This is a genomic window from Plantactinospora sp. KLBMP9567, assembly GCF_033446045.1.
In the GTDB taxonomy this organism is placed as follows: Bacteria; Actinomycetota; Actinomycetes; order Mycobacteriales; family Micromonosporaceae; genus Plantactinospora.
In genome coordinates, this window is sequence record NZ_JAWQRR010000027.1 from 229,032 (window position 1) to 285,426 (window position 56,395).

At 71.2% G+C, this 56,395-nt stretch carries 43 protein-coding genes; 26 read left to right on the plus strand and 17 right to left on the minus strand.

The genetic code is table 11. From position 1 onward, the window contains the following. The first annotated feature begins 135 nt into the window (after positions 1 to 135). Genes R6Y94_RS22895 through R6Y94_RS22905 form a run of 3 tightly spaced genes read left to right on the plus strand, consistent with a single transcriptional unit; the run spans position 136 to position 976 of the window. Positions 136 to 330 carry a hypothetical protein gene (locus R6Y94_RS22895; protein WP_318397946.1) on the plus strand — a complete coding sequence of 65 codons (195 nt, stop codon included), beginning with the start codon at positions 136 to 138 and terminating at the stop codon, positions 328 to 330. Continuing rightward, on the plus strand, positions 324 to 578 hold the full coding sequence (locus R6Y94_RS22900) for a hypothetical protein (RefSeq protein WP_318397947.1): 255 nt from the start codon (positions 324 to 326) through the stop codon (positions 576 to 578). Before R6Y94_RS22895 ends, R6Y94_RS22900 begins: the two co-directional genes overlap by 7 nt. Further along, positions 575 to 976, plus strand: coding sequence for a hypothetical protein (locus R6Y94_RS22905; protein ID WP_318397948.1), 402 nt, complete (start codon positions 575 to 577; stop codon positions 974 to 976). The genes R6Y94_RS22900 and R6Y94_RS22905 overlap by 4 nt, the downstream gene beginning before the upstream one ends. Before the next feature lie 124 nt (positions 977 to 1,100). Here the strand turns inward: R6Y94_RS22905 and prfH are convergent, their stop codons facing one another. Together prfH and R6Y94_RS22915 are read right to left on the minus strand one after the other, a co-directional pair. Continuing rightward, the gene (prfH, locus tag R6Y94_RS22910; RefSeq protein ID WP_318397949.1) at positions 1,101 to 1,745 is read right to left on the minus strand and encodes a peptide chain release factor H; all 645 of its coding nucleotides are present in this window, start codon (positions 1,743 to 1,745) and stop codon (positions 1,101 to 1,103) included. Next, complete coding sequence (locus R6Y94_RS22915; protein WP_318397950.1) at positions 1,742 to 2,941, minus strand: RNA ligase RtcB family protein; 1,200 nt, start codon at positions 2,939 to 2,941, stop codon at positions 1,742 to 1,744. The genes prfH and R6Y94_RS22915 overlap by 4 nt, the downstream gene beginning before the upstream one ends. Positions 2,942 to 3,086: 145 nt before the next feature. Here R6Y94_RS22915 and R6Y94_RS22920 point away from each other — a divergent pair, with 145 nt between their 5' ends. Together R6Y94_RS22920 and R6Y94_RS22925 are read left to right on the plus strand one after the other, a co-directional pair. Beyond that, positions 3,087 to 3,248 (plus strand): hypothetical protein, encoded by a 162-nt coding sequence (locus R6Y94_RS22920; protein WP_318397951.1) that lies wholly within the window; start codon positions 3,087 to 3,089, stop codon positions 3,246 to 3,248. A gap of 175 nt (positions 3,249 to 3,423) precedes the next feature. Continuing rightward, on the plus strand, positions 3,424 to 3,984 hold the full coding sequence (locus tag R6Y94_RS22925) for a hypothetical protein (RefSeq protein WP_318397952.1): 561 nt from the start codon (positions 3,424 to 3,426) through the stop codon (positions 3,982 to 3,984). Positions 3,985 to 4,061: 77 nt separating this feature from the next. On the opposite strand, the gene R6Y94_RS22930 is transcribed toward R6Y94_RS22925, so the two are convergent. Together R6Y94_RS22930 and R6Y94_RS22935 are read right to left on the minus strand one after the other, a co-directional pair. Then, positions 4,062 to 5,180, minus strand: coding sequence for a Gfo/Idh/MocA family oxidoreductase (locus tag R6Y94_RS22930; RefSeq protein WP_318397953.1), 1,119 nt, complete (start codon positions 5,178 to 5,180; stop codon positions 4,062 to 4,064). Continuing rightward, complete coding sequence (locus tag R6Y94_RS22935; protein WP_318397954.1) at positions 5,153 to 5,860, minus strand: ThuA domain-containing protein; 708 nt, start codon at positions 5,858 to 5,860, stop codon at positions 5,153 to 5,155. Before R6Y94_RS22935 ends, R6Y94_RS22930 begins: the two co-directional genes overlap by 28 nt. A gap of 329 nt (positions 5,861 to 6,189) precedes the next feature. Between R6Y94_RS22935 and R6Y94_RS22940 the strand changes: the two genes are divergently transcribed. From R6Y94_RS22940 to R6Y94_RS22965, 6 genes are all read left to right on the plus strand, one after another. Beyond that, a complete protein-coding gene (locus tag R6Y94_RS22940; RefSeq protein ID WP_318397955.1) occupies positions 6,190 to 6,966 on the plus strand; it encodes an ArsR family transcriptional regulator in 777 nt (258 codons plus the stop codon). Then, positions 6,963 to 7,343, plus strand: a complete 381-nt coding sequence (locus tag R6Y94_RS22945; protein ID WP_318397956.1) for a VOC family protein — start codon at positions 6,963 to 6,965, stop codon at positions 7,341 to 7,343. The genes R6Y94_RS22940 and R6Y94_RS22945 overlap by 4 nt, the downstream gene beginning before the upstream one ends. A 320-nt stretch (positions 7,344 to 7,663) precedes the next feature. Then, on the plus strand, positions 7,664 to 9,793 hold the full coding sequence (locus R6Y94_RS22950) for an MMPL family transporter (RefSeq protein ID WP_318397957.1): 2,130 nt from the start codon (positions 7,664 to 7,666) through the stop codon (positions 9,791 to 9,793). After that, complete coding sequence (locus R6Y94_RS22955) at positions 9,793 to 10,998, plus strand: sensor histidine kinase (protein ID WP_318397995.1); 1,206 nt, start codon at positions 9,793 to 9,795, stop codon at positions 10,996 to 10,998. The genes R6Y94_RS22950 and R6Y94_RS22955 overlap by 1 nt, the downstream gene beginning before the upstream one ends. After that, entirely contained in the window at positions 10,986 to 11,627 is a 642-nt protein-coding gene (locus R6Y94_RS22960) for a response regulator transcription factor (RefSeq protein ID WP_318397958.1), read from the plus strand. Before R6Y94_RS22955 ends, R6Y94_RS22960 begins: the two co-directional genes overlap by 13 nt. 93 nt (positions 11,628 to 11,720) lie before the next feature. Next, complete coding sequence (locus R6Y94_RS22965; RefSeq protein WP_412102845.1) at positions 11,721 to 13,916, plus strand: cellulase family glycosylhydrolase; 2,196 nt, start codon at positions 11,721 to 11,723, stop codon at positions 13,914 to 13,916. On the opposite strand, the gene R6Y94_RS22970 is transcribed toward R6Y94_RS22965, so the two are convergent. The 6 genes from R6Y94_RS22970 to R6Y94_RS22995 all read right to left on the minus strand — a co-directional run bounded on the left by R6Y94_RS22970 (position 13,871) and on the right by R6Y94_RS22995 (position 19,937). Then, a complete protein-coding gene (locus R6Y94_RS22970; RefSeq protein WP_318397960.1) occupies positions 13,871 to 14,224 on the minus strand; it encodes a hypothetical protein in 354 nt (117 codons plus the stop codon). The two genes, R6Y94_RS22965 and R6Y94_RS22970, sit on opposite strands and share 46 nt — an antisense overlap. A gap of 94 nt (positions 14,225 to 14,318) precedes the next feature. Then, positions 14,319 to 16,247 carry a glycoside hydrolase family 127 protein gene (locus R6Y94_RS22975; RefSeq protein ID WP_318397961.1) on the minus strand — a complete coding sequence of 643 codons (1,929 nt, stop codon included), beginning with the start codon at positions 16,245 to 16,247 and terminating at the stop codon, positions 14,319 to 14,321. After that, the gene (locus R6Y94_RS22980) at positions 16,244 to 17,158 is read right to left on the minus strand and encodes a carbohydrate ABC transporter permease (protein WP_318397962.1); all 915 of its coding nucleotides are present in this window, start codon (positions 17,156 to 17,158) and stop codon (positions 16,244 to 16,246) included. The genes R6Y94_RS22975 and R6Y94_RS22980 overlap by 4 nt, the downstream gene beginning before the upstream one ends. A 4-nt stretch (positions 17,159 to 17,162) precedes the next feature. Then, positions 17,163 to 18,080 carry a sugar ABC transporter permease gene (locus tag R6Y94_RS22985; protein ID WP_318397963.1) on the minus strand — a complete coding sequence of 306 codons (918 nt, stop codon included), beginning with the start codon at positions 18,078 to 18,080 and terminating at the stop codon, positions 17,163 to 17,165. A gap of 121 nt (positions 18,081 to 18,201) precedes the next feature. Next, positions 18,202 to 19,503, minus strand: a complete 1,302-nt coding sequence (locus tag R6Y94_RS22990) for a sugar ABC transporter substrate-binding protein (protein WP_318397964.1) — start codon at positions 19,501 to 19,503, stop codon at positions 18,202 to 18,204. A gap of 62 nt (positions 19,504 to 19,565) precedes the next feature. After that, on the minus strand, positions 19,566 to 19,937 hold the full coding sequence (locus tag R6Y94_RS22995) for a hypothetical protein (RefSeq protein ID WP_318397965.1): 372 nt from the start codon (positions 19,935 to 19,937) through the stop codon (positions 19,566 to 19,568). A gap of 847 nt (positions 19,938 to 20,784) precedes the next feature. On the opposite strand from R6Y94_RS22995, the gene R6Y94_RS23000 reads away from it, so the two are divergent. Together R6Y94_RS23000 and R6Y94_RS23005 are read left to right on the plus strand one after the other, a co-directional pair. Beyond that, positions 20,785 to 22,089 carry a M20 metallopeptidase family protein gene (locus R6Y94_RS23000; protein ID WP_318397966.1) on the plus strand — a complete coding sequence of 435 codons (1,305 nt, stop codon included), beginning with the start codon at positions 20,785 to 20,787 and terminating at the stop codon, positions 22,087 to 22,089. Positions 22,090 to 22,283: 194 nt separating this feature from the next. Next, positions 22,284 to 23,228 carry an acyltransferase domain-containing protein gene (locus R6Y94_RS23005; protein WP_318397967.1) on the plus strand — a complete coding sequence of 315 codons (945 nt, stop codon included), beginning with the start codon at positions 22,284 to 22,286 and terminating at the stop codon, positions 23,226 to 23,228. Between the two features lie 174 nt (positions 23,229 to 23,402). Here R6Y94_RS23005 and R6Y94_RS23010 read toward each other — a convergent pair whose 3' ends face one another. Both R6Y94_RS23010 and R6Y94_RS23015 read right to left on the minus strand, forming a co-directional pair. After that, the gene (locus R6Y94_RS23010) at positions 23,403 to 24,398 is read right to left on the minus strand and encodes an alpha/beta hydrolase (RefSeq protein WP_318397968.1); all 996 of its coding nucleotides are present in this window, start codon (positions 24,396 to 24,398) and stop codon (positions 23,403 to 23,405) included. 89 nt (positions 24,399 to 24,487) lie between these two features. Beyond that, positions 24,488 to 24,793, minus strand: coding sequence for a putative quinol monooxygenase (locus tag R6Y94_RS23015; RefSeq protein ID WP_318397969.1), 306 nt, complete (start codon positions 24,791 to 24,793; stop codon positions 24,488 to 24,490). Between the two features lie 159 nt (positions 24,794 to 24,952). Here R6Y94_RS23015 and R6Y94_RS23020 point away from each other — a divergent pair, with 159 nt between their 5' ends. The 4 genes from R6Y94_RS23020 (at position 24,953) to R6Y94_RS23035 (ending at position 31,280) form a co-directional block, all read left to right on the plus strand. After that, positions 24,953 to 25,861: an AraC family transcriptional regulator gene (locus R6Y94_RS23020; protein WP_318397970.1), complete on the plus strand. Its 909-nt coding sequence runs from the start codon at positions 24,953 to 24,955 to the stop codon at positions 25,859 to 25,861. A gap of 330 nt (positions 25,862 to 26,191) precedes the next feature. Continuing rightward, positions 26,192 to 26,521 carry a hypothetical protein gene (locus tag R6Y94_RS23025; protein ID WP_318397971.1) on the plus strand — a complete coding sequence of 110 codons (330 nt, stop codon included), beginning with the start codon at positions 26,192 to 26,194 and terminating at the stop codon, positions 26,519 to 26,521. A 331-nt stretch (positions 26,522 to 26,852) separates the two neighbouring features. Then, entirely contained in the window at positions 26,853 to 28,397 is a 1,545-nt protein-coding gene (locus R6Y94_RS23030; RefSeq protein ID WP_318397972.1) for a pectate lyase, read from the plus strand. A 435-nt stretch (positions 28,398 to 28,832) separates the two neighbouring features. Then, positions 28,833 to 31,280, plus strand: a complete 2,448-nt coding sequence (locus tag R6Y94_RS23035; protein WP_318397973.1) for a M14 family metallopeptidase — start codon at positions 28,833 to 28,835, stop codon at positions 31,278 to 31,280. Positions 31,281 to 31,406: 126 nt separating this feature from the next. On the opposite strand, the gene R6Y94_RS23040 is transcribed toward R6Y94_RS23035, so the two are convergent. After that, entirely contained in the window at positions 31,407 to 32,369 is a 963-nt protein-coding gene (locus R6Y94_RS23040) for a helix-turn-helix transcriptional regulator (protein ID WP_318397974.1), read from the minus strand. A gap of 215 nt (positions 32,370 to 32,584) precedes the next feature. Between R6Y94_RS23040 and R6Y94_RS23045 the strand changes: the two genes are divergently transcribed. From R6Y94_RS23045 to R6Y94_RS23080, 8 genes are all read left to right on the plus strand, one after another. After that, positions 32,585 to 33,271: an alpha/beta hydrolase gene (locus R6Y94_RS23045; protein ID WP_318397975.1), complete on the plus strand. Its 687-nt coding sequence runs from the start codon at positions 32,585 to 32,587 to the stop codon at positions 33,269 to 33,271. 931 nt (positions 33,272 to 34,202) lie between these two features. Next, positions 34,203 to 37,055, plus strand: a complete 2,853-nt coding sequence (locus R6Y94_RS23050; RefSeq protein WP_318397976.1) for an OmpL47-type beta-barrel domain-containing protein — start codon at positions 34,203 to 34,205, stop codon at positions 37,053 to 37,055. Positions 37,056 to 37,104: 49 nt separating this feature from the next. Beyond that, the gene (locus R6Y94_RS23055; RefSeq protein WP_318397977.1) at positions 37,105 to 38,334 is read left to right on the plus strand and encodes a multicopper oxidase domain-containing protein; all 1,230 of its coding nucleotides are present in this window, start codon (positions 37,105 to 37,107) and stop codon (positions 38,332 to 38,334) included. Positions 38,335 to 38,551: 217 nt separating this feature from the next. Next, entirely contained in the window at positions 38,552 to 42,487 is a 3,936-nt protein-coding gene (locus R6Y94_RS23060; RefSeq protein WP_318397978.1) for a ThuA domain-containing protein, read from the plus strand. Positions 42,488 to 42,677: 190 nt separating this feature from the next. Further along, positions 42,678 to 44,525, plus strand: a complete 1,848-nt coding sequence (locus R6Y94_RS23065; protein ID WP_318397979.1) for a LamG-like jellyroll fold domain-containing protein — start codon at positions 42,678 to 42,680, stop codon at positions 44,523 to 44,525. A gap of 124 nt (positions 44,526 to 44,649) precedes the next feature. Further along, entirely contained in the window at positions 44,650 to 45,297 is a 648-nt protein-coding gene (locus R6Y94_RS23070; protein ID WP_318397980.1) for a PadR family transcriptional regulator, read from the plus strand. A gap of 157 nt (positions 45,298 to 45,454) precedes the next feature. After that, the gene (locus R6Y94_RS23075; RefSeq protein WP_318397981.1) at positions 45,455 to 46,660 is read left to right on the plus strand and encodes an FAD-dependent oxidoreductase; all 1,206 of its coding nucleotides are present in this window, start codon (positions 45,455 to 45,457) and stop codon (positions 46,658 to 46,660) included. Positions 46,661 to 47,068: 408 nt separating this feature from the next. Next, positions 47,069 to 49,957 carry an AfsR/SARP family transcriptional regulator gene (locus tag R6Y94_RS23080; RefSeq protein ID WP_318397982.1) on the plus strand — a complete coding sequence of 963 codons (2,889 nt, stop codon included), beginning with the start codon at positions 47,069 to 47,071 and terminating at the stop codon, positions 49,955 to 49,957. Here the strand turns inward: R6Y94_RS23080 and R6Y94_RS23085 are convergent. The 3 genes from R6Y94_RS23085 to R6Y94_RS23095 form a co-directional block, all read right to left on the minus strand. Continuing rightward, a complete protein-coding gene (locus tag R6Y94_RS23085) occupies positions 49,890 to 50,789 on the minus strand; it encodes an LLM class flavin-dependent oxidoreductase (RefSeq protein WP_318397983.1) in 900 nt (299 codons plus the stop codon). The genes R6Y94_RS23080 and R6Y94_RS23085 overlap by 68 nt on opposite strands. Then, positions 50,786 to 52,681, minus strand: a complete 1,896-nt coding sequence (locus tag R6Y94_RS23090) for an FAD-binding oxidoreductase (protein WP_318397984.1) — start codon at positions 52,679 to 52,681, stop codon at positions 50,786 to 50,788. The genes R6Y94_RS23085 and R6Y94_RS23090 overlap by 4 nt, the downstream gene beginning before the upstream one ends. A gap of 507 nt (positions 52,682 to 53,188) precedes the next feature. Continuing rightward, positions 53,189 to 54,091: a LysR family transcriptional regulator gene (locus R6Y94_RS23095; protein ID WP_318397985.1), complete on the minus strand. Its 903-nt coding sequence runs from the start codon at positions 54,089 to 54,091 to the stop codon at positions 53,189 to 53,191. Positions 54,092 to 54,220: 129 nt separating this feature from the next. Between R6Y94_RS23095 and R6Y94_RS23100 the strand changes: the two genes are divergently transcribed. Continuing rightward, positions 54,221 to 55,531, plus strand: coding sequence for an aspartate aminotransferase family protein (locus tag R6Y94_RS23100; protein WP_318397986.1), 1,311 nt, complete (start codon positions 54,221 to 54,223; stop codon positions 55,529 to 55,531). 269 nt (positions 55,532 to 55,800) lie between these two features. Here R6Y94_RS23100 and R6Y94_RS23105 read toward each other — a convergent pair whose 3' ends face one another. Further along, positions 55,801 to 56,202 (minus strand): hypothetical protein, encoded by a 402-nt coding sequence (locus R6Y94_RS23105; RefSeq protein WP_318397987.1) that lies wholly within the window; start codon positions 56,200 to 56,202, stop codon positions 55,801 to 55,803. Between the last annotated feature and the right edge of the window lie 193 nt (positions 56,203 to 56,395).

The following is a 56,395-nucleotide window of genomic DNA, read 5'->3' on the forward strand; positions in this document are numbered from 1 at the left end:
CGCAGCCTCTCGGTACCCCGGCCGGTCCGGACACGGTCCCCCTCCATGCCCGGGCCGGCCCTGCCATCCGCCCAATCTGAGCGGCGCTCGGTGATCTGTGATCCGGGGCGCCGTGGCCCGCGTAGGAGGCCCGCCGTGAAACAGCAGACCGAGCAGCAGGCTCAGCAGACCGACGAGCAGATCGTGGCCCAGCACCTCGCCGGGCACCGGTGTGCGGAGTGCGCGCCCAGGGGCGGCTGCATGCGGATGCTTCGGGTCATCCGCCGCCGCCAGGCGCGTGCCGACATCGCCGCCGCGCTCGCCCCCGGACCGGGGGTGACGGGATGGTGATCCGGATGGTGCGGCGCTGGCTGACGGTGGAGTGGCCGGTGCCGGTCGAGTGCGCCTTCGCCCGCCTCGTGCTCGGTACGCACGCGCTGCGGGAGTGTGGCCGGTGCGGGCCGGACGGCTGCCCGCTCTGGTCGTGGGCGACCGAGGTCCACCGCCGGGAACACGCCGTACGGGTGCTGCTCGGCGGCACCCTGCCGGCAGCGGTCACCGCCGGGGACGTCCTCGCGGCACTGGAGCGGGTCCGGTGAGCATGGTGCCGGAGAGCGCGCCGGGCCTGGCGATCACCTGGGCACACCGGATCATCACCGACCACGCCGAGGGTCGCGGCTGCGGCCAGTGCCGGGCCCGCTGGTGCCCGACCGCCGAGTGGGCACTCTGGGTCGTCGTCACCGAACACTCCCCGCCGCCCGGTGAGGGCGGGAAGAAGCTCGTGACCACTGTCGCCCGGCAGGTGCTCACGGCGCACTGGCCGTACGGCGTCGACGGCTGCCGTCCGTGCGGACTGCCGGACTGCACCCGGATGCAGGTCGCGGCGACCTGGCTGGACGTCGTCCGGGACGACTACCTGCCGCCAGCGGTCCAGGCCCTTCGGCCCACGGCGGTCCCGACCGATGACGACCTGCGCCGCATCACCGGCATGGACTGACCAGAGGAAGAGGACGTGGTGGTGCATTGAGTCAGGCCCGGCAACAGGCGAACGATGCGGAAAGACGGCCCCGACCTCTTGGAAGGCCGGGGCCGCTCTGCGTAGCGGTGCGACGAACCCGCAGCTACCGCTGACCGGACGGCAGGTCCGGTCGTTCCACCCGTACCGGGTTGCCGCGGACGAGTTCGTCGTGGATGCGCCAGCGGGCGGCGGTGACGGCCTGGCCCGCCGCCTGGTCGCCGTCCGCGATGCGCTGCCGGATCAGCTCCAGCGCGAGGCGGCGGTTCTGGCTGAACTGCCGTTCGGTGTCGACCACCACCACGATCCCGGAGGGACGGTGGGTGGCCCGCACTGCGGTGCTGGCCTTGTTCCGGTGCTGCCCGCCCGGGCCGCCGGTACGGCAGCCGACGATGTCGACGTCGGACTCCGCGAACGACGTCCGGGGAGCGTCGACCTGGCAGGGGCGGGCGACGACGTACCAGTTCTTCCGGCCGGTGCTCGCCCGGTAGGGGCTCGGGGCCTGCCAGCAGAGGGTGCCGGTCCACGAGCCGGCGAACTCCTCGGCACCGGCTCCGGAGATCTCCACCAGTACCGATCGAAAGGTGCCGGGCCGGTCGCCCGGGACGGTCTCGACCCGCGACGTGCGCAGGCCCCGTCCGAGGGCCTCCGCCTCCAACCGGCGCACGAGCTGGGCGACCGCCCAGGCGCACTCCTGCGGGCCGCGCCCGGCCGAGATCAGCAGGTGGTGCCGGTTCCGCGCGGCGCTCACGACCGCCCCCGGCCGCGGCGGTGGTCGTGGCGGTCCCGTCGGCCGGCCGGGCGGGCGTTGCCGCCCCGGTCGACCGTCTTGTACGTCACCAGCGGAACCGTCGTGGCGGCCGGGGTGGCGAGGCCGTGCTCGGCCAGGTCCGCGATCACCTGCTCGATCCGCTTGTACGCCGTCGGCGCCTCCTCGAACAGCAGTTGCCGGTCGCCGCAGACCACCAGCGACCCCACCGGGGTACGGCGGAGTTCCTCGACGGTGTGCTTGGCCCGGCCCCGGCGCAGCGCGTCGGCGCGGGACATCTTGCGGCCGGCGCCGTGTGCGACGGAGAAGTTGGCCTGCGGCCCGGCGTGGGCGGCCACCAGATAGGAGCAGGTGCCCCGGGTACCGGCGATCAGCACGTCCCGGCCGTCGCCCGGCGCGGCTCCCTTGCGGTGCAGGTACGCCCCGTCCCGGACCTCGACCAGGTTGTGGCACTGGTCGACGATCGGCTCGGTGGGCTTGGCGCCCAGGGCGTGCAGCACCCGGGCGGCGAGAAGTCGACGGTTGACCGATCCCCAGCGTACGGCGGCGTCGTGCAGTTCGAGGTAGCCGGCCGGATCGGCGGCGGGGCCCGCACCGTGCCGCTCGGTGTGTGCCCGCAGGATCCGCTCGCCGAGCCCCCGGGATCCACTGTGCACAATCAGGACGAGGTCGTCGGCGGCGAGCCCGAGCCGGGCCGTGTGACCCGGGTCGAGGACGGTCTGGATCCGCGCCAACTCCACGAAGTGGTTGCCCCGGCCCACCGTTCCCAGGCCGTCGAGGTGGCCGGCCGGGATCTCGCCGTCCACGACGGCCCAGGCCGGGTCGTCGGCGTCCCGGTCCGGGTCCAGGGCGATGTCGAGGTCGGGGAAGCGGCGGGCGACCTGCTCGGGTACGACCCGCTTCAGTCCGACGGGGAAGACCGCGATGCCGCAGCCGATGTCGGAGCCGACCAGGAACGGGTACAGCACGGTCGACGTCATGGCGGCGCCGATCGGGGCACCCTTACCGGGGTGCAGGTCCGGCATGCCGGCGACGGAGCGCATGCCGTCGAGCGCGGCCACCTGGTGGCACTGGTCGACGGCGTCGGACTCGATCCAACTGCGGGCGGAGGCGAAGACGGTGACGGTGGCGGACCCGGCGGTCGGGGTGGACTCCGGCCGGGACTTCTGCTGCGACAAGGACGCTCTCTTCTGCGGACGGTAGGAAGGACGGACGGCGCTACGGCTCAGCCCGGCGCGCGACGGCGCGGCGTTGGGAACCTCGGCTCAACTGGGGTAGTGCCCGTCAGAACGTCATGACCCCACCCTGCTGGAATCCGGCAGGGTGCGGCAACCGGTTTTCGGCGCCCCGTCCCGGGGCCGGGGCCGGCGCTCAGGAGTCCGCGCGGTCCTGCGGATCAGCGGCGGCTACATCGCGCATTCCAAGTACATGATGATCGAGGGTACCTACGCCGGTGTCCGGGACAGCAAGTGGGCGATGAGATGAGTGAACCTTTTCAACCTGAATCGCATGGCGCTCACACAGGAGAGCGCCTCCTCCACTGCGCTCGGCCGCGCATCCGACTTTGCGGTCCATCGGGCCGCAGGGGGAGGTCGAGACAGATTTATTGATTGACGATCGTCATTGTTATGATCGATGAACCGGTTCCGGAGCGGGTCAGGTGGCGGCCGAAGCGGCGCTTACCCGACGACCCGCCGACGACGCTGGCAGGTTAGCCGATCCCGTGGAGGACATCGTGGACCACCCGGAAACGACACAGCTCTCGACGACAGCCGTTCCAGCGGCGCCTCGGGCACGCCGGTGGGCCCGGCAACGCCGATTGGTGGGCTTTCTTCAACTTCCCCTTGCGGTCTGCCGTGACCGCAGGTGGCAGTCGGGGCGCAGGCACGTCGCGGTTCAGATCGAAAAAGGTTCGGTCCGGATAGCCGTCGTCGGTGCGCTGGCCGGCGCGGTCATCGCGCTGACCGGCTCGCCGAGCCTCGCCGCCACCGGAACAGTCACGGTCAGCAGCCCCGACGGCCAGCAAATCATCCTGCGGAACCCGGCCGAGGGCTGCTACAGCGCGTCAAAGCAGCTTCCGGCCGGCACCAGGGTCCAGAACGGGACCAACGTGTATATCGTGCTCTATCCCGGAGTCGGTTGCACCGGTCTCATCTCCATCGCCGTGTCGCCGGGTAGCTCCGCATCGTTCGCGCTCGGGAGCCTCCGGGTGCTGCCGTAGTCGGCGCCGGGTTGCCCCGGCGGGCGGCCCCTGAGCTTTGCGCCAGGGGCCGTCCTTGCCACCCGGCGGGCCCCGGCTCAGCTCGCGACCGCCGGCTGTCCCTTCCAGTCCTCGGCCCGGGTGTGCGGGATCGGTGCCGGCCGCTCCAGCAGCGTCGTCAGCTCGATTCGCCGACCCTCGGCGGCCGACCGGAGCAGCGCGGTCATCGTCTCGAGCACGTGCAGCGCGAAGTCTCCGCCGGCCCGCGGCGGGCGCTGACCGTCGGCCCTGACCAGGTCGATCAGGCCCACCCCCCGGGAGCCGTCGGCATAGCCCGCCCGAGGTTCGAGCGTGCGCCACCCGGTGCCACCGAGCGGGAAGAGCCGGACCTCGCCGTCGAAGCGGTTCGGATCGGGTACCGCGAGGCTGCCCGTCTCACCGTGCACCTCGATCGGTGCGGCCGTCGTCGCCACGCCGTCGAAGCTCGTCGTGATGGTGGAGAGGGCGCCACCGGCGTGTTCGAGTACACCGGTCACATGACTGTCCACCTCGACCGGGATCCGCTGGCCTGCGCGCAGGCCGGAGCCGATGACGCGCTCGGCGCGCAGCCGGCTGGCGGCACCGACCACCGCGCGTACCGGCCCGAGCAGGTGCACCAGGGCCGAGATGTAGTACGGGCCCATGTCGAGCAGTGGGCCGCCACCCGGGGCGTAGTAGAAGTCGGGGTGGGGATGCCAGCGCTCGTGCCCGGGCGTGACCATCACGGCCGACGCGGAGAACGGACGCCCGATCAGGCCGCCTTCGATCGCCGCGCGGGCGGTCTGGGTACCCGTGCCGAGCACGGTGTCCGGGGCGCAGCCCAGCCGGACGCCGGCCGATCCGGCCCGCTCGACGATCGCGCGGCCCTCCGGGAACGTGACGGCGAGCGGCTTCTCGACGTAGACGTTCCTGCCCGCGTCGATCGCGGCGAGCGAAATGTCGGCGTGCGCGGCGGGGATCGTCAGGTTGAGCACCGTCCGCACGTCCGGATGGTCGAGCAGCCGCGCGACGCTCGTCGCCTCGGCACCGGGCAGCGCGGCGGCGACCGCCGCCGACCGGGCGGCGTCGAGGTCGGCCACCGCGACGATGCTCAACTCGGGGTGCTTGGCCAGCGTCCCCAGGTACGCCCCGGAGATGACCCCGAGACCTACTATGCCGATGCCGTGCGAGCCGCCCACAGCATCCCCCTCTCGATGACGGTACGCACGCTCGGGTGCTCCAGCACGTCGAGGCTGTGTCCCGGGGTCGTCACGACGATCCGCCCGGCACCCCAGCGACGGGTCCAGATCGCCGGCGAGATGACCGGCCGGTGCCACGGCTGCCACTGCCGGGTCGGGTGTGTCGTGGTGGCCAGCACGTCGATCAGGTCGTCGTGCAGCACCCAGTACTGTTCGGTGACCAGGTCGAAGTCCTCGATCCCCGCGGTGATCGGATGCTCCCGGCCCAGCTCGGTGATGTTCACCGTGTGCGGCAGGAAGTTGTCCTCCTCCCCTCCGTGCCGCTCGCACGGCTCCTTGCCCGGATGGGTCGCGAACTGGCCACCCACCAGATGCAGGTAGTCGGAGGAGGCCCGGAACGAGTCTGCGATGCCACCGTGCCAGCCGGTGAAGCCCGTGCCGGCGACGACGGCGGCACTGAGCCCACTCAACTGCTCCGGGGTGATCTGCGACATCGTCACGCACTGCACGACGAGGTCGGTGTCGGCCAGTTCGGCGGCGTCGGCGTAGATCTCCGTCGACCCCTCGACCCGTACGGCGTAGCCGTTGCGTTCGAGGAACGGGATGAACAATTCCGTCGCCTTGACCGGCTGGTGGCCATCCCACCCGCCGCGAACCACCAGTGCCCTGCGCTGTGCCACGCTCGCTCCCTCTCCCGCCCGTCGCCCCGGCAGGCTCGCGCCGCACCGAGCCGGCGTGCCGCCGACGTCCGCGCTTGTCGATCACTAGCACCGTAGCCCGCCCGGCTCGCGGGGTCACGGTGATATAAGCCCTTGTCGACGTGCTGCCGACGCTGTCGCGACGCGGCGGCGGTGTGGGCGAGCGACAGCGGCGACAGCCCGGGGCGGGTGCGGTCAGCCGCACCGCTGTCCGGGTGCCAGTCCTGCTGACCGGCCACCGCGACTGGACCATGGTGGATCCGTCACTACTCGGGCTTATCCATCAAATCAGTTTGATGTATCGTGTGCGGATGCTCCTGTCGAGTCGATCCGCTCCGGCGTTCGTCCGGCTGGCCGGCCACCCGCTGCGCTGGCAACTGCTGACCGAGCTGGCCGGCAGCGACCTGCGGGTGCGCGAGTTGGTCGCCCTGGTCGGCCAGCCGCAGAACCTGGTCTCCTACCACCTGCGACTGCTCCGCGAGGGCGGCCTGGTCAGCACCACCCGCAGCACCTTCGACGGCCGCGACAGCTACTACCACCTGGACCTGGACCGCTGTGCCGAAGCGCTGGCGGCGACCGGCACGGCCCTGCATCCGGCGCTGCGCCTGGCACCGGCACCGGCGGCGCCCCCAGCGGTCACGGCGGTCACGGTGCTCTTCGTCTGCACCGGCAACAGCGCCCGCTCACCTCTGGCCGAAGCCCTGCTCCGGCACCGCACCGCCGGCCAGGTCGCCGCGGCCAGCGCAGGCACCCGCCCCGCGCCCCGCATGCATCCACACACCGCGCGGATCCTGCGCCAGGAGCACGGCATCGACCTGTCGCCCCGGCACCCCCGGCATCTGCACACGCTCACCGGCCGGCGCTTCGACTACCTCATCACCCTCTGCGACAAGGCTCGCGAGGTCAGCCCCGAACTCGTCGACCACGATCGCCGGATCCACTGGAGCATTCCCGATCCCGCGCCGTCCGGTGATCCCGACCGACAGCCCTATCCGGCCATCGCGCGTACGGCGGCCGACATCGACACCCGGATCCGACACCTGATACCCGTGCTCTCCACCATCGACCGTACGGAGGTCCAGCCGTGACCCCAGCCGACCGCTACGCCAGCGTCCGCTATCTCGTCGACGACGTCCGGGCGGCGCTCGACTTCTACACCACCCACCTCGGCTTCCAAGTGAACAGCGATGCGGCTCCGGCCTTCGCCGACGCGGTCCGCGGCCCACTGCGACTGCTGCTGTCCGGACCCGCCAGCTCCGGCGCCCGCGCCACCCCCGCCGACGCCACCGACCCGGGCCGCAACCGCATCCACCTCGTCGTCGACGACCTGGCCGCCGAGATCAACCGACTCCGCGACGCCGGAGTCTCCTTCCGCAGCGAGTTGGTCTCCGGGCCTGGCGGACGGCAGATCCTGCTCGCCGATCCCGCCGGCAACCTGGTCGAACTCTTCCAGCCCGCCCGGTAACCAGCTTGCGGAGGTGTGTCAAACCGGACAGTCCCGCATGCGCGGCGGCTCCCCTGGTCGCGGCCGCGCGCCGCCGGTTACGCCCGCACCGACGGGATGGTGGGCCGGGGGGCGGGTCGATGGCGATGTCGATCCGGGTCATCGGCGAGTACCGCCGCATGGTGTCGACCGCCACGAGCCCGGCGCCGGCGCCGCCGCACCGCCCGCCGGGCGACGGACAGTGGTGCTGGCACCACTGTCAAGAGGCCCTCGCACACCATCGATGACGCTCGCCGTGCTCCATAGCGTCGACCCCGAGACCTTGTCGAAGGGAGCGGGACGTGTTCGAGAGGTGGGGGTCGGCTGTGGTCCGGCACCCGGTGCGGGTCATCGCGACCTGGCTGGTGCTGGTGATGGGGCTGGGTGGCCTGGGCTATCTGGTGCTCGGGCCGGAGGGGGTGGCAGCGGTCGCCGGACAGAACGAGGCGGACTTCCTGCCGGAGCGGTACGAGTCGGTCCAGGCGGCCAGGTTCGCCGAGCGGGCGTTCCCGTCCGACGAGCGGGAGGGGGCGAGCGCCGTGCTGGTGCTGTCCCGCGCCGACGGGGCGGCGCTGGGCGCGGACGACCAGTCCAGCGGGCGGGACGTGGTCGCCGGGCTCGGCGGTGCCGGCGTACGCGGGGTCAGCGAGCCCACGCTGTCACCTAACGGCAAGATCATGCTTGCCCAGGTGACGTTCACGGACGACGTGGGGCACCCGGAGGTGTCCAGCGCGGTCAGCCGGCTCCGTGCGGAGACGTCGGAACGGCTCTCCGGTACGCCGCTGCGCTCCGGCTACACCGGCGAGGCGGCCGTGGCCAAGGACAGCGAACTGCTGGACCTGCTGGTCAGCGTCGGCATGATCGTGATGATCCTGGTACTACTGGTGGTGATCTTCCGGAGCCCGTGGGTGGCCCTGCTCAACCTGCTGGTCATCGCGCTGGTCGGCCAGGGTGCGGTGGTGGTGATCGCGATCGCGGCCAAGGCGACCGGGACGACCCTGGACGGCTCGGTGACCGGGCTGCTGCCGGTGGTGCTCTTCGGGGTGGGCACCGACTACGTGGTGTTCCTGCTGTACCGGTACCGCGAGCGGTTGCGCCTCGGCGAGGACCGGCGTACCGCGATGGTGGCCGCGCTCGGCCGGGTCGGTTCGGCGATCGGGGTCTCCGCGCTGGCGGTGGCGGTGTCCTTCGGCGCGCTGCTGCTCTCCGGGTTCGGGTCGTTCCGGATCCTCGGGCCGGCACTGGCGTTCGCCGTACTCGTGATGGTGCTTGCCGGACTGACCCTGATCCCAGCGGTCTTCTCGCTGCTCGGCCACCGGGCGTTCTGGCCGTCGAAGGCGTGGCGGAACGAGCCGAAGGCAGGCCTGGCCGCCCGTACCGGTGACCTCGTGGCCCGGCGCCCGGTGGCGGTGGCGCTGGCCGCGATCGCCATCCTGGCGGCGCTCGGTGCGGCCGCGCTCCCGCACCGACCCAGCTACGACATCGCCACGATGCCGGCCGGCACCGAGTCGGCCCGCACCATGCAGCGGCTGGAGTCCGGCTTCCCGGCCGGCACCCTCAGCCCCACCTCGGTCTACCTCTCCGGTCCCGGCCTGACCGAGCAGGCCGCCGGCGCGTACGCCGAGCGGCTCGCCGCGCTGCCGATCGTCGGTGATGTCGGCGGGGTGCGGACCACCGGCGAGGCGGCCCAGGTCGACCTGCTGCTCGCCGCAGACCCGTTCAGCGAGAAGGCGCTCGACGCGATGGTGCACGAGCTGCGCCCGGCCGCGCACGCCGCCGCGCCGCCCGGCAGCACCGTCCACGTCGGCGGCGAGACCTCGATCTTCGCCGACGTCCGTGCGGTGGTCGAGACGGACCTGCGGGTGATCCTGCCCGCCGCCGGCCTGCTGATCGGCCTGGTGCTGCTGCTCATGCTGCGCGGGGTACTCGCCCCGGTGTACCTGCTCGGCGCGGTGGTCGGTGGCTTCGTCGCCACGCTCGGCGCGGCGGTGCTGGTCTTCCAGGGTGCGGTGGGGCGGCCGGGGCTGAGCTTCACGCTTCCGCTGATCGTGTACATGTTCGTGGCGTCGATCGGCACCGACTACAACATCCTGATAATCGCCCGGATCAGGGAGGAGTTGCGCGACGGCGCCTCCCGGCGCGAGGCGGTACGGGCGGCGCTGCGCCAGGCCGCCCCACCGGTCGCCGCGGCCGGGGTGATCCTGGCGGCCTCGTTCGGCGCGCTGACCGTCTCGGCGACCCTCGCCGAGGTCGGTTTCGCGGTGGCGGTGGGGGTGCTGCTCTCCACGTTCGTGCTCTCCTGGCTGCTGGTGCCGGCGCTGACCGCGCTGCTCGGCCGGGCCGCCTTCTGGCCGGCGCCGGTGGGCAGAACGGCGGAGACCCCGGCGGCGGACCCGACCAGGGCGCCGGTGTCGGCGACAATGGTGCCGTGATGATGTGGTGGCGACGAGCGGTGTGGGACGCGGGCCACCTGCTGGTCAGCACCGTGCTCGGATTGGCGGCGCTGGGGCTGCTGCCGCTCACCGCCGTCGCGTTGGTGCTCTGCCTGCTGCCGCCGGTGGGTGCGCCCGTGCTGCGGTTGGTGACCGGGCTCATCCGCCGGCTGGCGGACCGGCAGCGGCGCCGGGTCGGGGCACCGATCCCGTCGCCGTACCCCGCCGCTCCGGGCGGGATCCGCGACATCGTGACCGATCCGGCCTTCGGGCGCGACCTCGGATGGCTGCTCGGCCACGCGGTGACCGGCACGATGGCGATGTTCGTCGTCGGGCAATGGCTCGCCGGCCTACAGGGCCTCGTCATCCCGGTGCTGTATCAGCTACTGCCCGCCGACGTGGAGCTTCAGTACCAGGGGCTACCGATCACCAGCACCACCCGGTCGTTGCTCACCGTGCCGATGGGCGTACTGATCCTGTTCGGGGCCTACTTCCTGCCCCGGGCGTACCGGGCCGGCGAGGCGGGGCTGGCCCGGTGGCTGCTCTCGCCCACCGCCGCCGCGCGGCTCAGCGCCCGGGTCGAGCGGCTCGTCGAGACGCGTACGGCCGTGGTGGATGCCTCCGCCACCGAGCTGCGCCGGATCGAGCGCGACCTGCACGACGGCGCGCAGGCCCGGCTGGTGGCGCTGACCATGAACCTGGGCATGGCGGAGGACATGTTCGACGCCGACCCGGTGGCGGCCAAGGCGATGCTCGCCGACGCCCGGGCCGGCGCGCAGACCGCGATGAGCGAGCTGCGCGACCTGGTACGCGGCATCCACCCGCCGATGCTCGCCGACCGTGGCCTGGCCGGGGCGGCCGAGTCGCTCGCCGCGGCCAGCCCCGTGCCGGTCGCCCTCGACCTGCGGCTCGGGCAGCGGCTCGGCGCGCCGGTCGAGTCGGCGGCCTATTTCGTGCTCGCCGAGGCGCTCGCCAACGCCATCAGGCACGCCGGCGCCACCCGGATCGAGATGTCCGTCGTGGACGAGGAGGCCCAGCTCCGGCTGCGGGTCCACGACGACGGCCGGGGCGGCGCCGATCCCGCGCTCGGTACCGGGCTGCGCGGCATCGAGCGGCGGCTGGGCGCGTTCGACGGCAGCGTCACTGTCACCAGCCCGCTCGGCGGCCCCACCCTGGTGGAGGCGGTGCTCCCGTGCGGGTCGTGATCGCCGAGGACCTGGTGCTGCTGCGGGACGGCATGGTGCGGATGCTCACCGCGTACGGCTTCGACGTGGTGGCCGCCGTCGCCGACGGTGCCGGGCTCGCGGAGACCCTCGTGTCACTGCGTCCCGACGTGGCGGTGGTGGACGTGCGCCTGCCGCCGACCTTCACCGACGAGGGCCTGCGCGCCGCGATCGCCGCCCGCCGCGAGGTCCCGGGCCTGCCGGTGCTGATCCTCTCCCAGTACGTCGAGCAGGTCTACGCCCGCGAACTGCTCGGTGACCGGGCCGGCGGGGCCGGTTACCTGCTCAAGGACCGGGTCGGCGAGGTGCGGGAGTTCACCGACGCGATCCGCAGGGTGGCGGCCGGCGGGACGGTACTCGACCCGGACGTGGTGTCCCAACTGCTCGGCAGCGGCCGGGCGGCGCAGTTGGCGACGCTGACGCCGCGCGAGCGGGAGGTGCTGGCGGTGATGGCCGAGGGGCGGTCCAACGGCGCGATCGGCGCCCGGCTCGTGATCACCGAGAAGGCGGTCAGCAAGCACATCAACAGCATCCTGACCAAGCTCGACCTGCCGCCGTCCGACGACGACCACCGGCGGGTGCTGGCGGTGCTGGCGTACCTGGGCGCCTGACCGGCCGGATGCGGGTGCGCCGGTCGCCGATGCGCGGTGCGGCGATCCAGATATAGCCGGATGCCGATTGACAAAGTTTGGTCTCCAAACTTAATGTCGGCTCTCCGGGGGCACCGCGGCGCCCTCGCCTGCGGCGCGCCCCCGGCACCGTCCAGCCGCCGAATCCAGGCAAGGAGTCCCATTGTGAGTCTGCAGAGCACGGTGCCAAGAACCCGCTGGCGGGTCGGCCTGGTCGCGGCGAGCGCCGCCGTACTGCTGGTCTCGGGGGTGACGGTGGCGGTCAGCGCCCAGGCGGCCGCCGGCTGCCGGGTGGCGTACTCGACCTCGGCGCAGTGGTCGGGTGGCTTCACCGCCAACGTCGGCATCACCAACCTCGGTGACCCGGTCAACGGCTGGAGCCTGGTCTGGACGTTCCCGTCCGGCCAGCGGGTCACCCAGGCGTGGAACGCGAACGTCGCCTCCTCGGGCAGCCAGGTGACCGCGACCAATGTCAGCCACAACGGCACGATCGCGACCAACGCCACCGTGTCGTTCGGCTTCAACGGTTCCTGGACCGGCACGAACACCGCGCCCACCTCGTTCGCGCTCAACGGCGTCGCCTGCACCGGCGACGTCGGAGGGCCGACGGGCCAGCCGACCACCCGGCCGCCGACCAGCGCGCCACCGACCACCCGGCCGCCGACCACGCCGCCGGCCGGCAACGCGATGGCGGCGGTGGCCGCGATGCAGCCGGGCTGGAACCTCGGCAACTCGTTCGACGCGGTCGGCGCCGACGAGACCGCCTGGGGCAACCCCCGGGTGACCGAGGCGCTGCTGGACAACGTCCGGGCGCAGGGCTTCAACAGCATCCGGATCCCGGTCACCTGGAGCAACCACCATGGCGCGGCGCCGAGCTACACCATCGACGCGGCCTGGCTCAACCGGGTACGCGAGGTGGTCAACTGGGCGCTCGCCGACGGCTTCTACGTGATGATCAACATTCACCACGACTCGTGGCAGTGGATCAACACGATGCCGACCGACCGCACGAACGTGCTGAACCGCTACAACGCGCTCTGGACGCAGATCGCCACCGCCTTCCGGGACGCCTCACCCCGGCTCACCTTCGAGAGCGTCAACGAGCCGCAGTTCACCGGCAGCTCCGGCGACGCCCAGAACGCGACGCTGCTGCACGAGCTCAACACGTCGTTCCACCGGATCGTCCGGCAGTCCGGCGGCGGCAACGCCACCCGGCTGCTGGTGCTGCCGACCCTGCACACCTCGGCCGACCAGCCCCGGGTGGACGAGTTGGTGAGCACCTTCAACACGTTGAACGACCCCAACCTGATCGCGACCGTGCACTTCTACGGGTACTGGCCGTTCAGCGTGAACGTCGCCGGCGGGACCCGCTTCGACGCCACCGCGCAGCAGGACCTGACCGGGGTCTTCGACCGCGTCTACAACGCGTTCGTGTCCCGCAACATCCCGGTGATCATCGGCGAGTACGGGCTGCTCGGCTTCGACCGGCACACCGGCACGGTCGAGCAGGGCGAGAAGCTGAAGTTCTTCGAGTACCTCGGCCACTACGCGCGCAACCGGAGGATCACCACCCAACTCTGGGACAACGGACAGCACTTCGGCCGCACCTCGTTCCAGTGGAGCGACCCGGAGCTGTTCGCGCAGATCAGGTCGAGCTGGACCACCCGCTCCGGCACCGCGTCGAGCGACCAGGTGTACGTGCCGCGCACCGGCTCGGTCACCGCCAAGAGCCTGACGCTCAACCTGAACGGCACCACCTTCGCCGGCCTGCGCCAGGGCAACACCGACCTCGCCAACGGCGCCGACTACACCGTCTCCGGCAACACCCTCACGCTCACCGCCGCCGCCGTGACCCGGCTGGTCGGCAACCGGGCGTACGGCGTCAACGCCAACATCCAGGCGCGGTTCTCCCAGGGTGTGCCGTGGCGGATCAGCATCATCACGTACGACCCGCCGGTGCTCACGAACGCGACCGGACCGGCCAGCTCGTTCGCGGTACCCAGCCAGTTCCGGGGCGACCAACTCGCCACGATGGAGGCGAAGTACGCCGACGGCAGCAACGCCGGCCCGCACAACTGGACGTCGTTCAAGGAGTTCGACGTCGCCTTCGCCCCGAACTACAGCGCCAACTCCATCACGCTCAAGCCCGAGTTCTTCGCCGAGGTCAACGACGGGCAGCGGGTCACCCTCACCTTCCACTTCTGGAGCGGCACCACCGTCACCTACTACGTCACCGAGTCGGGTGGCAACGTCACCGGCAGCACGTCGTGACCGGCACCGGGGTGTCGGGGCCGCGCCCCGGCACCCCGGTCCGCCCTCGCGCCCGACCCCCGGCCGGCCGGCGGCAAGCTGTGACCGGGGCTGTCCAGGAACGCCGGGGAGCCGGAGAGTTCGCCGATGTTGAGGATCTGCCCGTACGGCAGGTAGGGCGTACGCAGGCGCTTGGTGTCCTGTAGGTACATCGGCTGGGTCAGTGCCACCGAGTTCTGGTAGAGGTTCACCCCCTCGATCGTCGTCGGGTACTGGTAGACGGGGCCGGGGCGTTGGCGTCCAGGCTGGTGTAGCGCTCGCCCCACCACCGGTAGACGATCGCCTTCTCCAGGGCGGGATCGGGTGCGCCCTCCTGGTGCGTCTATTGCTCATCCGATCCTCCTGGTGGTGGAGGTGGGAAAGTCAGCTCGTCGGGATCCAGACCCGCATGGTGGAGGGCCCGCGGTTGGCCCAGGCGTGGTACGCGACCAGCGGAACCTCGACCGGCTCCCCCTGCGTCGCGCCCGCCGGCCCGACCCGGTCCCCGTGGTAGGGCCAGTCCCGGTCCGGCGGGGCGAGGTGGTGGCAGTGCACCACGACCCGGCCGCCGGCCAGCACGGGTGGCCGGCTGAGGTCGACCCGGAGTTCGTCGACGCTCCCGCCCCCCGGCAGGTCCATCGACTCGACCGCGTACACCAGCGGGCCGCGCTGCACGGCGACGCAGCCGCGGACCGCATCGATGCGCGGATCCGGGTAGCTGAACCAGGGCGCCATGGGCAGGCTCAGCACCGCCTCGTCGCCGGCCCGCCACACCCGGCGCTCGGTGGCGTAGCCGGGGCGCACCGGCCGGGTGTCCGCGCCCACGGTCAGCGTGCCGCCCTGCTCCGCCCAGCCCGGCACCCGCAGCGACAGCGTCCAGGGACGGTCGTCGTCGCCGTCGATCCGCACCCGGATCTCCCCGTCGGCGGGGTAGCCGGTGCTGACGGTGATCCGCCGCTCCGGTCCGCCCGCCGGGCGCTGCACGATCGTCCCGGGCAGGTACTGGTGGATCTGCAGGCCCTCGTCGTCGGTGGTGGCGACGTACGCGGCGAGGCTGGCCAGGGTACGTGCCACGTTGGTCGGGCAGCACGACACCTCGTACCAGGGCGCCCGCTGCGCGGCGGCGGCCCGGATGCTGGGCCGCTCGGCGTCCGGGACGGTGCCGGGCTCCCGGCGGTGCAGGGTGTTGGTGTAGAAGAAGCTCCTGCCGTCGGCCGCCGGTGACGTCGACACCACGTTGAAGAGCGTCCGCTCGATGAGGTCGGCGTACCCGGAGTCGCCGCAGGCGAGCAGCAGCCGCCAGGCCAGCATCACCGAACCGACCCCGGCGCAGGTCTCCGAGTAGGCGCGGTCGGGCGGCAACACCCAGTCCTCGCCGAACGCCTCGTCCTGGTGCCGGGAGCCCTGCCCACCGGTGACGTACGTGCGCCGCGCCACCGTGGTCCGCCACTGGTCGCGTACCGCCTTGAGCAGGCCGGGGTCGTCCGTCTCGGTGGCGACGTCGACGGCCCCGGCCGCGAGGTAGTTCGCCCGTACCGCGTGCCCGCGCAGCACCGTCGCCTGGCGTACCGGAATCTCGTCCTGGAAGTACTCCCGGCGCCACTCCACGTCGCCCAGCCGGCCGTGGCCGCGCCGTTCGACGAAGAGCGCCGCCTGGTCCAGGTAGCGGTCGTCGCCGGTGACCCGGGCGAACTCCACCAGCGCTGGCTCGATCTCCGGGTGCCCGCAGAGGCCGTCGATGCCGCCCGGCCCGAAGGTCTCGCAGACGTTGTCGGCGGCCCGCCGGGCGACCGCCACCAGCCCGTCGTCCGCGTCCGGCCGGGTACGGGCGCGGGCGACGGCGGCCTGGAGGAGATGGCCGACGCAGTAGAGTTCGTGCCCCCATCGCAGGTCGGACCAGCGCGGTGGCTGGCCTGCGTGGCCGAACCTGGTGTTGAGATAGCCGTCGGCGTCCTGGGCCCGGGCCACCCGGTGCACGACGGCCCGGAACCTCGCCTCCACCTCCGGGTCGCCGGTCCGGCCGATCTCCCAGGCCATCGCCTCCAGGAACTTGTAGACCTCCGAGTCGGAGAACTCGCGCCCCCGCCGCTGCCCGGCCGGGTCGTCGCCGGTGGCCACCAGGTCGAAGTTGCGGATCCAGCCCTCCCGCTCGAGCCAGTGCGCGATGTGTTCGAGACTGGCCGCCGCGTTGACGGATTGACGCTCGGCCCAGAAGCCGCCGGTGATGCGGACCTCGTCCAGTCCGAGCGGCCGGAGCCGCCCGCGGCTCGGCAGGACAGGGGCCGCAGTGGAGGCGCTGGATGCCATGGTCATCCCTTCAGTGCGCCGGACATGAAGCCGCGCACGTAGTGTCGTTGGAGCAGCAGGAACAGCACGACGCACGGCAGCGCGAGAACGACGACGCCGGCCTCCGTCGCGCCGTAGTCGACGACGCCCTGCACCTGGCCGCGGAGGTTGGCCACGGCGAGCGGCAGCGTCATCCGCTCGGAGTCGTTGATCAGGATCAGCGGCGCCATGAAGTCGTTCCAGGCGGCAAGGAACGCGAAGAGTCCCACGGTGATCAGGCCCGGCTTGACCGCCGGGACGAGCACCCGCCACAGCGCGCTGAACGAGGAGCAGCCGTCGACCTTCGCCGCCTCGTCGAGTTCGCGCGGCACCGCCTCGAAGGAGATCCGCATCAGGAAGGTGGAGAACGGCAACTGGAACATGGTGAGCACCAGCGCGACACCGACCAGCGAGTTCTGTAGCCCGACCTCGTTGAGCAGGACGTAGAGCGGGATGAGCAGGGTCGCGTACGGGACCATCAGGATGGCCAGGGTGAGCAGGAACAGGACGTTCCGGCCGGGGAAGCGGAACCGCGCGAAGGCGTACCCGCCGAGCAGCGAGATCAGCAGGGTGAGGGCGACAGTCAGCAGTGAGACGAACGCCGAGTTGGCGAGGTAGCGCCAGATCCCGGCCTGGTAGTCGGCGAGGGTCGTGTAGTTGCCGAAGCCCCATCCGGTCACCTGGTTGGTGCCCGGCTGCGGGGAGACCGAGGCGACGGCGGTCCACACCAGCGGGAAAAGGAAGATCACCGCCACGGCTCCGGTGAAGACCCAGTAGGGCGTCCGGAAGGCGACACCGGCGATGGTGAGGCCGCGCGGCCTCGGCCTGGTCGGCACCTTCTCCGCTGGTCGGGGCGGCCCGGCGACGGCGGCCCGAATGGGGCTGGAGTCCACGGTCATGGCGTCAGTTCTCCTCGGACCGGAAGGCGCGCAGTTGCAGCGCGTTGATGAGGACCAGGGCCGCCAGCACGATGACCGAGAGCGCCGCCGCGACGCCGAGGTCGTTCTGTCCCTGGAACGCGATCATGTAGATGAGCTGGACCACCGTGATGGTGCTGTTGTCCGGGCCGCCCTTGGTGAGGATGTAGAACTGCTCGAAGGCGAGCAGGGAGCCGGTCACGCAGAGCACGGTCGTCAGCGCCAGCGTCGGGCGGAGCAGCGGCAGGGTGACGCTCCGGAAGGTCTGCCAGCGGGTGGCCCCGTCCGAACGCGCCGCCTCGAAGACGTCCGCCGGGATGCTCTGCAGCCCGACCAGCATGAGCACCATGTAGAAGCCGGCGTAGCGCCAGACGATGAGGAACACCGTGGAGAAGAGCGCCGCGTTCGGCGAGCCGAGGAAGGTGACGCCGAGGCGCTCCACCACCGGCGCCAGCGGGCTCGCGTACGGCGAGTAGAGCACGTAGAACAGCAGTGACGCCGAGGCGAGCCCGAGCGCGCTGGGCACCAGGAACGACGCCCGGAGCAGGTTGTTCCACCGGCTGGACTCCTGCACCAGCAGGGCCATTCCCAGGCCGAGGGTCAGCAGCAGCACGGTCGTAATCACCGTGTACTTGACGGTGAAGACCACCGAGTCGGTGAAGAAGCGGTGGTCGACCGCCTTGCTAAAGTTGTCCGGCGCGTTGAGACCCTGGTCGCCGCTGAGCAGCGGCCATCGCGACACCGACATCTTGACCACGAGCAGCAGCGGCAGCACGAACAGCGCCGCGACGAATGCCGCGGTCGGCGTGGCGTAGATCCAGCCGAGTAGGGCCTGCCGCCGGCTGGGGCGGACCCGGCCCCGCAGCGCCGCGCCGGTTGGGCGTGCCGGTGCGCTGACGTTCATGACAACTCCTCGTTCGATCGGCGACGGGCCGGACCGGCGACGCGTTGCGGTGCCGCGCGGCGGGCGTATGCCGGGTCCGCACAGTGGCGGCTGGGCCGGCATACGCCTGCGGCGCCCCTGTCTATTGCTGGAGTACCGCGGTGATTTCCTTGTTGTCCTTCTGGAGGTCGCCGCTGCCGTTGAGCACCTGGTTGCGGATGAGGGTCAGCCAGGGGCTGCCCGGTGCGTTGAACGCCTGCTGGAAGTTGAGTGCGACCGGGGTGTCGCCCTTGCCGGCGACCTGGTTGATGGTGACCAGGCGGGGGTCCTGGGCGGCGTACCTGTTGTTGGCCAGGTCGGAGCGGGACACCACGTCCTTGTTCTTGGCCAGCACCTCCACCTGGGCTTCCTCGGACATCATCCAGCTCAGGAAGTTCCAGGCCTGCGCGGCCTTCCTGGAGTCCTTCGAGACGCCGATGCCGTCGCCGCCGACGAACGTCGAGGCACCGCCGTTCGGACCGGGGATGCCGGCGACGCCGACGTCGAACGGCGTCGACGACAGCAGCGTCGCCGGGTAGAACATCAGCCCGACCTTGCCCTCGGTGAACGCCGCCGTCCAGGTCGGGCCGGTCTCGCCGGACGAGGCCGGCAGGACGGCGCCGGACTTCCACAGGTCGGCCCAGGTGCTGTACACCTTCTGTGCGGTCTCGTCGGCCAGCTTCGCCTCGGTGCCGTCCTCGCTGAGCACCTCGCCGCCGTCGGCCCAGATGGACGGGAACCAGGTGAAGACGAGGCATCCGCCGCAGTTCAGCCCGGCCGCCGTGCCGTAGACGCCGGCCTTCTCGGTGGCCTGGACGGCCTTCGCGGCCGCGGCGTACTCGGCCAGGCTCGCCGGCGCCTTCTCCGGGTCCAGCCCGGCGTCCTTGAAGAGTTGCTTGTTCCAGAACAGCATCGACAGGTCGAGTACGAAGGGCAGCACGTGGGCCTTGCCGTCCCGGGTACCGGCCGAGAGGTGGCCCTTGTTGATGGAGTCCTTGAAGCCGAGGCCGTCGATGTTGGCGCTGAGATCCTGGAACAGTCCCTGGTTGACCCAGTTCGGCACGTAGACGATGTCGGCGGCGAAGAGGTCCGGCAGGCCGCCGGAGCCGGCCGCCGCACCCACCTTCGCGACGTAGTCGTCGTTGGGGACGACGGTCAGCTTGACCTTGTTCTGGTGGCCGGCGTTGTACGCCTCGACCAGAAGTTTCGCCTGCTTCTCCAGCGGGGCCCGGGTCCAGAGCGTCAACTCGCTGCCGTCGTCGACTCCGGTGGGGCCCGCCTCGGCCACGCCGCCCTGGTCGCCCGGACCGTCGTCACCGCACGCCGCCACGATGAGGACCAGCGTCGCCGCCAGGACTCCGGCGAGCGACCGCAGGACGGTCCGCCCGCCCGATCTTCTTTCCATGACTCTCCTCGGGTTCGTGTGAGATGTGCGCCGTTCTCCCTGTTGTTGCGGTAGCGGGGTGACTACAGCCGCTGCGCCAGTCGGTGGTAGCCGCTGTTCCAGCGCAGGTGGTTGACGAACGACCGGTAGTCGGTCGCAGCGTCGATCATGAGCAGTTCGACACCGGACATGTCGGCAAAGTCGGCGAGGGCCGTGTGCATCCACGCGACCACACCGACCACCCGATCGTCGGCGGTGGCGTCCAGGCACGTCCGGCGGATCGCGTCGGCGGTGGTCAGCACCGGTTTCCAGACGAGGCGAGGGTGCACCCCCGGCCCGCCGGCGAGCCGCTGGCACACCTCGCGGGACTGTGTCGCGACCTGTTCGAGCACCTCTTCGCCGTAGAGCGACTCGCTTCCCGTCAGGAACCAGATCTCCGCCGGTTCGTTCGCCATGCCCACCTGCGTCACTCCGTTCCACCCGACCCGGCCGGATCCGCTCCGGTGGCGCGGATCGGGCCGGTCAAGGTCGCTGGCGGCCAGGGGCAGCCGCGGGCCAACCGAACGCGGTACTCGCCGGGGCGCACCGGGGCGCCGAGTCGTCGTCACGGTCACCGGCCCCTCTCGTACCGAAAACCTTTTCGGAGGATTCTGGTGGCCAGGTTACGGTCGTGTCAACAGTGGATTTCGGGCCTGGCTACGGATCACCGGCCAGGATCGACAGCGCCGTGCCCGGCCGTCGGCCCCCGCCGAAACTCTTTCGGGATGCCCGAAGAAGGGCGACGCCCCGAGCACACCGGCCCCCGGGTCGCGCACCGCGTCCCGGCCGTAACCACCGGCAACGGAACGGTGTCGGCCAGCGGCGGCCAGGGGTCGGTGCGGGAGCCCACGACGATCAGCCGGTCGACGGCATCCACGGTTCGCGGCGAGGAACTGCCAGCGGAGGCGCCCCGGACACCGCCCCTTACTCAGCACGGCCCGAAAGCCTTTCGGCCGGGTTTCAGCACCGCTGCGGCCGGCAGGATCCACTCTCGGCTCCTCCCCCGCACCGGGGAGTACCCGGAACGGTCGCGCCACCGGGCGGCCCAGCAGGGACCGGTGACGCCGCCACGAAACCGCGACCGAAAAGATCAACATCGTGGCCGGCGGGGCGGAAGGGCTCGACACGCCTCCGAGGTGCGCGGTAGGGGTAACCCTCGGTCAAAAGGAGAGGCCAGCTTCAGTGCGTGCGGACGGTCGCGCGGCACAGACTTTGTCGACCGACTTCTGCCCGGGTGGCAGTCGCGCTCTTCTGGGAGGGACCATGTCGAACTCGGAGAAGCTCCGCGTCAGTCGACGCGCGGTGCTCGGTGGCGCCGCCGCTCTGCTGGGTGGCGGGCTGGCGTCACCACCGGCCGCGTGGGCCGACGGCCCGGGACCCCGCCGCGACGGTTCGACACGTCGGCCGGTGGACCGGAAGTCGGTGGACGCCGTGGCGTCCCGACTGGACCGCGATCTCGTCGAGCTGCGCCGTGACATCCACCGGCACCCCGAAACGGCGGGTACGGAGCGGCGGACCGCTGCCGTGGTGGCACGGCGGCTTCGCGCGGCCGGCCTCGACGTCAGGACCGGTGTCGGCGGGCACGGAGTCGTGGCCGTCCTCACCGGTGCCCGTCCCGGCCGGACGGTCGCCTACCGGGCGGACATGGACGCGGTACCGCCGGGTGATCAGTTCGGCGGCGGCCCGCTGCCGGCCCACCTGTGTGGACACGACGTGCACACCACGGTGGGTGTGGGCGTCGCGGAGGTTCTGGCAATGCTGCGCAACCGACTCACCGGCTCGGTGGTGTTCGTCTTCCAACCCGCCGAGGAGGCGCTCGCCGGTGCCGCCGCGATGCTCGACGACGACGTGTTCGCCCGGGTCCGGCCGGCGGAGATCCATGCCCTGCACTGCGGTCCCTTCCCGGTCGGCCAGTTCGTCGTCACTCCCGGGTGCGGGCTCCCCGGTCAGGATCGCGGCACTGTGACGTTGACGGGTCCGGACGCGACGGCCCGGGCGCAGCGGCTCGCTGCCGAGATCAACGTCCTCGGCACCGTCACTCCGCCCGCCACGCCGGCGGACATCGAACGGCTCGTGGCGGACATCCTCACCCCGGACGGGCCGTTGGCCGAATTCGTCTTCATCCGGGCAGAGGTGCCCGACGCCGAGGGCCCGGCCGAGGTCCGGATCTCCTACCGCTGCTGGCCGGAGCACCGGTATCCCGAGATCCGCGAACAGGTCCGCCGGCTCGCGGGGTCGTACGGCGGGGCGGTGGGTTTCCCGAACGACCCGTTCCCGGCCATGCTCTGCCCGGAGCAGGAGGGCCTGGCACTGCGGCGCTACCTGCGCCAGAGCGTCGGCCACGCCCGGGTACGGACGCTGCAGGCCCCGGTCCCGTTCAACGGTGAGGACTTCGCGTTGTTTCTCGACCGGCTTCCCGGCACCTACACCTTCCTCGGCGTCCAGGCGCCCGGTGCCGGCGTCGAGACCAGCGCTCCGCACTTCGGCACCTTCGACCCGGACGAGCGGGCCATCGGGTACGGCGTCCGTGCGATGGCCGGCTGGCTGGCCGGACGCACCCGCACCTAGTACCGCGACAGCAGCGTCATGTCGTCGGTAGCGGCAGAGGCGGGCCCGGTACTGGTGTCGTCGGCGCCATCGGAACCAGACCCACACCTGCTGGTGCACGGTGGTGTCGCGCTGACAGAGCGGTGCGTAGTCTTCGGAGACCGCGGAGAACCGGCAGCGGGAGGGCGGCCACCCCCGTCGGTAGGATCGTCCGGGTGGATCTGGACGACACCGCCGCCCGGCTCGGGGTACCCGTCGAGGACGTCGACCGCGTGCACCGGCTCGCCGGCGACCGGCCGTCGGCTCCGCTGCCCGCCAAGGCCGACGCGCCCGCGATCCTCGACCGGCTCGCGGTGCGGCCGGACGACGCCGCCGAGATCATGGCTGGCTGGCCCGATCCGGGCTCTCCGCTGTGGACCGCGGAGCTGCGCTGGCTACTCGACCGCTCGATCGCCCTGGTCCGCGCCGATCTCGGCGGCCACAGCTGGCTGTCGCCCGGTCCGGAGCTGCCGCGCGAACGGGGCCCCGCCTGGCGGCATCTCTACGTGTACGCGTACCTGGCCCTGGTCGACGTCGTTACCGGGTACCACCGCGACCACGGCATCGCCGATGCCGTGTCGTGGGCGACCCTCGCCGACCTGGGCCGCAACCTCGCGGTCGACCGACGGATGCACCGCGAGGGCTGGCCGGTCATGCAGAGCTGGCTGACGCTGCACGCGCGCGGCGGCATCTACGAGCTGGGCCGGCTGCAGCACCAGCGCGGCGGCACCGCCATCGACCTGCACATCCCCGAGTCGGGGCCGATGACCCCGGAGGCGGTCACGGCGTCGCTCGACGAGGCGCGCGCGTTCTTCCCGCGCCACTTCCCCGACGAGCGCTACACGGCGTTCTCCTGCGGCTCCTGGCTACTCGACCCGCAGCTACTGGAGTACCTGCCCGCGGACTCCAACATCGTTCGGTTCCAGCGGAGGTTCGAGCTGGAACCCTACGAGGAGCTGGAAGGGCTGGACGCCGACGTCGAGGTGCTGCGGTTCGTGTTCCGTACCCTGGCCACGCCGCTTGATGAGCTGCCGCGCCGCACCGTGCTCCAGCGCACGATCGTCGACCACCTGAAGGCCGGCCGCCACTGGCAGATCCGCCGCGGCCGCCTCCCGATCTAGCCACACCCCTGGTGCTGCCACGGCACCGTCAGGGGTAGCCGTGTCGTCGGTGGTGGCAGCGGCGGGCCCGACCGCCAGGGTGGCGACCGACAGGGCCAGGAACACGGGGGGCCACGCCGACGCCGACGCCGACGGCGGTCGCGGTAACCCGGAGTGGATAGCCAGTTCCGACAGCTACGAGCGCCGGTACTGGGTCGGCGCGGGTGCGTCGGAGGCCCGGCCCAGCACCCGGGCAAGCCACTCGGTACGGGTCCGGCGCGCGGCGGCCGAGACCCCCGCCGTCGGGAACAGGGCGTCGAATCCGTGGAAGCCGCCCGCCCAGACGTGCAGTTCCGCCTGGCCGCCGGCCGCCCAGATCCGGCTGGCGTACTCGACGTCCTCGTCGCGGAAGACCTCGGCCGTGCCGGCGTCGACGTAGCTGGTCGGCAGGCCCGAGAGGTCGTCGGCCACCGCCGGTGAGACGTAACCGGGCACGTCGCCGTCGGTGAGGTCGCCGAGTACCGACCGCCATCCGAACTGGTTCATCTCCCGGGTCCAGGGTCCGGGCACGCCGGCGTACTGCTGGCTGGAGGTGCTGTCGTTGCGATGGTCGAGCATGGGGCAGATCAGCACCTGGGCGGCGATCGCCGGAGTACCTCGGTCGCGTGCCATCAGGGTGACCCCGGCGGCGAGGCCACCTCCGGCGCTGATGCCCGCGACGACGACACGGGCAGGGTCGATGCCCATTTCGTCGGCGTGCTCGGCGACCCAGAGCAGGCCCTGGTAGCAGTCGTCGACCAGGGTCGTGCCGGTGGCCTCCGGCGCCAACCGGTGGTCCACCGAGACCACCACGGCGCCGAACCGGTCGAGCCAGTCCAGCGGGATGTCGATCTGCGAGAACCGGTCGCCCATGACCATGCCCCCACCGTGGATCCAGTAGACGCAGGGTGCCGGCCCGGCACGGTCGGCGCCGGCGGGAGTCAAGATGGACAGCGGGATCTGCGCACCGTCCGGGCTCGGGACGGTGACCTCGCGCCGGTCGACCGCATGCCCTTGCAGGAGGCTCTCGACCGGCGGCGTCGGGAACTGGCGCAGTTGCGCGAGCACCTCGGGACTGAGCTCGGACATCGGCGGCATGTCGGCGAGCAACGCGCGCAGTTCGGGATCGGTGTCGGGGCGGGTACGCGTCATGGTGGGTTCCTTCCAGTGAATTCGGTCAGATGACCGGGAAGACGGTCGAGCAAGGAATGGTCCGTCGGCCCCGTGGCTACTCGGCAGGCTCAGAAGGCCGCCTTGCCGCCCACCGGCACCTCGTCGGTGTAGTCGGAGGCGGCGGCGAGCAGCGGCTGGAGCTTCGCGACCAGCGCCTGTGCCTCCCCGGTCGCGAAGAACTCGCCGTGGGCCTCTTCGCTGGTCCAGCCCTCGGTGACGGAGACGACGTCCCGGTTGCCGGCCGAGCGGCTGACCAGGAAGACGACGCAGTCCTCGTGGGACAGCGACGGCGCGGCGAGCAGCAGCTCCACCACTTCGTCGCCCTTCCCGGGCCGGGCGGTCATGGTGGCGTGGAAACCGTGTGTGACGCGCATGGGCGGCCAAACCTCTCATTCGCGGAGCCGTCGCACGCTCCTGGGATAGCGACTAACCCATGAAAGCATCGCGATCAGGAGAAATGTTAGAACGATACTCTTTGAGGCTTGCCTGATCCTACTGTCGCAGCGAGGATCGAATCGTGCTTGAATCAGCTCGTGAGCCTTGACGAGCTAGCCGCGCTGATCGCCCGGCACGCCCGACCCGATCAAGGCACCCCGATCGAGGGTGTCCTGGTCTCGAAGGTCGAGCGGCCCTATCCGCCGTCACCGTCGATGTCCGGCACGGTGCTGGCACTCATCGTCCAGGGCGCGAAACGGATCGCGCTGGGTGAGCGCGTCTACGAGTACCGCGCCGGGCAGTACCTCATCGCCTCGGTCGACCTGCCGATCACCGGCCACTTCACCGAGGCCAGCCTCGAACGGCCCGCGCTGGGCTTCGGCCTGACCCTGCACCCGGCCACCGTCGCCGAACTGCTGTTGCAGGCGGCCCCTGGAGACCTGCCGCCCGCCGGCGGCGGCGCGCCGTCCGGCATGGCCGTCAGCTCCGCACCCGACGAACTCCTCGACGCGGTGATCCGGCTGCTACGCCTGCTCGACCGGCCACGCGACCTGACGGTGCTCGCCCCGCTGATCAAGCGGGAGATCCTGTGGCGGGTCATCACCGGCGAGCAGGGCGCGGTCGTCCGCCAGCTCGGCCTCGCCGACAGCAGCCTCAGCCACATCGCCCGGGCGGTCCGGTGGATCCGCGACCACTACACGCAGTCGTTCCGGGTCGACGACGTGGCGCAGCTCGCGGGGATGAGCACATCCGCCTTCTACCGCAACTTCCAGGCCGTCACCGCGATGAGCCCGATCCAGTTCCAGAAACAGATCCGGCTCCAGCAGGCCCGGCTCCTGCTCGCCACCCATCCCAACGACGTCACCGGGGTGGGCCACCGGGTCGGCTACGACAGCGCGTCACAGTTCAGCCGCGAGTACCGCCGCCAGTTCGGCACGGCCCCCAGCCAGGACGCGGCCCGGCTGCGCGACACCACGCCGAGCACCACGCCTGCCGCCCTGGTCTGACAGCCCGTACCGACCGCCGGGCGCCACGAAGCGGTTCGTCGCCACCTGCCGAAAATGGTGCGGTCCACGCCCGACGGCTCCCTACGGTGCAGCGATGCAGGGGCAGCCTTACGACCGCAGCAAAGATCCCGACCCCACGAATCCCACCCGGCGCCGCGGATCGACGGTGGTTCATCCGGCCCAGCCGTGGACGTCGACGACTCACGGGTCTCTGCGGCATCTGGAGGCCGAGGGGCTCGAGGCCGCACCGCGGGTCGTGGGATCGGGGTTCGACGATGCCGGAAACGAGATCCTGAGCTGGACAGAGGGCACGATCTTCGCCGAGGCGGTGTGGCCGGATCCGGAACTCTCGCTGCACGATGTCGGGGCGATCCTTCGTCGACTGCACCGGCCGCGACCCGCGCCGAGTGGTTTCGATGCTTCCTCGACGGCTACGGCCTGGCCCGCGCCGCGCGGGCGGACCTCGTCGAGCGGATCCTCCGATTCGCGATCACCGACAACGGCTGGTACGCGCGCACCCAGGGCTTCACCCGCGAGGCACGCAACGGCGAAGGACTGTGGACACTGGCCCGGCAGTCGCGCGCCGCACTCTGCACACTCGAACACCGCGACCTGCTGACCCGGGCAAGCCCTGCGATGACCGGCAATTCCCACCGATAGGCCCTCAGCGCCGTGCCGGTGTCCGGGCAAACTTCCCCGCAATCCGGGCACGATCTTGCCTTATTGATAGACACTTCCCTATCCTCGCTGTGGAAAGCGCTTTCCATCCGCTTCGACGCTGGCGCCCTGTCCACCGGCACCAGCGACCTCGCGGCCGGCGCCGGCCGGCGCGAAGGTCCGGGCCGCGGCGGAACCGCGCCCAGATCCGCGTACCGAAGGGCACCCGTCCATCCCGGGCGGCGGGCGACGGGTCGACAGCCGGGACGGGCCGGCGACATGACCACGGTAGGTACCGGCAACACCAGCAGTTGCAAACGAAGGTGAGGCGGAGATGAGACGACGAACAGTCGCATTGCGACTCCAGGCGGCGCTGGCCACCGGGGCCGTCACGGTCGCGGTCGGTGTCGCACTGCCGATGCACCAGGCGTCGGCGGCGTCCGGCAGCGCCACCGGCTACGCGACCCAGAACGGCGGGACCACCGGCGGCGCGGGCGGGCAGACGGTGCGGGCCAGCACGGGCACCGCGATCCATGCGGCCCTGTGCGGCCGGGCCAGTAGCAGTACCCCGATCATCATCGAGGTCTCGGGGACCATCAACCACGGCAACACCAGCAAGGTGTCGGGCGACAGCTGCAACACCGCCGCCGACAAGATCGAGCTCAAGGAGATCAGCAACGTCACGATCATCGGGGTCGGTGGCGGGGCCGTCTTCGACCAGCTCGGCATCCACATCCGCGACTCCAGCAACATCATCATCCAGAACGTGACCGTCCGGAACGTCAAGAAGTCGGGCTCGCCCACGTCCAACGGCGGTGACGCCATCGGCATGGAGAGCGCCGTCCGCAACGTGTGGGTCGATCACGTCACCCTGGAGGCGTCGGGTGGGGAGTCGGAGGGCTTCGACGGCCTCTTCGACATGAAGGACGACACCCAGTACGTCACGCTGTCCTACAGCATCCTGCGCAACTCAGGCCGTGGCGGCCTCGTCGGGTCCAGCGAGAGCGACCGCTCGAACGGCTTCATCACGTACCACCACAACCTGTACGAGAACATCGACTCCCGTACGCCGCTGCTCCGTGGCGGCATAGCGCACATCTACAACAACCACTACGTGAGCCTGCACGAGTCCGGCATCAACTCCCGGGCCGGGGCTCGCGCCAAGGTGGAGAACAACTACTTCAGGAACTCCAAGGACGTCCTGGGCACCTTCTACACCTCCGAGGCCGGCTACTGGCAGGTCAGCGGCAACATCTTCGACAACGTCACCTGGTCCGGCCCGGGCAGCGAGAACAACCCCGCCGGCCCCAACCCGCAGTCCAACACCACCGTCAGCATCCCGTACTCCTTCAGCCTGGACGGTGCCAACTGCGTGCCGGACGTCGTCCGCCAGACGGCGGGCGCCAACACGGGTCTGCGGGTGTCGGACGGCAGTTGCTCGCCGCAGGGACCGACGCCGACGCCGACCAGGCCCACGCCGAAGCCCCCCACACCGACGCCGACCCAGCCCAGCGGGACCAACCTGAGCATCGGGGCCGGCTCCGACGGCTCCAGCAAGGCCGACGGGACGGGCTACGGCAACGTGCGGGACGGCAACATGAGTACCTACTGGTCACCGGCCGGCTCGACCGGCTCCATCTCGATCAAGTGGGGTTCCCCCACCACCGTGTCCAGGATCAACATCCGTGAGGCGTCTGGCTCTGCGGGCAACATCGGATCCTGGCGAGTGGTCAACCACGACACCGGTGCCGTCCTGACCTCCGGCAGCGGAGCGGGCGTCATCACCTTCCCCGCGACCTCGCTTCGCAAGATCACCTTTGAGATCACCAGTTCGACCGGCACGCCGAGCGTCGCCGAGTTCGAGACCTACGCCGGGTAGCAGCGCCGTACTCCGGGTCCGGCACTGCCCGGACGCCCCGGGCATCAGAACCCACCCGGCACGGACATCGGGCGGGGCCGTCAGCCACGATGGCCCCGCCCCCGCCCGATCCGGCCAGGGAACGGACCGAGCCAGGTGGGTTTCGCCGTCACCGGTGGCCCTGGCCGGACCACGCCCTGGCGGCCGCGTCGAGGCACCGTGGTCACAGCCCCACGTCCGGGCGACGACGGCACCACGTGACGATGCGTGGTCATTCCTCTGTGCCCGGTGATTGACAGATCGATCATGGCGGCTCGAAGATTTACCCAGCCTGGGCAGTGGGCGACGATCGCCGCCGGTCGGGCGGTATTTGCATCCTGCGTGTCATCCAGCGGTTCGCCGTGTCCCGGCGGCCGATCCCGAGAGGGAGAACTGCGCAGAAAGGAATGCAACATCATGTCAGATCTTCCTGGCCCCGGGTGGCGGCGCCGCGTCTTCCTCGCGGCATCGGTCGCCCTCGCCGGCGTGCTACTGGTCACCCCGGCCTCGGCGGTCACGCCGGACCCGGGCTCGTCGGGTTCCGCTTCCGCCGGGGACATCGATCTCGGACGGCTCGCGGGCGAGGAGACGAGTGTCGTAGAGGTTCTGCTCGCCGACAGTAGCGAGCTGGACAAACTGGTCGCTACCGGCGTCGATCTCGACCACCACGTGAGCCGCACCCCGAGCGGCATCGTGGTGCACGCCGTCGTCACCCCGAACGAGGTCGCCACGTTGCGGGCCCGCGGCTACCGGCTGGGAGACGTGCTCTTCACCCCGGACGACTCGGCGCAGCGGATCGCGGAGCGCGAGGCGACCATCGCCGCCCACGTCGCGGAGAACGAGGCGCTCACCGAGAACCAGGCGCGGGGCACCCAGGCGACCTCCGATGTCAAGATCATCCGAGCCGACTACTACACCTCCGGCACCGATCAGGTCCTCTCCGTCGAGGCGAAGTGGGCCCAGGGGCAGACCGCCACCGACGCCCTCACCGTCGCCCGGGACAGCGGTCCCGGCACGCCGATGGGCTCCGGCGGCACCCAGACCATCTCGCGCTTCGTGGACGCCGGGGTGTACCTCTACCACCGTGGCGCGTCGACGGTGCCGGCCCGTCCGAACTACGTCCAGATCACGAGCCCCAGTGGCGGGGTGGCGGTGGCCAAGGTGAACCACTGGCTGCCCATCCCGAGGGAGAACCCGGAGGGGCCCGGCTACCAGAAGGACTTCGTCGCCAGCTACCTGACCCCGACCGAACTCTACGACCGGATCCACCAGCTCGCCGCGCAGTACCCGAAGCTGGCCGAGATCGTCGAGTTGCCGTACAAGACGAACGGCTATCGGCGTAAGGCGCAGGCGGTACTCGGCAGCGCCAACGCGAGCCGGGTCGCGGTCGACTCCAGGGCCTGGGGGCACGAGGGTGGCAACGACGTCTCCGTCGAGTTCGCCGACCCCGGCACCGCCGGCCAGCCGCTGTCGGTCGGCGTGACCGGCAGCGCGATCCGGGTCAGCCTGGCCACCGACGCCACCGGCGCGGTGACCAGCACCGCCGCCGAGGTCGTCGCGGCACTGAACGGCACCGCCGGATCGCTCGTCGCCGCGTACACCTACCGGGGCGACGCCGGTGCCGGTGCCGTCGCGCCGGCCGCGCCGACACCGCTGACCGACGGCCTGAGCGCCCCGGCCAGCGTGTCGCGTGATCCGCATCCGGTGTACGCGATCCGGATCGGCAAGCACCGCAACAGCTCCAAGCTGGGTGTCCTCGCGTACGCCCAGGAGCACGCGCGCGAATGGGTGCCGCCGCTGGTCACGATCGAGACCGCCGAGCGGCTGCTGCGCAACTACGGCCACGACCGCCGGACCAGGGACCTCCTGGACAACCTCGACATCTGGATCGCTCCGTCGATCAACCCCGACGGCGGCCACTACTCGTTCTACGACTTCAACTCGCAGCGCAAGAACATGACGAACCACTGCCCGCAGACCGGGTCGGCGGACGCTCTCGGCCGCAACTCGTGGGGCGTGGACAACAACCGCAACTACACCGAGTACAGCCTCTTCGACGGTTACTCGGGGGCGTCGCCGAGCTGCACCAGCGGCACCTACGCCGGCCCGAGCGAGCTGTCGGAGCCGGAGAACAGGAACCTCGACTGGCTCGCCTCCCGGCCGAACATCAAGTTCTCGATGAACCTGCACTCCTCCGGCAACTACTTCATGTGGTCGCCGGGCGCGTACGCGACGCCGGGCCGGGTCTCGGCACCCCGGCCGACCCTCGGCGAGGAGTCGTTCTTCTGGGGCGCCTCGTCGCGGATCCTGACCTCGATCAAGCGGCACCGGAACATGGCGGTCACCCCGGCGCGTACCGGTCCGATTTCCGACGTGCTCTACTCGGCGGCGGGGAACTCCGGCGACATGCTCTGGTACAAGTACGGCATCTACGCCTGGAACTTCGAGGTCGGCACATCGTTCCAGCCGGAGTGGGCCGAGGCGCACGACGAGACGATGGAGTTCGCCAACGGCCTCGTCGAGCTGATGCGGGTGGCCCGGGACTTCGACACCGACCGCAGGCGGCCGGAGAGCGACCTGTCGGTGACCCGCAGCGCCACGCCCGGGATGGTGGACGTCACGTTCGAAGTGAGCGAACCGGCGGCGATCTTCTACACGCTGGACGGCCGCAAGCCGACGTACTCGTCCACGCTCTACGGCTCGGCCGGCATCCGCGAGGGCGGTGAGACCCTGACCGTCCGGTACGGGACCAGGATCAACTGGTTCTCGGTGGACGCGGCCGGCAACGTCGAGAACAACTACCGTCCCGACGGCCGGGGCAAGAACTACCGCAAGGGCGTCGCCATCCCACCCAGGCGGCGATGACCGCGCCGTTGCCCCGACGGCCCAGCGGCCGCGGCACCTCCGGGTGCCGCGGCCGCGCCGGGAGCCGGGTGCTCGGGGTACCCGGACATCCGGGCGACGGCCACCCCGCGGCACCCCGTCGGCGCCTCAGGGGTTGCTGGCGGCGGTGAGCCGCGCCGCGAGGGCGGCGACCGCGGCCCGGAGTTCGGGGCCACCCTCGACGCGGAAGGCGAACGGCACCGTCGGCAACCACTCCTGGGCGTACATCGAGGGATTACCCGTGCTGCCCACGAGCACGCACCCGTCCCCCGACGGTTCGAGCCGGCCCATCGGGGGCCGGATCCACGGGGCCACCTCGGCCACCGGAGCGTCGAAGACGACCCGGGTGGGGAACTCCCACCCGCTTCCCAGGTTCTCCTCCAGGGCCGCCACCGGGTCGAGGCCGTCGGGTGGCTCGAACGTCTGCCCGGTCTCCCGGACGGCCCGGACCCGGTCGAGCCGGTAGGTGCGGACCGCGTCCGCGTGGTGCGCGTGGCACAGCAGGTACCAGCGGGCGTAGCGGACCACCACCGCCCACGGATCCACCTCGGCGTCCCATTCGTTGCCGGACTCGGTCCGGTAGCTGACCAGCACCCGGCGTCGGGCCGCGACGGCGGCGACGAGTGCGCTGGTGGTGGTGGGGTCCGGCCGGGACGAATACCGGTCGGGCGCGGCCGAGGCGTACCTGCGCAGCGCGGCCGCCTGCCGGCCGACGTTCTCCGGGAGTACCTGGATGACCTTGCCCAGGGCCGAACCGACGAGATTGTCGGCGGCGGTGTCGGCAGCGGTCGGCTGACCGTCGAGCACCGCCATGACCAGCCCGAGTGCCTCTGCCTCCGTGAAGACGACCGGAGGCAGCCTCGTCCCCCGCCGGAGCCGGTAACCGCCGTAGGGACCCCGGACCGACTCGACGGGGATGCCGGCCTCGCGGAGGATTCCGACGTACCGCCGCGCGGCCCGCTCGGTGACGCCCAGCCGCCCGGCGAGTTCGCCGGCCGTCGTGCCGGGGCGGGCCTGGAGGATCTCGAGCGTACGCAGGGCCCGTGCGGTGGGGCTCAGTTCGGTCGGCACCCCAAGCAGATTAGGTGCCGGACGCTGAACCGGCAGTAGATCGTCCGGAACTGGGCCTAGCGTCATACCCACGACCAGGTTCCACGGGCAGGACCTCTCAGCGGAGGGCGGGAGAGCTTCCCCGGCAATGAGGTCTGCACAGCGTCCTGGGCGGAATGGGAGTACCGGCGCCATGCCGAACGGGACCTGACTCCGTCGAAGAAAGGACACTAATCATGGACATACTGCTCGTCGCCGGCCTCTGGCTCGACGGATCCGCCTGGGACGAGGTCGTGCCCGCGCTCGAGGCACTCGGCCACCGCCCCGTGCCGCTCACCCTGCCCGGCCAGGGTGACGGATCCGCCTCCGCCACCCTCGACGACCAGCGGGCGGCGGTGCTCGCCGCCGTCGACTCGGCGCCCGGAAACCCCATGCTGGTGGGACACTCCGCCGCCTGCACCCTGGCCTGGCTGGCCGCCGACGCGCGGCCGGAGAAGGTGGGCAAGGTCGTCCTCATCGGCGGCTTCCCCACTCCCGACGGGGACTCCTACGCCGAGTTCTTCGAGCTGAAGGACGGCGTGATGCCCTTTCCCGGCTGGGGGCCGTTCGAGGGGCCGGACGCCGCCGACCTCGACGAGGAGGCCCGGCGAGCCTTCGCGTCCGCCGCGATCCCCGTCCCCGAGGGGGTGGCCAACGGCGTGGTACGACTGGCGGACGAGCGACGGTTCGACGTCCCGGTCGTACTCGTGTGCCCCGAGTTCACGCCGGCCCAGGCGCGGGAGTGGATCGCCGCCGGGGAGGTGCCCGAGCTCGCCAGGGTCAAGCACCTGGAGCTGGTCGACATCGCATCGGGCCACTGGCCGATGGTCAGCGCACCGACCGAGCTGGCCCGGCTGCTCGCCTCGGCTGCCGTCGAATCCTGACGGCATGCCCGCAACGCGTGCCGGTCGCCGCCGCCGCAGCACCCCTGGGCGGGACGACCGCGCACACCCCTAGGTCACGGCCCTGGGCGGCCCCACCGGGTACGCCCCGGCGTCTCGCCTGGTCACCGCCACAGTGCCCCGAGGCCCCCGTGCTGATGATCCGTCCTGGTCGACGGAGCGTCGGGCGGGGGCCTCGTCGCGGTGATCGACCGACGAATCCGCGGGTGCGGACAGACCATCGTGGACCGGCCGTGAAAAGCGATCCACTTCGACGGCCGCCTGACGCCGACCCGCCCACCACCGGGCTCGGTCCCGGCGACCAACTGCCGTCCACAGCGGCTCGACGGTGTTCCGGCGAACAAGTACGGATGAATCCGGGCGTAGCCCTGCACACTGCTCGCTGGCGCCGGTCGGGCCGACTTTCTTCGCCGTCACAGTCTTTTGTCACCACGGACAAAAGTGCGGATGATCCCGCCGAAAGATCTGGACACATCGACGGCAAGCCAGTTAGTGTCGAACAATATCAACATGTTTCAACGAGGTAACCGGCGGCGCGGTTAGCTCGTCGTCTGAGAGCCACGGCTTGGCCGGGGGAGCCCACTCTGCAGGCCGCCGTGCCCGCAGACTCCGGCGCGGCCCGCCCGCGCCGTACCCGCAACGACGTCGGCGCTCCGCCGGCTCGGCAACGCGGTCGGCGTCACCCCCGTCGCCGACCCGACCTCGCCCATAGTCCACCGTGCCCATAGTCCCCCCGTCCTGATCGAGACACGTCGGTCCACACACCAGCCGCGACAGGCCGGTAGCCGCAGCACCGGACCCACCGTCGCGGATCACGCCGGTGTGCGGTCCACCGCCATGTCACCCGTCGATCCACACGAAACCCCCACGGGTCGTCGACGTTCACCCAAGACTCGCGAAAGGTGTGTTCGGCATGCCAGCTTTCCCTGTGCGCTGTGGTCCGCCAAGGCGCTCCCGGCTGCTTCCCCGGCTCGGCGCGGGCCTGCCCAACCGGCCGATGAGGATGCTCGCGGCGATCGCCGCCCTGGTCGTCGGCTCCGCGCTCGTCGCCGTTCCCGCCGGTGCCCGCCCGGTGGACACCGAGTCGAGCAAGGCCAGCGACCCCACGTCGGCCGGACAACTACAGGCCCAGGTGCTCACCTGGACGGCCGGGGACAGCACCCAGGCGTACGTCTCCGCGCCCACCACCGCGGTCGCCGGGCCGGCCACCCTCGTCTTCGAGAACAGCACCGCGACCGGCAACACCACCGGGATGCAGCACACCCTCACGTTCGACACCGGAAACCCCGAGTACAACCGCGACGTGGACGTGAACATCCTGGCCGACCCGTTCGACGCCAACCAGGGCCGGTGGACCGTCGACGTGGTACTCACGGCGGGCACCTACCGCTACTTCTGCGCGATACCGGGGCACGGCACGATGGCCGGGCTGCTCGTCGTCACCGGCGGGAGCGAGGACACCACCCCGCCGACGGTGACCGCCGCGGTCACCGGTGAGCAGGACGAGGACGGCGCGTACGTCGGCGCCGCGACGGTGACCCTCTCCGCCACCGACACCGGATCCGGCGTCGGCCGGATCGAGTACGCGTTGGACGGCGGGGCGTACGGCACGTACTCCGCCCCGGTCACGGTGAACGCCCCCGGACAGCACACGATCACCTACCGGGCCACCGACGTCGCCGGAAACACCTCCGCCGTACAGTCGACCGCCTTCCAGGTCGCCCCACCAACCAACCCCGACACCACCGCACCCACCGTCACCGCCGCCGTCACCGGCGAACAGAACGACGACGGCGCCTACATCGGCATGGCCACCGTCACCCTCACCGCCACCGACACCGAATCCGGCGTCGAACGCACCGAGTACTCCCTCGACGGCGGCGCCTACGCCACCTACACCGCCCCGGTGATGGTGCACCAGCCGGGTCAGCACACCCTCAGCTACCGGGCCACCGACGGGGCGGGCAACACCTCCGCCCCGCAGTCCATCGCGTTCGAGGTCGCCGACACGTCCACTCCGGACACCACGCCGCCGACCGTGACGGGCGGGGTCACCGGCGACCGCGACGAGGACGGCGGCTACCTCGGGGCCGCCACGGTGACCATCTCGGCCACCGACACCGAGTCCGGTGTGGACCGGATCGAATACGCGGTCGACGGGCAGGCGTACGCGGCCTACACCGCTCCGGTGACCGTCAACACGCCCGGCGAGCACACCGTCAGCTACCGGGCCACCGACAAGGCGGGCAACACCTCCGCGGCGCAGTCCGTGACGTTCCGGGTGGTCGAGCGGCCGGGTGACACCACCGCGCCGACCGCGACCGCCACCGTCGCCGGCAACCGGGACGGCACCGGGGCGTACGTCGGTGCGGCCACCGTGACGGTTTCCGCCACCGACGCCGGGTCGGGGGTCGACCTCGTCGAGTTCTCCCTCGACGGGCAGCCGTACGCGGAGTACACCGCTCCGGTGACGGTCAACCAGCCCGGCCAGCACACCGTCTCGTACCGGGCCACCGACGTCGCCGGCAACACCTCCACGCCCGGGTCGGTCTCGTTCAGCGTGGTCGCCCCGCCCGACCCCGACAACACCGCCCCCAGCGTGAACGCCGCGATCATCGGCCAGCAGGACGGCAGTTGGGCGTACGTGGGCAGCGCCACCATCGTGCTCACCGCCACCGACACCGGTTCCGGCGTCTACCGCGTCGAGTACGCCCTCGACGGGCGGGGCTACGTCGTCTACTCCGGCCCGCTGACGGTGAACACCCCCGGCGCGCACACGGTCAGCTACCGGGCCACCGACCGGGCCGGCAACGTCTCGGGGACCGCGTCGGCCACCTTCACGGTGGTGCCGAGCGGACCGCCTGCGCCGAGCTGCCGGGTGACCGACACCCGGCCGACGGTCTGGATCGGCACGCTGAACAGCGCCGTGCCCAACCGGGTGGTCGAGGGCCGCTGCTCGATCAACGACCTGATCGACGACGAACGGGCCTGGCCCAGCCACGCCGAGTTCGTGGAGCACGTCCGGGCGGTCGCCGAACACCTGCACCACCGGGGCAAGATCCTGCTGAAGGAGCAGAACGCCCTGGTACGCACGGCCCGCGAGTCCGGCGTCGGCAGGTCCGAGGCGAAGCAGGGCTACGTGCCGCTGCTCGACCGCACCGCCGCCTCGTTCAAGCTGTGGGAGCAGGTCGGTGCCGGTGGCTTCCGGCGCAACGCCGACGGCTCGATCACCAGTAAGGCCGTCGACGGCCTCGGCATGCTCTGGTTCCCGGTCCGCAGCTACGGCGACTTCTCGCTGAAGCTCCAGTGGCGGGACGACGCCCCGGGTGACGGGCGCGCCAACAGCGGAGTCTTCGTCCGCTTCCCGCAGGTGCACCAGCACCCGCAGGAGTCCCGCCCCGAGTGGGTGGCCATCAAGTACGGCCACGAACTCCAGATATTCGACCGGACCGACGGCGACCAGTACAAGAGCGGGTCGGTGTACGGCTTCGACCGGGTCGACCTCGACGGCGCGGCGGTCACCCCCAAGGGCAGTTGGAACGACTACGAGATCCGCGTGGTCGGCCAGCACTACTCGGTGTTCCGCAACGGCACCCTGATCAACGAGTACGTGAACGTTCCCGAGGCCGTCTTCAGCCCGCCCCGCGCGGACGATCCGGGCGGCGCCGGGCGCCAGAACGCGACCGGCTACGTCGGCCTGCAGAACCACGGCGCCGGCGACATCGTGACCTTCCGCAACGTCCGGATCGCCCCGCTGACCCCGTGACGCCGCACGCCGTCCGCTCCCCCGCCTAGCCGAGCGATTGGATAGAACGTTGAACCAGGAAACGAAGGACATCGGCGAGGTCGTACTCTCGCCACCCGACGGAGGGCCGGATCCGCACCCGGCGTCGCGGGCCCGACTGCTCGGCACCAGCGCCGGCCGGGCGGTGATGGTGGCGGCCATCATGCTGGTGACGCTGGTCGGCGCGGGCGGGCTGGCCGTGGCCGGCGGCACCACCGCCCGGCCGGCCGAGCGGGCGGTCGAGGCAGCGGCGCCGTCGGCGGAACGGCCGGCGGGCTGCGTCACGCCGGACCGGCGGCTGAACCTGTACGCGGTCGAGCTGCCCAGGGACCCGGTGACCAACCAGGTCCGGCTCGGTTACGGCCTCACCCCGCAGACGGCCTCCTACCCGGGGCCGACGATGGAGATGATCGAAGGGGAATGCCTGGCGATCACCCTGCACAACCAGGTGCCGGCCGCGACCCTGGAGCAGTTGCGCACCGATCCGGCGCATCCGGTCGGCGTCTCGCTGCACGTGCACGGGGTCAAGTACACCCAGCAGTCCGACGGCACGGTGCACAGCAACTCGTTCGTGCCGCCGGGCGGCTCGCGGACGTACATCTGGTTCGCCAAACCGCGCACCGCGACCTCGCAGGGCACCGCCGGCTACTGGTGGTACCACGACCACGTGGTCGGCGGGCCGCACGGCACCCAGGGCCTGCGCTCCGGGCTGTTCGGCGGTCTGGTGGTACGCCGGCAGGGAGACCCGAGGCCCGACCGGACCTACGTGACGGTCTTCGGTGACCGGCAGACCATCAACCTGCGGCGCAGCGCGGAGGCCGACACCTGTGACCCGGTGAACCCGCAGCCGGGCCCGACCTGCCTGGTGGCCAAGCTCGGCGAACGGGTCGAGTTCATCGTGATCGGCATCGGGGACGACATGCACACGTTCCACGTGCACGGTCACTCCTGGGCGGACACCCGGACCGGTCTGGTCGAGGGCGCCAACCGGGCGCTGATCGACTCGATCCCGGTGATCGACAACAAGACCCTCGGCCCGGGTGACAGCTTCGGGGTGCAGATCGTCGCGGGTGACTCCGTGGGACCGGGCCACTGGATGCTGCACTGCCACATGCAGTTCCACTCCGACCTGGGCATGTCGACCACCCTGCACGTGCTCGACGAGAACGGGCAGATGCCGCCGCACGCCGGCCGCCATTCGCCGGCGGCGCCGGCACAGGGCGCGGCGGCACCGGCCGGCGCGCACTCGAACCACCGATGACCCGCGACACCCCGCAGCACCAACCGACCACGCCAACGCCTGAAGCACTCTTCGTACCCCCTGTGGAGGAGGAGAAATGGCTCACCGACGCCATTTCCGGCTATCCCGATCGGTCGGGCGGCACCGTCCCGACCCTGTTGACCTTCCGTCCCCCGCGCTCCACCCGGTCCCCCGGCCGTGGCGTCGCGGTGCCGGACCGTTCCGCCGCGCGGTCGCCGTGGCCTCGGGCGCGCTACTCACGCTCGGTCTGCTGAGCGCGCCGGTCGCCGCGGCCCCGGACGAGACGGCCGGCGGCATCGCGCCGGCCTGGAGCGGCCAGGCGGTGAGAGTGCTGGTCTTCCACGGTCCGGCGGCCTCCCAGGAAGACCCGGTCGCCAGGGCCGTCAGCACGATCCGGAAGCTGGGCAACGAGAACGGCTTCACCGTGCACTCCTCTGCCGACCCGGCGGTCTTCACCCCCGACAACCTGGACCGCTACCGCAGCGTGGTGTTCCTGTCGGCCAACGGGGTGACGCTGAACGACGCCCAGGAAGCGGCGTTCCAGGCGTACGTCAAGGGCGGTGGCGGGTTCGTCGGCATCCACGACGCCGCCCGCGCGCAGCCCGGCTCCGAGTGGTTCACCGGTCTGATCGGCACCCGCCCGGCGGCGAGCCTGCCGAACGCGGAGAAGATCGAGAGCGTCACGGCCAGCGGCAACAACCCGCCGAACGAGATCGTCGAGAACCTGATCGACGGGTCGACCGGGACCAAGTGGCTCACCCGTACCCCGACCGGCTGGGTCGTCGCCAAGCTCGCCGAGCCGAAGGCGATCGGGCACTACGCGCTGACCTCGGCAAACGACTTCACCGGCCGCGACCCGAGGGACTGGACCCTGCAGGGGTCGGCCGACGGGGAGACCTGGACGGACCTGGACCGCCGCACCGGGGAGACCTTCTCGGGGCGGTTCCAGACCAAGCAGTACACGTTCACCAACACCGAGGCGTACCAGTACTACCGGTTGAACATCACCGCGAACAGCGGTGAGCCGCTGATCCAACTCGCCGAGCTGTGGCTGATCGGCCCGAACGCGGGACCGGCGCCGGAGAGCAGGGTGCAGGAGGCCGTGGTCGACGTGGTCGACCGGCAGCACCCGGCGAACAAGGGCCTGCCGTTGAACTGGACCCGGTCCGACCAGTGGATCAACTGGGACCCGAGCCCGGTCGGCCGGGTGCACACGATCGCCCAGGTCAAGGAGACCAGCTACAACGCCGGGCTGGCCGGCAACGGTGCCTTCCACCCGATCTCCTGGTGCCGGGACTACGACGGCGGCCGGTCGTTCTACACCGGCATGGGGCGTACCGAGGCCAGCTACACCACCGACACGCGGTTCCGCAGCCACCTGCTCGGCGCACTCCAGTGGACGGCCGGCCTGGTCCGGGGCGACTGCCAGGCGACCATCGCGGCGAACTACAGGATCGAGCGGCTGACCACCACCAACCAGTCCGGGCAGCTCGACCAGATCGGTGAGCCGCACGGCCTGACCATCGCGCCCGACGGCAAGGTCTTCTACATCGGCAAGGCCGCCTGCCCGAGTGGCCCGGTCGCCGACTGGGTCGACCCGAACGTGGGCCTGGGCTGCGGCACCATCCACCAGTGGGACCCGAAGAGCAAGCAGGTCAAGCTGCTGACCACGCTCAAGGTGATGGGCAACCGGGGCAGCGGCAGCGAGCTGGTGAAGAACGAGGAGGGCCTGGTCGGCATCACCCTCGACCCGAAGTTCGCGGAGAACGGCTGGTTCTACGTCTACTGGATGCCGCACGAGTCGATCGACCGGGAGCGGCGGGTCGGCCAGCGTACGGTCTCCCGGTTCACCTACGACCACGCGCAGCAGTCGATCGACCAGGGCACCCGCAAGGACCTGCTGCACTGGGACACCCAGATCCACAGCTGCTGCCACGCCGGTGGCGGCATGACCTTCGACGAATCCGGCAACCTCTACATCGGCAGCGGTGACAGCAACTCCTCCGGCGGGTCGAGCGGCTACTCCGGCAACAACTGGACCCAGGAGTACGCGGGCATCTCGTTCCAGGACGCCCGGCGTACCTCCGGCAACACCAACGACCTGAACGGCAAGATCATCCGCATCCACCCCGAGCCCGACGGGACCTACACGATCCCGGACGGCAACCTCTTCACCGGCCAGGAGCAGGGCGGTGGCAAGACCCGGCCGGAGATCTACGTGATGGGCGTGCGCAACATCGCCCGGATCGCCTGGGACCCGGTGAACGACTGGCTCACCGCCGCATGGGTCGGCCCGGACGCCGGCGCCCCGAGCCCGGAACTCGGCCCGGCGAAGTACGAGACGGCGACGATCATCACCTCGGCGGGCAACCACGGCTGGCCGTACTGCATGGGCAACCGGCAGCCGTACCGGGACCGCAGCAACGCCGACGCCACCGTGCTGACCGGCTGGTACGACTGCGACAACCCGAAGAACGAATCGCCGCGCAACACCGGTCTGGTCAACCTGCCGCCGGTGCGGGACAACATGATCTGGTACTCCCCGCAGGGCGGCGGCCCGATCTTCCCGAAGCGGACCGACGGCAGCGGGCTGCCGACGTACAAGGCTGAGGAGGCCACCTACACCCAGCCGTACCTGAGCGGCGGCAGCCAGGCCGTCATGGACGGCCCGACCTACCAGCGCGAGAAGGTCGACGTGAACAGCGGCGTCGCCTGGCCGGCGTACTGGGACAACAAGTGGTTCATCGGTGACCAGTCCGGCGCTCACAACCGGATCGCCGTCACCGTCGACCCGAGTACGGTCGCCCACGCCGGGGCGCCGGCCTTCGCCGAGGACCTGCGCGGCATCATCCAGGCCGGTACCGGCGCCAACCAGCTCGACTCGTGGATGGACGCGAAGTTCGGGCCCGACGGCGCGCTCTACATGCTCGACTACGGCAGGGGCTTCTTCAGCCTGCACCCGAACCAGAAGCTGATCCGGATCACCTACCAGGGTGGCCAGGCCACCCCGAACCCGAGCCTGGCCACGGCGCAGTCGGTCACGCCGAGCCAGCCCCGGACCATCGGCTTCTCCGCCGCGAGGGTCGGCGGGGTGGCCTGGGAGTGGGACTTCGGCGACGGCAGCAAGCTGTCGCACCAAGCCCACCCGACGCACACCTACAAGCGGTACGGCACCTTCCAGGCGACGGTGAAGGTGACCTACGCCGACGGGGAGGTGGTCACCGGGAAGATCGACGTGAACGCCGGCTGCGGTGCCGCCGACGCCCGGCCGACGGTCTGGATGCTGGACACCGACACCGGGGTCGCCAACCGGCAGACCGGCGGCGGCTGCACGATCAACGACCTGATCGACGACGAGACCACCTGGCCGAACCGGGCCTCGTTCGTCACCCACCTCGACGCCGTGCTCGCCGAACTGACCGCGGCGCACGTCATCGACAACCGCGAGTCCAGGGCGCTGCGCCAGGCCGGGCGGCAGTCCCCGATCGGTGCCACCGACGGCTACCAGCCGATCTTCGACGGATCGGCGAAGTCGCTCGCCGGCTGGCGCCAGGCACCCGGCGGGTCGTTCGCACTGCGTCCCGACGGCTCGATCCGCAGCTCCGGCGGCCTCGGCATGCTGTGGTACGCGGACCAGCAGCTCGCCGACTACTCGATCAGGGTGCAGTTCCGCGACATCTCCCCGGAGAACGTCCGGGCCAACAGCGGCATCTTCGTACGGTTCCCGGACCCGAGGACTCCGCTGGAGCAGCGTCCCGCCGGCAGTTGCGGCACGGTGGGTTCGGCCCGTACCTCCCCGGCCTGGGTCGCGATCTACTGCGGCCACGAGATCCAGATCTACGACGGCGAGACCGGCGAGCCGCAGAAGACGGGCTCGGTCTACAACTTCGCGCCGAACACCCTGGACAAGGCCGGGGCGACCCCGAAGAACCAGTGGAACGACTACGAGGTCCGGGTGATCGGCCAGCACTACACGATCAGCCGGAACGGTGTGGTGATCAGCGAGTTCGACAACACACCCGGCAAGCAGTCGTCCCGCCAGGGCGACCCGCCGACCGACCTGCGGCAGTTCCTGAGCGGCTTCGTCGGGTTGCAGAACCACGGTAACAACGACGTGATCGAGTTCCGCAACATCAGGGTGCGCCAGCTCTGACCGACCGGTAGGTGCCGGATACGGGCGTGGTGCCCGTATCCGGCACCTCTGCTTTCCCAGGTATCCAGGGGCGATGCCGCTGGCGAGGTTCACCGGGAGTTCGGTCCGCGTTGACGGCAGAAATGATCTCTGTTTGACGGCCTCCGTCGTACTGATCAGCGGTTTCTTCCGCGATCCGAGGAGCAAGATCATGCAGCAGACCCCGAACCGGCGCAGATTCCTGCAGGGGGCCGGGTTGGTGGGGGCTGGGCTGGTGGCCGCGGGTACCGGCGGGGCGCTCATCCCGGGCACCGCGCTGGCCGGCCAGCACACCGGCGACCGCCCCGACGTCGGGTCACCCCGGTTCACCCTGGCCGTCATCCCCGACACGCAGTATCTGTTCGACGCCGACCGGGGCGATCCGGCGCCGCTCACCGCGACGCTGCGCTGGATCCAGGATCACCAGGCGGAGCGGAACATCGTCTTCACCACCCACCTCGGCGATATCGTGGAGAACGCGGCCGCCGCCGAGTTGGCCCAAGCCGGCGAGGTCTTCGAAATCTTCGACCGGCGTCGGACGCCGTACAGCGTGCTGGCCGGCAACCACGACGTCGACCCGTCAACCACCGACCAGCGTGGACCGAGTCCGTACCTCGACGTGTTCGGGCCACGGCGATTCCGTACCTCGCCGACGTACCGGGGCGGCACGCCGGACGGCTACAACACGTACCACGTCTTCACCGCCGCCGGGCGCGAGTGGCTGGTGTTCGCCCTCGACTGGCGGCCCTCCGACGGCACCCTCGGCTGGGCGAAGGCCGTGCTCGCGGCACACCCGCGTACCCCCGTCATCCTGACCACCCACGACCTCGCGCACGCCGACGACACCGGCGTCGCGGAACTCTCCGGGCACGGCCAGCGGCTCTGGGACGGGCTGATCAAGGACAGCGACCAGATCTTCCTCACCCTCAACGGGCACTTCTGGCCGCCCGGACGCACTGTGCTGCGCAACGGCGCCGGGCGGGACGTGCACGTGCACATCACCAACTACCAGGACCGCTACTACGGCGGCGGCGCGATGATCCGGCTCTACCACTTCGACCTGGCGCGCAACACGATCGACGTGGAGACGGTCTCGCCGTGGATCCTCGGCCAGCAGCCGGAGCGACGCAACGCACTGGAGCAACGGGAGGTCGAGCTGACCGACCCGGCCAACCGGTTCAGTCTGGCCGTCGACTTCGCCGACCGGTTCGCCGGCTTCGCCCCGGTGCCGCCCCGCCCGCCCCGCAACCCGGCCACCGTACTGGTCGACGGCACCGTCGCGTACTGGCGGTTCGACCAGGGCCGGACTGATGGCACGCCCGTGCCGGACGGCTTCCGGATCGCGGATCTCTCCGGCCGGGGCAACCACCTGACCCGGGTCACCATCGCCGGCAGCGGCCCGGACGCGCTGCGCTGGTCCACCGAACACCACGGCGACCAGCCGGCGCACGCGAGCCTCTTCTTCGACGGCGGCAAGCGGCCCGCCCGCGGCGCCTACCTGCGTACCGTCGACGAGGCGCCGCTGAACGCGACGACCTTCGGCAACGGCTACACGATCGAGGCGTTCGTGAAGCTGCCGGCGGACGTCCGGGCCACCAACCACGCCTGGATGAGCATCCTGAGCCGGTTCGGCCCCGGCCGGGACGCCGGCAAGACCGGTGGTGACCCGGCGGAGCCGATCGCCACGCTCAGCATGTCGGACGGCATGGCGTTGCAGTGGGCGGTCTTCCCGGTCAACCAGGACGGCATCTCGACGAACTGGGGCCACGAGATGCACGCCGACGAATGGTTCCACGTCGCGGTGGTGAACGACGGCCGGCGTACCACCCTCTTCGTCGACGGCGCCGAACTGCTCCGCAACCCGTCCACCCCGGCCCGAGGACTGGCCAGCTCACGCGAGCCGTGGTTCGTCGGTGCCTACCACTACGACCGGATCGTGGAACAGGGCTTCTACGGCTGGATCGGAGACCTGCGCATCGTCGACCGTCCGCTGCCGGTCAGCAGGTTCCTCCGGGCCTGACCTCGCCCACCCGCACAACGCGGGCGCGCCCACAACCCCGGGCGCGCCCGCGTTGCCAACCGCTACTCGCGTACATATACTCGTCTGCGAGTAATCGCGCACGAGTGTCGGCGAGGTGGGTAGCGTGACGAAGCGGCGCAAGGTCAGCAACCTGCTGGCCCTCGCCGTGCTGTCGGCGCTGGCCCAGCGAGCCATGCACCCCTACGAGATCGCCACGGCACTGCGCGCCTGGGGCAAAGACCAGGACATGCAGATCAAATGGGGATCTCTTTACACGGTCATTCGCAACATGGATAAACACGGCATGATCACCGCCGTGCAGAGTGTCCGCGAAGGTCGTCGACCCGAGCGCACCGTCTATCGCATCACCGACTCCGGCCGCGCGGAGCTGGTCGACTGGGCCCGCGAGCTGGTCTCGACCCCCATGCGCGAGCAACCGCGCTTCCGGGCCGGTCTGTCCGTGCTCGCCGTCCTTCACCCGGACGAGGCCACGCGTCTGCTGCGGCGGCGGCTGGACCTGCTGGAAGACAACCTCACGGCCGCGCGCGACGCGCTCGCGCAGCACACCCGGCACATCCCGCGACTGTTCCTGGTCGAGTCGGAATACGACCTGGCCATCCAGGAGGCGGAAGCGGCCTGGATCCGCTCTCTGCTCGCCGAACTGACCTCGGGCAGCTACCCGGGGCTGGACGTGTGGCGGGCCTTCCACGAAACCGGCGAGATGCCGGCGGAGCTGACCGAACTCGCGGAAAGGACCAGCTCGACGGAGTGACGGACGGCCCTGGCGCGGTGCGCCAACACCGCGCCAGGGCCCTTACCTCGAACCACACCTGGGAAGGCGCTCGGCGCGAGGCGGCAACCACGAGGATAGCCGGTTCCCTCCCAGGTCGGTTCGCCATGCACGAGAACCGATGACCAGGGAGAAGACCATGACTGAGGTACGGACAGCGATCGTCGTCGGCGGCGGGATCGCCGGCCCGGTGGCGGCACTGGCGCTGCGCAGGGCGGGCATCGTGGCCACCGTCTACGAGGCGTACCCGAGCACCGCCGACGGCATCGGGGGCACGCTCGCGCTCGCGCCGAACGGCGTCGCGGCCCTGCGGACCGTCGGCGCGGACGAGGCGGTGGCCGCAATCGCCACGCCGATCACCCGGATGGCCATGGCCGTCGGCGGCAAGCATATGGAAATGCCCGGCCTGGCCGACGTACCGCCGCTGCAACTGGTGCACCGCAGCGACCTCTACCGGGTACTGCACGACCGGGCCGTCGCCGCCGGCGTGACCATCGAGTACGGCAAGCGCCTGCTGGACACGCAGGAGAGCGCGACGGGCATCACGGCAAGGTTCGCCGACGGCAGCACCGCCAGCGCCGACATCCTCGTCGGGGCCGACGGCATCCGATCGACCGTACGCCGCCTGATCGACCCCGAGGCACCCGGCCCGCAGTTCACCGGACTCCTCGGCTTCGAAGCGGTCGCGCGGCACGACGTGGACACCGGCCCCGGCACGATGACCTTCGCCTTCGGCAAGGGCGGTTACTACCTCTACTGGCCGGAGCCGGGCGGCGGCACCCGGTGGGGCGTCAACCTGCCGCAGGAACGGCCGATCAGCCTCACCGAAGCCCGCGCGGTGCCGTCGGCCGACTGGATGCGGACACTGCGCGCCGCCTACGCCGAAGACGATCCCGGCCGTGACCTGATGTCGACCAGCAGCGCCGACGAACTTCAGGTGGTCGGATCGTTGCAGATCATGCCCCGCGTCCCGCACTGGCATCGGGGCCGCATGGTGCTGGTCGGCGACTCGGCTCATGCGCCCTCCAACAGTTCCGGCCAGGGCGCGTCGCTGGCGATCGAAAGCGCGGTGCAACTGGCCCGCTGCCTGCGTGACATCACCGACGTCCCGGCGGCGTACGCCGCCTTCGAGCGCCTGCGGCGCGGTCGCGTGGAACGGATCGCCGCCCGCGCGGCGCGGATCAACCAGGCGAAGGCCCCCGGCGCGGTGGCCAGGGTGTTGATGCCGCTGCTGATGCCCCTGGTGATGAAGACCGCCATGAACCCGGAGAAGACGATCGGCCCGGAGCAGCGTTACGTGATCGACTGGGACGCACCGGTGACCGGGGACCCGGCGCTGCGTTGAGCGGCGTCGGCGCCTGGAGCCGGCCGGGGGCCCACCCGACCGCATCAGCGACGGGTGGACCACGGTCGGCTGGCCGTACGCCGGGCACCCGAGGGCCGTACACACGGTTCCGGATGCCCCCGATGGTCGTCACCCGCTCGCTGTCGGCGTTCACCGTCGCCAACTCTGGATGACCGGCTCCTCCGGTCCACCGCGTCCGGCCAGCAGCAGCCCACCGGCCAACAGAACCGACCGCCTCGACCACTCAGATCCCGCACAGATCCCGCACGGGCGTCGTGGCGCGCTTGACGATTCGTCCCCTATATTGGCGGTGTTCTGTGCCGCGTGTGGCTGGCCAACCCGTACGGACTTGTCGTTCCGACGTCGGGTCTCTCGACGTCGGGCGGGTCGACGTGGGTGAGGAGCAGGGTGGAGCTTCGGGTGCTGGGGCCGCTGGAGGTGCGGCACGCGGGGGCGAGCGTGCCGCTGGGCGGGCCTCGCCAGCGCGCCGTGCTGGCGGCTCTGCTACTGCGCGCCAACGAGCTGGTGACCGCCCAGTACCTGACCGAGGTGGTGTGGGAGACACCGCCCGCCAGCCCGGAGTCCAACCTCCGGACGTACGTCGCGGGGCTGCGACAGCGGTTGCCGCAGGCCGGCGCGGACGCTTCCCGGCTCGTCACCGACGCCGGCGGCTACCTGTTCCGGGTGCTGCCCGGCGAGTTGGACCTGGAGACGTTTTCCGAGCTGATCGACCGGGCACGGCAGGCCCAGGACGAGGCCGCGTTCGGGCGAGCGGCGGAGTGCTACCAGGAGGCGCTGCGACTGTGGCGCGGCACTCCGCTGGACGGGCTGCCGCTCGGCCCACGCCTCTGGGCCGAGCTGGCCCTGCTGGAGGAGCGCCACCTCAGCGCCGTCGAGCAGCACGTCACGACGAGGTTGGCGTTGGGCGAGCACGACGGCGTGATCGCCGAGCTGCGTCGCCTGGTACTCCAGTATCCGCTGCGGGAGAACCTGTGGACCCGGCTGATGCGCGGGCTGTGCGGCGCGGGACGTCCGGCGGAGGCGCTCAAGGCTTTCCAGGATGCCCGTCGGGTGCTCCGGGACGAACTCGGTACCGAGCCCGGCGGCGAACTACAGGATCTCCACCGGCGGATCCTCCGCCAGGAGGCGGTGACTTCGCCACCCGCACCACCCGCCGCACCGGCCACCGTGCCGAAACAACTGCCGTCGGACGTACGGGGATTCGCCGCCCGAGCGGCCGAGCTGGCTCGGCTGGACGCCATCCTCTCCGGCACCAGCGGACACGCCACCGCCGTGCCGGTCTGTGTGCTGTCGGGCACCGCCGGAGTCGGCAAGACCGCCCTGGCGGTGCACTGGGCGCACCGCGTCGCCGATCGTTTTCCCGACGGACAGTTGTACGTGAACCTGCGCGGTTTCGACCCGACCGGGGCGACGATGAGCCGGGCCGAGGCGGTACGCGGTTTCCTCGACGCCCTGGCCGTGCCCCCCGATCGGATACCCGCCGGTCTGGAGGCACAGATCGGCCTCTACCGCAGCCTGGCGGCCGGCCGGCGGATGCTGGTCCTGCTGGACAACGCGCGGGACATCGAACAGGTTCGGCCGCTGCTGCCGGGCACGCCCGGCAGTCTGGTCCTGGTGACCAGCCGGAACCACCTGACCGGCCTGGTCGCGGCCGAGGGTGCCCACCCGGTGACCCTGGACCTGTTGACCGTCGACGGCGCGCGCGAGATGTTGGCCAGTCGCCTCGGTGCCGCCCGGATCGACGGCGAGCCCGAGGCCGTGGACGAGATCATCGAGTCGTGCGCGCGGCTGCCGCTCGCCCTCGCTGTCGCGGGTGCCCGCGCCGACACCCACCCCGCGTTCCCGCTGGGCGCGCTGGCCCGAGAGTTGCGGGACGTCCGGGCCGGGCTGGACGTGTTCGCCATCGGCGACGCCGCCACCGACGTGCGGGCGGTGCTCTCCTGGTCCTACCGCACCCTGAGCCCGGCCGCGGCCAGGCTCTTCCGGCTGTTGGGCCTGCATCCCGGCCCGGACACCGCCGCCCCGGCCGCGGCGAGCCTGGCCGGGCTGCCATCGCACCGGGTACGCCCGCTACTGGCCGAACTGGCCCGCGCCCACCTGGTCGTCGAGCACGCGCCCGGCAGGTACACCTTCCACGACCTGCTGCGGTCGTACTCCGCGGAGCTGGCAGCCGAGCTGGACCCCGAACCGGACCGCCGGGCCGCCGTACGCCGGGTCCTCGACCACTACCTGCACATCGCGCGGGACGCCTGTCGGCTGCTGGATCCGCACCGGGAGATGCTCGCCGTCGAGCCGGCCGAGTCCGGAGTGGACTGTGAACCGCTCGCCGATCGCGCCGGGGCCCGGCACTGGCTCGCCGCGGAGCACTCCGTACTGCTCGCCACGATAGCCAGGGCGGCCGGCGAGGGGTTCGACGCGCGCGCCTGGCGGCTGGCGTGGATCCTCGTGGACCACTTCGACTACGGCGGCCGCTACCACGACCTGGCGGTCACCCAGCTCACCGCTCTGGAGGCCGCCCGGCGACTCGGCGACCGACGGGCTCAGGCCTATGCGCAGCGCGGGCTCGGCGGGGCGTACGCCCAACTGGGTCCGCTCGCCAAGGCCGAGGCCCACTACCGCCTGGCGCTCGGCCTCTTCGGCGAACTGGACGACACCGTCGGGCAGGCGTTCGTCCACCTCGGACTCGGCAGAGTGCTCGCCCGGCAGGCGCGGTACGCCGAGGCGCGTGACCAGGCCGAGCAGGCGTTCGAGCTGAACCGGGCCGCGCTCAACCGGACAGGGCAGGCGCGGGCGCTCAACGGAGTCGGCTGGTACGAGGCCCAGCTCGGGAACTACCGGAAGGCGCTGGTGCACTGCCAGAAGGCGCTGCTCCTCCAGCGGGCCCTCGCCGACCGGCGCGGTGAGGCCAACACCCTGCACAGCCTCGGCTACGCCCACCAGCACCTCGGCAGCCACCGCCAGGCAGTCGCCTGCTACCGGGAGGCCCGGGAGCTCTTCGCCGGCCTCGGCGACCGGTACAACGTGGCGGACACCCTGCGCTATCTCGGTGACGCCCATGATGCCGCCGGCGATGCCGGAGCGGCCGGTGACGCCTGGCGGCAGGCGCTCGAAATCTTCGTCGAGATCGGACATCCCGACGCCGAGCGGATCCGGGTCCGGCTCGGTCGTCTGCGCGCCAGGAAGGTCGGCTTCGGTGCGGGGCCGGCGTTCAGCCCCGCTCCCGCTCGACGAGTTCGCGTACGGCCGGTGCCACTTCCGCGGCGAACCGTTCGGTGATGCCGTGGTCGTCGCCGCCGATGAGGAAGGCGGTGACGCCGTGCGTGAGGGTGAGATCGGCGAGCTGTTCCACCCACTGGCCGGGTGGGCCGGTCAGCAGGCCACGGCCGGTCGGGGAGAACTCGACGTTCATGACGTTCATCAGGCGCCGCACCGCGGCCGGGGAGCGACCGGCCCCGACCGCGGCCTCATCGATCCGGGCGTTGAGCTCGGGCAACGATTCGACCCCCCGGGGCAGGTACTCGACCGTGGGCAGCCAGCCGTCGCCGAGAGCGCCGGTCAGGGCCAGCATCTTGGGCTTGTAGGCGCCGACCCAGATCCCGATGTCGTGCGCCGGCCGTGGTCCCCGCTTCGCACCGGCCGCGGTGTAGTAGCGACCGTCGTGTCGCAGCACGCCGCGAGCCTCGGTGTCCCACAGGTCGCGGATGATCGCGATCGCCTCGCCGAGCGCGACGACGCCCTGCCCCGCGCTGAGGCGACGGCCGCCCATCGCGGCTACTCCGTCCCAGAAGGCACCGGCGCCGATGCCGAGTTCGAAGCGGCCGCCGCTGAGCACGTCGAGCGAGGCCGCGGCTCGGGCGAGTACGGCGGGCGGGCGTAGCGGGAGGCTGAGCACGTTGCCGCTCAGTCGTACCCGTTCGGTGCGCGCGGCGACGTAGGACAGCAGCGTCCAGGTGTCCAGGTACGCCGGCTGGTAGGGGTGGTCCTGGAACGTGACCAGGTCCAGCCCGGCCCGGTCAGCGGTGATCGCCAGGTCGACGACGTGCTGGGCGCTCCCCGCTGCGGGGGTCACGAAGGTGCCGAACAGCAGGTCGTGTCCGTAGTCGGTCATGACATGGTCTCCTCGTCCGCCCGCTCGGTGGCGGGCATCCCGGCCTCGGCGTCGAGGCGCGGGTCGATGTTGAAGTTGTCCCGGAACAGGTTGTCCGGGTCGTAACGCCGTTTGAGGCCCCGCAGCTTGGCCAGCACCCGCGGTGGGAAGGCGTCGTGCAGCCGCTCCGGCCGCAGGTCGGTGTCGAAGCTGAGGTAGAGGCCGTCGAAGTGGTGGGCGAGTCCGTCCCAGGCCGCGTCGAGCGCCGCCCGGTCCGCGCCCATCGCCGTGACCTGGAAAGCCGGGGTACGGTGCGCGAACGCCGTCTCGTCGGCCGGGGTGTCGGCGATGGCCCCGCCCATGGCGCGCAACTCGAAGAAGTAGACCAGGCCGCTGCGCAGCAGCCGGGCGGCGTCGCGGGCGAACTCGTCGGTGAGTACCGGCAGGAACGCCGACCGGGAGACCGGCTCGCCCATTCCGTGGTGGCCGTCGGGACCGACGTCGGCGGCTTGGGCCATCACGTCCTTGTACCTGGTGAGCACGACCTGCTGTTGCGCGAGCAGGCCGAGTTCCGTGAACGGGGTGAGCCGGTCGACGACGACCTCGGGGTCCTGCGCGTCGACTATCGAGAACAGCTGGACCGTCGACCGGCCCTGGCGCGGCCGCCCGGTGACGAGGAACGCCGTCGTGTCCCGGGGCGCCGTACTCGCCAGCTCGCCGAAGCGACGCAGCGTCTGCGCCATGTCGGTGCTGACCAGGACGAGATGGGCCCAACCGAGCTCGCGCAACTCGTTGACCTCGAACTCGAAGGCCGTGGCCACGCCGAAGTTCGCGCCCGCCCCGCGTACTGCCCAGAACAGGTCGGGGTTCTCGTCCTTGCTCGCGCGCACCGGTGTGCCGTCGGCGAGCACCAGTTCGACGGCGCGCAGGTGGTCGATGGTGAGCCCGTGCTCGCGGGAGAGGAATCCGATCCCGCCCGCGGTGGCCAGCCCACCGACCCCGACACCGCCGTAGTCGCCGGAGCCGAGTGCCCAGCCGTACGGGTCCAGTGCGGCCGCGACCTGCTTCCAGGTCGCTCCCGGGCCGATCCGTACCAGGCGTCGGTCCCGGTCGAGTACCTCGATGCGGTTCAGCCCTCCGACATCGATGACCAGACCGCCGTCGTTGGTCGAGCGACCGCTGATGCCGTGCCCGCCGCTGCGCACGCCGAGCGGAAGGTGTCGGTGGCGGCGCGCGAAGGCGAGAGCGTCGGACACCTCTGCCGGCGTGCGCGGCCGGAGTACCAGCCCGGGTGAGCCGCCCCGCAGGTAGGTCGACGCGGTCGCGCGGAACGCCGGGTCACCGGGCTCGACGGCGGCGTCCGCGAGTGACTCCGGTATTCCGTCGTAGTCGATGCCTGCCCGGCGGCGCGCCCGGGCGGCCGCCGGCCGCCGGGGCCGGCCGCCGCGGCCCTGCTCGCCGAGCAGGGCGGTCAGGCGATCCACGTCCGCCTCGGTACGTGCGGGTACCACCACCGGCAGCCCGGCCTCGGCCAGGGTGCGGACCTGGTCGGGCCCGGCACCCTCGGGCGCGGTCACCCAGGCCGACTCCGACGTGATCAGCCTGGTGCCGGCCAGCAGGTCGAGACTCTGCCGAGCCTTGTCGACCACGGCGGGGTACGGCGCATGCGGGTCGGTCGGATCCGTGGCGGGCGCCGGGGAGGCGACGCCGAACTGGATGTGCTTGGTCCGGCCGGCGAGCCAGACCGCGGTGGTCCAGGGATCCAGCCCGTGAAGCTCCTCCGGAGCACCGTCGCCACGCACGACGACAAGGTCCAGACCGCCCGCCTCCGCCCGGCGGGCCAACGCGGCGAGTGTTTCGGGATCGGAGCGCGCCCTCGAGAGGTCCAGCGCGATCCCCAACTCGATGGCCATCCGATCTCCCAGTAAAATCTTGATCTTAGATCGTATTGTTAGCAGACGTTCGGTCTAACGGTAGATGCCGGTGGAGATATTCCGGAGTGACCAGGGTGACACCGCCGAGGCGGACGGGACCGAGCGGACCGCCGACGCCGGGCTGCTCACCCCCAGCGTCCGCGCCGGGCCACCCGGCCCGCCGGCCCGGACGGCCAGCCGCTGTCCGGGCCGGCGTACGCCGATGACGGCCTCTCACCTCGAGCGGAGGTACCCGGCGACGCTGCCCGTATCCGCCGGGTCGGCAACCTGCCCGATGTGTCCGGCCGGACGGACGAGAACCAGGGCATCCGCACCGTACGCGTCTGCCACGTGAAGTGCGGCCCGCTGCTACGCAGTTGACCGAGGAACAGGTGTACGCACGGCACCGGTCCGCCGTGCTCACCGCTGGCGCACACCGCACGGTCGGCGACGCCCCGCGTCACCGACCCAGCGACGTCGGTACGGTGGCCGGCGCCGGCACGGCGGCTACCCCGCGGGGCTGCCGGCGCTGACCCGGAGCTGCGCCACCGCGCGGGCGATAACGTCGCCGCGGCGTCGGTCCTGCCGGGCGTGCACGACGATGCGCCGCGAGACGGTGGGGTTGACCAGTGGCCGGGAGACCACTCCGCCGGGGAGTTCCGCGACGGCCAGGCGCGGTAGGACGGTGACTCCGATGCCCGTCGCCACCAGGCGCAGCGCCGCTCGGTGATCGTCCAGACGGGCGGCATATCGCGGCGTGAATCCGACGGCCCTGCATGCGCTCGAGACGATCTGCCCGATCGGGCTGTCGTAGATGTCGTGGTCCACCCACGGTTCGTCGCCGAGATCCCGCAGGGCGATCTGGCCAGCGTTGACCAGCGGGTGCGCGACGGGGAGCACGGCGACGAGTTCCTCGACGGTGAGTTCGTGCCGTCGGTAGCCGTCGAGCTGCACTTCGACGCCGCTGGCAGGCTCGGTTCGGATGTCGAGGTCCGGCTGTCGGCGGCCACGCCCGTCGACGGGTTCGTTGAGGCTGATCTCGACGGTGAGGTTCGGTTGGTGTCGACGAACGGTTCGCACGACCTCCGGTATCCACTGTTCGGCCGCGGAGGCGAAGCAGGCGATCGCCAGGTGGTCCGCCTGACCGCCCCGAAGGTCCGCCACGACCCGTTCGAGGCGGTCGAAGTCGGCGACCAGCGCCTGGGCCTGGTCCGCCAGCCGCCGGGCGGCATCGGTGGCGACGATGCCGCGTCCCTGCTTCTCGAACAGGACCAGTCCGGTCTCCCTCGCCAGCGCGGTCATGTGCTGGCTGATCGTCGCCGGTGAGTAGCTGAGGTTCCGTGCCGCCCTGTTGATCGATCCGGCTGCCAGTACCGCGCGCAGGACCACCAGACGTCGTGGGTTGAGCATGTGGCAGACCATACGGCGATGCCGAACGGTAAGCGACATTTGTTTGCTTGTTGCGACTCCTGGTGCGGTCGAGGATGACTGTCGGGCCGGTCCACCGGCCCGGTCTCCGGCGCCGGTCAGAGAGGGACGATGATGGACACGACGTTCTGGGCGGAGGCCGACCGCCTCCTGATCCGCTACGGAGTGAGCTTCACCCCGCGGATCATCGAGCGGGCCTCCGGTGCGTACGTCTTCGACCGTCAGGGAGCGCCGATCCTCGACTTCACCTCGGGGCAGATGAGTGCGATCCTCGGCCACGCTCACCCGGACATCGTGTCGACGGTCTCCTCCGCGGTCGCGTCGCTGGACCACCTCTACAGCGGCATGCTGAGTACCCCGCTGTTGGAGCTGGCCGACAGGCTCACCGCGACGCTGCCCCGCACGCTGGGCAAGATTCTGCTGCTCACCACGGGCGCCGAGGCGAACGAGGCCGCGATCAAGATGGCCAAGCTCTGCACCGGTCGCTACGAGATCGTCTCTTTTGACCGGTCGTGGCACGGCATGACCCAAGGAGCGGCCTCCGCGACCTTCGCGGCCGGGCGGCGCGGCTACGGCCCCCCGATACCGGGGAACCTCGCACTGCCGGCGCCGAATGCGTACCGGTCGCCGTTCCGATCCTCCGACGGGTCGCACGACTGGGAGGCCGAACTCGCCTACGGCTTCGCCCTGGTCGATCAGCAGTCCGCCGGGAGTCTCGCCGCTTGTCTGGTCGAGCCCATCCTCTCCTCGGGTGGGATCATCGACCTGCCGCCCGGATACCTGCGCCGCCTCAAGCAGATGTGCGACGAGCGCGGGATGCTGCTCATCCTCGACGAGGCGCAGACCGGTCTCGGCCGCACCGGCACCATGTACGCGTTCGAGCGCGACGGAGTCGCCCCGGACATCCTGACGTTGTCGAAGACCCTCGGGGCCGGGCTGCCCGTGGCGGCCGTACTCACCTCCGCCGAGATCGAGCAGGTCTGCCACGACCGTGGGTTCCTCTTCTACACCACGCACGTCTCCGATCCGTTGGCGGCAGCGGTCGCGCTGACGGTCCTCGACGTCATCGACCGGGAAGACCTCGTCGAGCGTGCGGCGAGGTTGGGCGACCAGCTCACCGCCCGGCTACTGGAGCTTCGCGACGGCTACGAAGTCGTCGGCGACGTTCGCGGCCGCGGCCTGCTCCAAGGTGTCGAGCTCGTGCGGGACAAGGAGAGCAAGGCGCCGGCCGATGCGTTGGGCGCAGCGGTCACCTCGGCCTGTCTCGAACGGGGCCTGCACATGAACATCGTCCAGCTACCCGGGATGGGCGGCATCTTCCGCATCGCCCCGCCGCTCACGATCAGCGACGACGAGCTGCACACCGGAGTGGACATCCTCGAGGCGTCAGTCAAGGCCGTGCTCAGCGAGACCGCCGAATGAGTGGCCACCCGGATGAGTGGCCACCCGGATGAGTGGCCACCCGGATGAGTGGCCACCCGGATGAGTGGCCACCCGGATGAGTGGCCACCCGGATGAGTGGCCACCCGGATGAGTGGCCACCCGGATGAGTGGCCACCCGGATGAGTGGGCCACCCGGAATCGAGACGGTCCCCCGTCGCCTCGCCGGCAGCGTCCGGGCATCCCGCCGGCGGGTTGACGGATCGACCCCGGTCGGAGGTAACCGGCGGGGTCGGTCCGCCGTCCCGGACTCACCCTGCGGATTCCTCGGCCGCCCGGATGCCGTACCCGTCGTGGCGCGGTTCGCCCGCCACCGGCCGTGCCCGTGGACCGGCCTCCCCGGCCGACGGGCCGGTCACAGCGTACGGACCACGTTCGGGATGAGCCGCTGGAACGCCTCGGCCTCCCGGATCCGTAGCGGGTAGTCCCCCAGGTCGAACGCCTCGAAGCGGGATGAGCCGCTGGAACGCCTCGGCCTCCCGGATCCGTAGCGGGTAGTCCCCCAGGTCGAACGCCTCGAAGCTCGCCCCGACGGCCTCCGCGGCCCGCTGCGCCTCCTCGTGCCGGATCCGCTTGACGTTCTCGATCGTCTGGTCCGGGTCTTTCCACAGCTCACCGGACTCGCCGCGCTCGCCGTACGACAGGGCCAGCATCAGCGCCTCGCCCCGGCGGCGGTGTGCGCGGCAACCGCCCCGGCAGCCCGCCAGACGAAGTCCGCGCTGTGCGCGCCGACCACCAGCATCCGGCGACCGGTCATGCCGGCACCCGGTCCGCGTCGGTTACCGCCAGCCGGCGGGAGTTCTCCACCGCCATCGTCTGGATGTCCTGCTCGGTGAAGCCGGCTTC

Excerpts from the sequence above, each read along its gene's own strand:
- R6Y94_RS22955 (WP_318397995.1), top strand. The coding sequence starts at position 9,793 with ATGATGTGGTGGCGACGAGCGGTGTGGGACGCGGGCCACCTGCTGGTC.
- R6Y94_RS23050 (WP_318397976.1), top strand. The coding sequence starts at position 34,203 with ATGCCAGCTTTCCCTGTGCGCTGTGGTCCGCCAAGGCGCTCCCGGCTG.
- R6Y94_RS23030 (WP_318397972.1), top strand. The coding sequence starts at position 26,853 with ATGAGACGACGAACAGTCGCATTGCGACTCCAGGCGGCGCTGGCCACC.
- R6Y94_RS22940 (WP_318397955.1), top strand. The coding sequence starts at position 6,190 with ATGCTCCTGTCGAGTCGATCCGCTCCGGCGTTCGTCCGGCTGGCCGGC.
- R6Y94_RS23075 (WP_318397981.1), top strand. The coding sequence starts at position 45,455 with ATGACTGAGGTACGGACAGCGATCGTCGTCGGCGGCGGGATCGCCGGC.
- R6Y94_RS23065 (WP_318397979.1), top strand. The coding sequence starts at position 42,678 with ATGCAGCAGACCCCGAACCGGCGCAGATTCCTGCAGGGGGCCGGGTTG.
- R6Y94_RS22985 (WP_318397963.1), bottom strand. The coding sequence starts at position 18,080 with ATGAACGTCAGCGCACCGGCACGCCCAACCGGCGCGGCGCTGCGGGGC.
- R6Y94_RS23090 (WP_318397984.1), bottom strand. The coding sequence starts at position 52,681 with ATGGCCATCGAGTTGGGGATCGCGCTGGACCTCTCGAGGGCGCGCTCC.
- R6Y94_RS23100 (WP_318397986.1), top strand. The coding sequence starts at position 54,221 with ATGATGGACACGACGTTCTGGGCGGAGGCCGACCGCCTCCTGATCCGC.
- R6Y94_RS22975 (WP_318397961.1), bottom strand. The coding sequence starts at position 16,247 with ATGACCATGGCATCCAGCGCCTCCACTGCGGCCCCTGTCCTGCCGAGC.
- R6Y94_RS23045 (WP_318397975.1), top strand. The coding sequence starts at position 32,585 with ATGGACATACTGCTCGTCGCCGGCCTCTGGCTCGACGGATCCGCCTGG.
- R6Y94_RS23015 (WP_318397969.1), bottom strand. The coding sequence starts at position 24,793 with ATGCGCGTCACACACGGTTTCCACGCCACCATGACCGCCCGGCCCGGG.
- R6Y94_RS23035 (WP_318397973.1), top strand. The coding sequence starts at position 28,833 with ATGTCAGATCTTCCTGGCCCCGGGTGGCGGCGCCGCGTCTTCCTCGCG.
- R6Y94_RS22965 (WP_412102845.1), top strand. The coding sequence starts at position 11,721 with ATGTCGGCTCTCCGGGGGCACCGCGGCGCCCTCGCCTGCGGCGCGCCC.
- R6Y94_RS23010 (WP_318397968.1), bottom strand. The coding sequence starts at position 24,398 with ATGACGCGTACCCGCCCCGACACCGATCCCGAACTGCGCGCGTTGCTC.
- R6Y94_RS22980 (WP_318397962.1), bottom strand. The coding sequence starts at position 17,158 with ATGACCGTGGACTCCAGCCCCATTCGGGCCGCCGTCGCCGGGCCGCCC.
- R6Y94_RS23095 (WP_318397985.1), bottom strand. The coding sequence starts at position 54,091 with ATGCTCAACCCACGACGTCTGGTGGTCCTGCGCGCGGTACTGGCAGCC.
- R6Y94_RS23085 (WP_318397983.1), bottom strand. The coding sequence starts at position 50,789 with ATGACCGACTACGGACACGACCTGCTGTTCGGCACCTTCGTGACCCCC.
- R6Y94_RS22900 (WP_318397947.1), top strand. The coding sequence starts at position 324 with ATGGTGATCCGGATGGTGCGGCGCTGGCTGACGGTGGAGTGGCCGGTG.
- R6Y94_RS23000 (WP_318397966.1), top strand. The coding sequence starts at position 20,785 with ATGTCGAACTCGGAGAAGCTCCGCGTCAGTCGACGCGCGGTGCTCGGT.
- R6Y94_RS22990 (WP_318397964.1), bottom strand. The coding sequence starts at position 19,503 with ATGGAAAGAAGATCGGGCGGGCGGACCGTCCTGCGGTCGCTCGCCGGA.
- R6Y94_RS22995 (WP_318397965.1), bottom strand. The coding sequence starts at position 19,937 with ATGGCGAACGAACCGGCGGAGATCTGGTTCCTGACGGGAAGCGAGTCG.
- R6Y94_RS23105 (WP_318397987.1), bottom strand. The coding sequence starts at position 56,202 with ATGCTGGCCCTGTCGTACGGCGAGCGCGGCGAGTCCGGTGAGCTGTGG.